Origin of the sequence: Leifsonia sp. (assembly GCF_051955155.1) — a bacterium.
Lineage (GTDB): Bacteria > Actinomycetota > Actinomycetes > Actinomycetales > Microbacteriaceae > Leifsonia.
Map to the genome: position 1 here is coordinate 1 of NZ_JBQCGZ010000029.1, position 45,971 is coordinate 45,971.

Here is a 45,971-nt window from a genome sequence, read left to right on the forward strand (position 1 = left end):
GATCACCCGTCCGCTGACGCTCCTGCGCAGCGTTTCGATCGATTCGCTCATGTCTTCTCCTCAGTCCCTGTCGGGCGCGCGGTTCGCACGCGCACTGAAGAGAAGACGTCTCAGCGTCCCCGGATGTGACAGATCCGGCGCAACGGACGCGAGAAGGGCGCGGCGGCCGGCGGCCTGACCGGGGGAGGTCGTCGCCGTCGGGGCGCCGCGGGCCGGGGGGGGGTGGCCGCGGGGGGGCCCCCGCGGCCCTGTCGAGATGAGGATACGACGGCCGCTGCGGCGGCACAATAGCTGCGAGTACGCAACTTCTCGGGCCGCCGAAGCGGTCGGCGTCACTTCAGAGCGGCGATGATCCTCCCCACGTCCGGAGTGCCCCAGCCGGTCGGGCGGTCCCAGCCCGCGGTGGCGGAGTAGCCGCCGGTGTAGGTCGGGGTGGCGTTGCTGCCCTGGGTGACGTCGAACAGGATGCCGCTCGCCGCCCAGCCCTGCGCGTAGTGGGAGACGTTGCCGACCGTGTGGCCGACGGCCTGGATGGCGTCCGCCGTCAGCGCAGCCCACTGCGGCGAGCCCGCCGAGGTGCCTCCGAAGTAGTAGAAGCCGTTCGCGTCACCGCCCAGGAAGCCGAGGTAGGTGAGCACCCCGGTGTAGACGCTGGCGTTGTACGCGACGTCGGAGCCGCCCTTGGGCAGGAACAGGCTCGGGGCGCCACCGGTCTCCCCCACGACGCCGAACGCGCACGTGAGCGGGCAGTCGGCGTAGTCGCCCCACACCGTGTCGTGCGGCGCGTTCAGGCCGCTACCGGCCCAGACGTTGGTACCGCCGACGGCCGTCACGTTCGGGTCGGACGCGGGGAAGCCGAAGTTCGGGTACCCGGCGCCGTTGTCGGAGCCGTCGTCGCCCGAGGAGGCGAACAGCGACATCCCGGCCGCCGCCGCCTTGGCGAACGACTTCTGCGCCTGGGTGGTCTGCCCGTTGTTGGCGTGCGGGGAGGCGATCAGGTAGTCGGCCTCGCCGTAGCTCATCGACAGCACGTTGCCGAGCCGGTTGTCCACCGCGTACCGCACGGCGTTGTCGATGGATGCGCCGTGGTCGTTTGCCGCGATGACGAGCGCGATGTTCGCGCCGGGCGCCACCGCGTGCGCCCACTGCACATCGAGCGAGGTCTCCTCCGCCCAGCCGGTCTGCGTCCCCCGGCCGTTCCAGGTGGGCTTGCCGCCCGGGTAGTAGACCGTCAGGTGCGGCGCCGGCAGCCCGAAGGTCTGCGAGAACGTCGCGAGGTCGGAGGCGACGGTCGGGCTGCCGAACGCGTCGACGATGACGACGGTCTGGCCGGTGCCGGCGGGCACGCCGCCGATGGTCGCGGGAATGTCGTACGCCGCGCGGATGGTCTCCGGCGTCTGGCAGGCCACGCGCCCTCCGGTCTGGGCGAGGCAGTCGGCCGGTGTGAACGACGGCGTCAGCGCGCTCGTGGCGAGCGCCGCCTTCTCCACGATGGGGTGCACCGTGTAGATCCCGCTGGTGTCGGGGGCCGTCGCGGCCGTGGCCGGTGCACCCGCTCCGATCGCGAGGGCGGCGGTCCCCGCGATGGCGAGGGCGAGTGAGACGAGCGATGTGCGTTTCATGGTGCTCCCTAGTCCCGCCGTCGCTCCGTCGCGACGGCACAGCGGCACGGTACGCCGGAGCCCGCTGCGGCGAGAAGAGAGCGGGAGGGGCGGTGGCCGCTGTCTGAACGCTTTCGCAGACTCGGGATCGGGACTCTTGACGCTCGCCTCCTTGACTCCTACATTATCGATTACTCACAATCGATAGGAGCAACGATGCTCGATTCTGCACGCGTGCGCCGCCGACGCGGCGCCATCACCGCGGTCGTCACGGCGGCCGCCGCCCTCTCCCTGGTCACGACGGCCTCCCCCGGACTCGCGGCACCGCTTCCGGCGGACGCGACCGGGACCAGCTACTACGTGTCGGCGGATGGTCCGGCGGGCGCCGACGGACGATCCCCCGACACCGCGTTCCGTACCATCCAGCAGTGCGCCGACGTCGCCCAGCCGGGCGACACCTGCCTGATCGGCTCCGGCACCTACCGCGAGACCGTGACGCCCGCGCGCTCCGGCACCGCGGACGCACCGATCGTGTTCCGGGCGGCGCCCGGGGCGAAGGTGGTGGTCAGCGGGGCCGAGCGCCTGACCGGCTTCACCCCCGTCGGGCAGAACGACCTGGCTGCCGTCGTCGCGGCCGACCCGTTCGCGGCGGACTCCCTGTTCAGCCGGGCCGTCGCCGACCGCAAGATCTTCAGCGTCCCCGCCGACCGCGGGCCGGCCGGCGCCGAGGCGCAGGTCTTCACGGACGGCGCGATGGACATCGAGGCCTCCTACCCGTTCCCGGGGACGGACCTGCTCGACCCGGTGGTCGAGCGCGCCAAGGCCGGATCCGCCGGCGCCACCATCGTCGACCCGGCGCTCACCCGCCCCGCCGGCTACTGGAACGGCGCCCGCGCCCTGACCTCCTACTGGTACATCACCACCACCGGGACGGTCGCGAGCTCGGCCGTCGGCTCGGTCACCCTGACCACGGCGCCGGTGTGCGTGCACAAGGTCGTCCCGACCGACACCTGGTACCGGCTCTCCGGCAAGATCGGCGAGCTCGGCCACCCCGGCTCCTACTTCTACGACGCCCAGGCGAAGCGGCTGTACGTCTACAGCGACGACAACCCGAACCGGCACCGCATCGAGGCCAAGGCGCGCGACCTCGCGTTCGACCTGACCTCCGCCAGCCACGTCCGGGTCGAGGGCGTCGGGCTGTTCGCCTCGACCATCCGCACCGGCGACACCAGCACCGGCGTGACCCTGGACGGCATCGACGGCCGCTACCTCAGCCACTACTGGGACGTCACCCGCGGCACCACGAACTGCGGCGAGAACGTCACGCGCGGCGTCGCCGACACCGGGATCGTGCTGAAGGGCACCGGGAACACCATCCGGAACAGCACGCTGCGCTTCAGCGCGGGCAACGGGGTCTCGCTCGGCGGCTACGGCAACACCGCCGTCGACAACGCGATCTCAAACGTCGACTACGCGGGCACCTACGCCGCCGGCGTCGCCGTCCAGGGCCACAGCCAGACCGTGATGCACAACACCATGCAGCGCTCGGGTCGCAGCGGCATCAACCTGCAGTGGAACGGCGTGGCCGGCACCACCACCGGCCCGGATCGGATCGCGTATAACGACATCTCCGGGTACGCGACCCTGAGCCTGGACACCGCCGCCATCTACTCCTGCTGCTCCGCGCGCATGGAGGGCACCCGCATCGACCACAACGTGCTGCACGACCCCAACCCGCGCCCGGGCGGCGTCTATCCGTTCGGGATGTCCGGGATCTATGCCGACAACGGCATGAGCGACCTGCAGATCGACAACAACGTCGGCTGGGGCAACCCGGAGGGCACGGTCGAGCTCAACGGGCTCGGCTCCGGGTCGCACGACAACGCGGTCTACAACAACACCGGCGGCATGACGCTGTTCTACGTGCGCGAGCCCGGTCAGTCGACCGGCACGAAGATCTACAACAACATCGGCCCGATCAAGGGGATCGACCGCGCTACCGAGGGCGGGCTCGTGCTGTCCAACAACCTCCTCGACGGCGACCCGCTGTTCGTGGATGCGGCGGCGCACGACTACCGCCTCCAGGCCGGATCGCCCGCACGCAACGCGGCCATCCCGCTGCCGGGGGTGAACGACGGCTCGACCGATCCCGTCCCGAGCCTGGGCGCATTCCAGTACGGCGCGCCCGCGTGGCAGGCCGGGGTCCGGCCCTAGCCGCTGAGGCGAGGAACGAGGGCCGCTCCGCACGCGGGGCGGCCCTCGTTGCGTGCGCGGCGGCACGGCCGCCCACCGATTATCGATTATGCTGGAACGATCGCGCGCGAGGGCGGGCGGCGAGAGGATGACATGACGCAACGACTGGTATTCGCCGGCGACTCCATCACCGACGCGGGGCGCGACCGCTCCGACGACGGCTCGTACGGCGACGGCTACGTCTCCCTGATCGTCGATGCGCTCGGCGGCGACGCGACGGTGATCAACCGCGGCATCGCCGGCGACCGCGCCGTCGACCTGGAGCGCCGCTGGACGGAGGACGTGCTCGCGGCCCGGCCGGACATCCTCACCGTGTACGTCGGCGTGAACGACATGTGGAGGCGCTTCGACAGCGACGACCCCACCCCGGTCGCCGCCTACGAGGCGACCTACCGCCGGCTGCTCGACGCGGTGGACGGCGCCCGGCTGATCCTGATCGAGCCGTTCTTCCTTCCGCTGAGCGACGACCAGGGCGCGTGGACCGAGGACCTCGACGAGAAGCGCGCTGCCGTCGCCCGCATCGCGCAGGACGCCGACGCCCGGCTGGTGCCCCTGCAGGAGCGGATGAGCGCCGCGGCGGCTGAGCACGGCGTCGCCGCGATCGCGCCGGACGGCGTCCACCCGACCCCCGCAGGGTCGCGGCTGATCGCCGACGCCTGGCTCGAGGCGTACGCGTCCGTGACCTCCGGCGCCGCGGAGGCGGCGGAGGCGGCGCGATGACCGACCACCTCGGCTCGCTCTCGGAGCTCAAGCGCGGCCTGCTCTCCGACCAAATCTACGAGCTGATGAAGACGATGATCAAGGACGGCACGCTGGCTCCCGGCGAGCAGCTGGTCGAGTCGCAGCTCGCCAAGCGGATGCAGGTGAGCCAGGCCCCCGTCCGCGACGCGCTCAAGCAGCTCGCCCACGAGGGCCTGGTCTCGCACGTGCGGCACCTGGGCAACTTCGTCGCCAGCTACTCCGACGAGGAGGTGGCGCAGGCGCGCTTCGCCCGCGCCGAGCTGGAGGCGATCGCCGGACGGCTGGCCTGCGGCAGGCTCACACCGGAGGCCAGGGAGCAGCTGAGCGGCCTGATCGACCGGATGCACGAGGCGGCGGACAGCAAGGATCTCGGCGCGTTCCGCGAGTTCGACTTCGTGTTCCACCGCAGCGTGATCGAGGCGGGCGGCAACAGCTACCTGCCGCGCTGGTGGGACATCATCGAGCCGGGCCTGCGCTCGATGCACGTGCTCGGCGACCCGGCGTTCGAGGGCGACTGGCACGAGGTCGCCGACTGGCACCGGAGCCTGCTCGACCTGCTCGACGGCGACGACCCGGACGCGGCCGCGGCGCTGTTCCGCGCGCACGCGGCGGGGACGCTGCTCGGGCCGGACGCGGACGACGCCGGGGCGGCTCAGAGCCGGTAGAGTTCCCGCGCCGTCCCGCCCCAGAACGCCGCCGCCTCCCCGCCGGAGAGCGGCGGCAGCGCGGCGGCGACTCGTCCGACCAGCTCCGGGTACGGCGCGACCCGCGCCGACATCGGCCAGTCGCTGCCGAACAGCAGCCGGTGGATGCCGAACGCGTCGACGGCCGTGTCCACGATCTTCCGCAGCCGCGTGCCGTCCGGATCGCCGGCGGTCACGATCCCCGAGACCTTGGCCGCGGCGTTGGCGGACGCAGCGACAGCACGCAGCCCGCGCTCCCACGCCGCATCCGGGTCGCCTGCGCCCAGGCCGAGATGGCAGAGCACGAACCGGGTGCGCGGGTGCCGGGCGGCGACGACCGCGACGGCCTCCAGCTGCTCGGCCCTGACCAGGAACTCGACCACCCCGTCTGCCGCCCCGACGCGCGCGCAGGCCTCGTCCAGTCCGGCCACGTCCGCGAGGTCGGCCCGCCGGCCGGGCACGGCGACGCGGATCCCGCGCGCGGCGCTCCCGACGAGCGAGACGGCCCAGCCCTCCGCGTCCTCCGGGTCGAACTGGACGACCGCACCGGCCAGCAGCGTCTCGCGCATCCCGGTGAGCCACAGTGCCTCCGCGCGACTGCCCCCGGCCTGCACCGCGATCGCGCCCGCCAGCGGGCCCGGGTCCGTGGCCGAGGCGAGCGCGGAGGCCGCCGCGGCGAGGTCACCGAGCCGGACGGCCTCCGGCAGGCCGAGCTCGGGCCGGAACCAGGGCAGCTCGATGCGGTCGAGCTCCCAGAGGTGGATGTGCGCGTCGAGCAGGCCGGTCATCCCGGGACCCGTGCGCCGGCGTCCTCCAGCTCGGCCCACAGCCCCTCGGGGATGTCCGCCGTCTCCGCGGCGGCGAACGCCGCCACCTCCTCCGGCGTGCGCGCGCCGACGACGACGGCCTCCACCGGCTCACGTCGCAGCGGGTAACGCGCGGCGACGGTCGGCAGCTCGACGCCGGCGGCCAGGCACAGCTCGCGCAGCCGCAGCGCCCTGGCGCGCAGCTCCGGGGACGCCTCCCGGTAGTCGAAGTAGGGCGCGCCGACCGGGTCGGCGAGGATGCCCGAGTTGTAGACGCCGGCGGCGATCACGCCGACGCCGCGCTCGCGCGCCGCCGGGAGCAGCTCCGCCTCCGCGGTGCGGTCGAGCAGGGTCGTCCTGCCCGCGACCATCACGACGTCGAGGTCGGTCTCGCGCACGAACCGGGTCAGCGGCTCCGGCCAGACCATGCCGACGCCGACGGCACGGACGACGCCCTGCTCCCGCAGCCGGAGCAGCGCGGGGATCACCCCCCGCAGCGCGGCGTCCACGTCGGCGGGGTCGTGCAGGTAGAGCAGGTCGATGCGATCGGTGCCGAGCCGGAGCAGGCTGCCCTCGACGCTGCGCAGGACACCGTCGGCGGTCAGGTCGCCGACGGTGTCCCGTCCGATGCCGCCGGAAGGGACGTCCTCCCCCGCGGCGTCGACGATGCGCCGCCCGACCTTGGTCGCGATCACGAGGGTGTCGCGGTCCACGTCGCGCAGCGCCCGGCCCAGCCGCCGCTCGCTCGCGCCCGCGCCGTAATGCGGCGCGGTGTCGAAGAAGCGGATGCCGTGCTCGAGCGCCGCCGTGACGGTCGCGTCGGCGTCCTCGTCCGCCACCGGGCGGTAGAGGTTGCCGATCGGCGCGCAGCCCAGCCCGAACGCGGTCGAGGCGCCCGGTGTCGGGGTCAGAGGGCGAAGGCCTGCGCGGAACGCCACGCCTCGTACTCCTCTCGCGTGTCCGGGGTGAGCGGGTAGTAGTCGCTGAGCCGGGCGCCGTCGTCGAGGCGGCGCCTGCTGAACGTCTCCCAGTCCTCGTGGTCGCGTGCGGCCTCGATCACCTGGCCGGCCATCGCCTGCGGCACGATCACCGGGCCGTCGTCGTCGGCGATCACCACGTCGCCCGGCATGCAGAGGGCGCCGCCGACCGCGACGGGGACGTCGTAGCCCCACGGGAACAGCTCGGTCTGCGATGCGTAGTGCGGCGTCGTCCCCGTCGACCAGACCGGGATGCCGAGCTCGCGGATGCGGCCGGCGTCCCTGATCCGGCCGTCCACGACGATCCCGACCCCGCCCTTGCGTTTGAAGTAGCGCGCCAGGATGTCGCCGATGCAGCCGGAGAACCGGCTGCCGTACGCCTGGATGACGAGGACGTCGCCCGGCTGCACCTGCTCCAGCACCGCCCAGAGCGCGGTGTGCCGCTCGACGTACTCCTGGCCGAGCCCGGACGCGAGGTCCTCGCGCTGCGGCATGAACTGCAGGGTGATCGCGGAGCCGACGACGCGCTGCCCCGGGGTGAGCGGGACCGGGCCGTCGACGTACGAGCGGCTGATGCCCATCCCGTGCAGCTTGGCGCACGCCGTGGCCGACGACACCGTGTCGAGACCAGCGATCGTGTCCTGGTCCGGCCGCCGGTACGCGTCGCCGCGCACGGGCAGGGCGAAATCGGGATGCGGGAGGGCGCCTGAGGCGTCGGTCATGGTCACTCCTTCGAGTAGGCGGTCTGGGCGATGGCCGGTGCGCCGCGGTGGCGGGCCGGCGTGGCTGCGGGGGCGGTGACGAGCACCAGGTCGATGCGGTGCGCGGGCGGCAGGACGACCTCGACGCCGTCGGCGTCGGTGTCCAGCAGCGCGTGCCCCGGCCGGCCCTGCGTCGCGGCGTACGCCGTGGTCGGGCCCGGGTAGTCCGCACCGTCAGCCGTGCCGAAGCCGACGGCGGCGAGGAGCGCGCGGCCGAACCGGGACGGGCGCACCACGACCGTCCTGGTGTGCCGCTGCGAGGTGTTGACCAGCTGCAGTTCGATGCGGTCGCGCTCCAGCCCCGTCACGAGCGCCGCGACGTCCTCGGGCAGGCCGGGGCGACCGCGGCCGGCGTCCTCGTACTCGACGGCGGCGAACGGAAGGCCGCCGTTGTAGAGCACCTGCGGCGCGCCGGAGACCAGCTGGGTGAGCACCTCGGTGACCACCGGGTTCACGCGCTGCCAGAAGTGCAGGTGCACGGTGGCGGGATCGCTGTCGTCGGCGTCGATCATGGCGACGCGCCGGGCGACCTGGCCGAGCGCCATCGAGAGCGCGCGCTCCGGGTAGTCGGGGAGGGCGCCGTCCAGGAAGTCGAGCCAGGGCGCCTCGTGCCCGGCCTCCGCCTTGTCGCGGAACGGCTTCACCGGCTCGTCGGTTGCCGGCAGGCCGTCGCGCACCCGCCGGAGCCGGTCGCGGTCCGCCTCGCTGCGCGACCACCACCACAGCCAGGTCGGCAGCTCGAGCGGCATCGGGGCGTAGTCGAACCAGCCGTGCCGTCCGTACCGGTGCGGGACCAGCAGCGCCGGCGCGGCGGCGTCGGCGCCGAGCCGGGCAAGCCAGCCGCCGCGCAGGCTGTACGGCGTCTCGGCGACCGGGGCGACGATCGCCTCGGCGAGCACGGCGTCCAGCACCGCCCGCGCGGTGTCGAGGTGCCGGTCGTCGCCCGTGACCAGGGCCGCGCTCAGCCCGGAGACGACGGTGGCCATCCCGATGGACGGGAGGCCGTGCGGCCAGGTCCAGCCGTAGTGGCCGCCGAACCAGCGGCCGTCGTGCAGCCCGCCGACCGTGCCGTCCGGTGCGACGCTGTCCGGGATCAGGCCGCCGTTCGCGCGGGCCCGCTCCTCCCAGCCGCCGACGTAGCGCTCGATCCAGGCGGCGGACGCGTCGTCGCCGTCGTAGAGCCAGCGGTTGGCGACGAGGCTGGTCGCGGCGAGGTTCACGACGACGTCGCCGGCGGCGGCGCGCTGCATCGCCTCCCCCATCGCGCGCGCGTTGGCCGGATCGGCGAGGTCGCTCCAGCGCTCGATGCCGGGGACGTACTCCAGCGGCAGCCCGTAGCGCTCCATCTCGGCCAGGCCGGCCGAATACGGCTGCACGACGTCGTTCAGGCCGGGCCGCGGGCCGAGGGCGCCGTTGTGCGGGGCGCGGATGATGTTGTGCTCCGGGTCGTAGTTGCCGCGGGCCGGGTCGGTGTAGAGCTCGGCGAAGCGGCGCGCCCGCGCGGCGAACTCCGGGTCGGCGGGGTCGGCCGCGCAGATGCCGTAGAAGAACAGCAGCGACTCGCCCTGGTGGAACCAGTCGTAGCCGTTCTCGTACTCGTCGGTCAGCATCCTTGCGTCTTGCAGCTGTGCCGTCACGCCCCTCCAGTGCCGTTTGGCCGCGGCGAGCACCTCGTCGCTCCCCCCGAGCAGGTAGAAGGCCGGCCAGTTGAAGAACGGCTCGTAGAGGTCGTCGACGCCGTCGCGGTCGGTGAAGACGGCGGGGAAGCGCACGCCCCCGTCCTCGCGCGTGTAGCGCTCGGCGAACAGCCGCCAGGCGTCCTCGATCTCCGCGAACAGCCGGCGCTGCAGGACGGCCCAGGCGGGGATCGCGCTCGCGGGGACTCCGGTGATGGTCTGCACGGTGCTCAGCCCTTCGTCGCCCCGGCGACCAGGCCGCCGATGATGTGCCGCTGCATGATGATGAAGAAGATCACGATCGGCGCGATGGCCAGCAGCAGCGTCGGGAAGACGACCGTGTAGTCCGTCGAGAACTCGCCGACCGCCGCGTACACGCCGGTCGTGACCGTGTAGATGCCGGAACCGGGGCCGAGGATGATCTGCGGGCTCACGAAGTCGTTCCAGACGCCGATCGAGTTGAGCACGACGACGGTCGCCACGACCGGCCGCATGATCGGGAACACGCACGACCAGAAGATCCGGATGCGCCCGGCGCCGTCCAGCGCCGCCGCCTCGTCGATGTCGCGAGGGACTGTGCGCAAGTAGGCGCTGAACAGGAAGATCGTCACCGGAAGCGTCGCGGCCGTCTCGAACAGGATGAACCCCGGGATGGTGTTGATCAGCCCGAGCACGCGCAGCACGAACACGACCGGGATCAGCGTCACCTGGCCCGGGATGAAGAGGCCGGAGACGAACAGCAGCAGCAGCGCCATGTGCCACTTCTTCCGGCCGCGGGCGATGACGTACGCGACCGGCGCCGAGAGCAGGATGCAGAACAGGTTCACCAGCGCAACGAACAGCAGGGTGACGCCGTAGGCCGCGATCACGTTGAACTTGGAGCTGGTGATCGCGTTCCAGAGGTATTCAAACGTGAACGAGCCCGCGGAGATCTCCAGCGGGTGCCGGATGATCTCGTCCTGCGGCTTGAACGCGCTGATCACGAGCACGTACAGCGGCACCAGCATGACCAGGGAGATCGCGCCGAGCACGATCCAGCGCACGGTCGCGGCCAGCGGCGACCGGCCGTCCCGCGCCGGTCCGCCCGGGCGGCGGCGGGGAGTGCGCTGCCTGTCGTCCAGGGGATCGGCGAGCAGCGCCTCCGCGCCGAGGTTCGGGGTGTCCTGGAGGGGCGTCGTCATCAGTCGGTCACCTTCCGCTCTGCGCCCCTGCGGGCGAATGTGACGGCCAGGCCGATCGCCGCGGTGACGATCAGCAGCACGACCGACTGGGCGGCGCCGAGGCCGAGCTTCGACTGCGCGAACGAGTCCTTGAGGATCTGGTAGACGATCGTCTGCGTCGACCCGGCCGGCCCGCCGTCCGTCAGCGCGAGCACCACGTCGTAGACCTTGAGCAGCCCGACCAGCGTCAGCACCAGGTTCACGGTCACGACCGGCGCGATCATCGGCACCGTGATGCTGCGGAACTGCTGCCAGCGGCCGGCGCCGTCCACCGTCGCCGCCTCGTAGTACTCGCTCGGCACCGACTTGATGCCGGCGATGTAGAGGATCATGTTGAAGCCGAAGTGCGCCCACACGATCGTCAGGATCACCGTCGCCTTGGCGAAGCCGACGTCGGTGAGGAACGGCACCGGCCCGATCCCGACCGCGCCGAGCAGACCGTTCACCGCGCCGTGCGGGGACAGCAGCGCCGACCACAGGAACCCGATGATCAGGGCGCTGATGATGTACGGGTAGAAGAAGATCGTGCGCAGCACGGTGTTCGCGCGGCCGGCTCCCGAGATGAGCGCGGCGAGGGCGAGCCCGATGCCGTTGCACAGGATGGTGCCGACCACCGCGATCACGGCGGTGTAGACGACGGCGTCGATGGTGCGCGGGTTGCGGAAGGCGAACCGGTAGTTCTCGAAGCCGATGAAGTCGAAGCGCAGGCTGTAGCCGTTCCAGTCGGTGAGGCTCAGCACGAACGCCAGGATCATCGGCACGATGAACATCGCGATGAAGACGAGCACCGCCGGTCCCGCCATGACGAGTCCGGCCAGCCGGTCGCCGAGGTCCGCCCGTCGTCGCCGTGCACGTCGCGCGGCGTCGGGGACGGGGGCGAGCGGCGGCCTGGACACCGTGTTGTCGATCATCATGGCGGGACCTCACTCAGTTGGCGTTGGCGGCGAACCAGGCGTCCATGGCCTTGTTCACGTCGGCCGCGGAGGTGCCGCCCAGAAGCGCCTGCGTCTGGGCGTTGATCTCGGTCGAGTAGCCGTCGGGGAGGGTGCGCTGGCCGTAGCCCTGACCGGTCGGCGTGTACGAGGCGTCCGGGGTGTCGGCCACGATCTTCAGCAGCTCCTTGCCGAGGTCGTCCATGTCGTACTCGTAGCCGGCACGGTAGTTGCCGTCGACCTTCAGCTGGTCGAGGATCGCCGCCTTGTCGGTCACCAGGTACTCGACGAGCTTCGCGGCGGCGTCGACGTGCTTGGCGTCCTTCATGATCACGTAGGGGCTCGCGATGTTCGCGCCCATCGCCGGCTTGTCCACGCCTTCGAAGGCCGGGGCGCGGAAGACGCCGATCTTCGCCGGGTCCTTCGCCGCGGCCTCGCTCGCGACGAACCAGCTGCCCATCGGGTAGAGCGCGGACTTGCCCGCGAGGAAGTTCTGCTCGGCGTCCGGGTACTTGATGCCGAGGGCGTCGTCGTTGACGTAGCCCTTCGCGATCCAGTCGGCGTAGGTCTTCACCGCGTCGCCGTAGGTCTTGCTGAAGGTCAGCGAGCCCTTCGTCATCTTGGCGTACCAGTCCGGGTGCTCCGCGATCACGGTCGGCAGGCCGACGGTCTGCAGGGCGTAGCTGGACATCCAGTCGCCGCCGGTCTGGATCGGGGTCCAGCCCGCCTTCTTGAGCTTGGCGAGGTCGTCGGAGAACTCCTCGACCGTGGTCGGCGTCTCGCTGATGCCGGCGGCGGCGAACGCGTCCTTGTTGTAGAACCAGAGGCTCTGCAGCTGCATGCCGATGCCGGCCATGTAGTTCTTGCCGTCGATCTTGTACTGGTCGGCGAGGGGGCCCTTGGAGGCCCAGTCGTACTTGGAGAGGTCGACCAGCTCGGGGGCGAGCGTCGTGGTCGGCGGAAGCGACTCGACGACGTCGGGCGCGTCCCCGGCCGCCAGCAGCCGCGGCACGGCGGCCGCGACGCCCTCCGCGCCGGGGTTCTGGATGACGACGTCGATGTCGGGATGCGCCTTCTCGAACGGGGCGACGAGGGAGTTCCACCACTCCTCGGTGAGGTTGGGAGTGACGTTGACGAGCAGGCTGACCTTCGCCTTCCCGCCTCCCGCGTCCGAACCGCCGGCGGCGCAGCCGCTCAGCGCGAGACCGACGGCCGCGAGGGCGCCGACCGCGATCATGATTCGTCGTCTGTCGATCATCGTTGATCCTCTCGTGTGCGCGGCCTCCGTGGCACGCGTCTCACACCATAATCGATAATCGGTTATGCCGCAAACGACGCTGCTCCCGCCGCGCCGACATTTGGCACAAATGTCGGCCTGCGCGCGCCCCGAGCACACATTTGGCACAAATGTCGGCCGGATGCGGCAGGCGGACATTTGGCACAAATGTCGGCCTGCACGCGGCCCGAGCACACATTTGGCACAAATGTCGGAGGAGCGGGCCGGTTCAGGCGGACGGGTCGATGTCCTCGACCACGATGGAGAGGGCGGGCGTGACGAAGAGCTCGACCTCGCGCGCCTCGGTGGCGAACGAGACGAAGCCCCCGCCGTCGCGGGCGGCGGCGACGATCCGCCGCTCCAGCTCGTCGACGTCGCCGAGCGGCACGAACCGCTCGCCGTCGACGATCAGAACCCGTCTGCGCATCCGATCCCCCTCCGCGGCACACCGTACGCCCGTCGGGGCGGGACGCTCAGGCCGGCAGCGCGGTCCCGTCCGCCTCCCGGGTCGCGCCGGGCCACACGTACGGCAGGTCGTCGGGGACGCCGGGGAACAGCGGCCCGTAGAACCCGGCGTCCTTGCGCACCAGGTTCGACCGGTGGCTGCGGTGGAAGTCCGGGTCCCCGATCCACGGCGGCAGCTCCAGCTCCTCCTGCGCGACCCCCTCCACCTCGGGCGCGAACAGCAGCACCTGCGGCCGCACGGTGTCGGCGTGCCCGAGCTCGATCCAGGCGTCCGCCGACTCGAGCGCGTAGCGCGTCAGCGCCGGGACGTAGCCGCGCCACATCTTCGCGACCGGGTGGTTGCGCCAGCCGTACCCGGGAACCGTGATCGCGCGCAGCACCTGCAGCGCCTCCACCCGCTGCTTGCCGAGCCGGGCGCGGTCGAGCACGCGCACGCTCTCGGCGAAGGACGGGTAGGGCAGGAAGGTCTGCACGCCGCACAGGGTACGCGCGGGGCGCTACGCTCCCCCGCCGCCCGCGCGCCGCTCGGCCAGCACCGCCGCCTGGCGGGCGTGCACGTCGGCGACGAACTCCCAGCCGGGCCGCGCCTCCGGCCCGATCCGCGGGTCGTCCGGCTCCGCGCCGTCGGCCAGCGCCCGCACGTACGCGCGGTCCAGCTCGACGCGCGAGCGCAGATCGCCGGCTCCCCCGACCGAGCCGTGCCCGGGGATGACCGTGTCCACGCCCGCCGCCGCGTTCTCGAGCAGGTCGAGGGCGTCCGCGTAGTCCGCGAGCGGGTCGGCGGCGTCGCGCAGGTCGAGCATCGGGACGAAGACGTCCGAGAGCATGTCGCCCGCCACGAGCACGCCGACGTTCTCGATCAGCAGCGCCGCGTGCCCGGCGGTGTGCGCGCGGTGCTCGACGATGCGCACCCGCGGACCGTCCCAGGGAAGCTCCTCGGCATCCTGGGGCAGCCCGGTCACGTCACCCAGCAGCTCGAACGGCACGTCCTCGGGGATGCCGAAGCGCGCCCGGTCGATGGCGCTGGCGAGCCGCGCCCGCGCCGTGCTCGCACCGAGCGCCGTCGCCCACCGCGGCGGAGCGCCCAGCGCCGGATGCCAGAGCAGGTGGTCCCAGTGCGGATGCGTCGAGAACGCGGCCACCACCTCCCGGTCGGCAGCGCGGAGGTCGTCCGCCAGGCACTCCAGCTCGGTCTCGTGCACGCCAGCGTCGATCACGAGCACACCGCGGGAACCCTCCACGACCACCGCGTTGCTCTGGCAGAACGTGCTCTCGTGCACCACAACGCCGTCCGCTACTCGCCTCAGCACGAGGCCAGCGTAGTGCGGCGGCGCGGGATGCTCTACCGCCGAGCGGCAGGGTGACAGGGCGGCGGCGGCCGGTCCCCGCGCGCCCCGCCCCGGCGTACACTCCCGGCAATGACGGCACGCAAGCTCATCCTGATCCGGCACGGCGAGAGCACGGCGAACGTCGCGGCGGCCGAGGCGGAGGCTGCGGGCGCGGAGGCGATCGCCGTCCCCGCGCGCGACGCCGACGTGCCGCTCTCGGCCCTCGGCCGGCAGCAGGCGGAGGCATTGCGTCCGCGCCTCGCGGCCGAGCTCTCCGAGCTCGCGGGGGTCGGCGGTGCGCCCGTCCTGCTGTGCTCGCCCTATCTGCGGGCGGTGGAGACGGCCAGGCTCGCGCTCGGCGCGGAGGCCGCCGTCACGATCGACGAGCGGCTGCGGGACCGGGAGCTCGGCATCCTGGACGCGCTGACCGCCCGCGGGGTCGAGGCGCGGCTGCCGCAGGAGGCGGCTCGGAGGCGCTGGCTCGGCAAGTTCTACTACCGGCCGCCGGGCGGGGAGGCGTGGACGGATGTCGCGCTGCGGCTGCGGTCGTTCCTGCGCGACCTGACGGCGGGGCCGGGCGGTTCCGCGGTCCTCTTCACCCACGACGCGGTGGTCAGCCTGTTCCTCTACGTGCTGCTCGGCTGGAGCGAGCGGGAGCTGGACGAGTTCCTGCGGAACCGGACGGTGGCGAACGCGTCGGTCACGACGCTGGAGCGGGAGGACGACGACGGAGGCGGTGCCGGCGCCGCGTGGCGCATCGGCGTCTTCGCGGACGTCGAGCACCTGAGCGAGCTCGGCGTCCCGCGCACCGAGCACCCGGGGGCGGCCCGTGTCTCGAACTGATCGGCGGGTCGAGACGGTCGACGGCGCCCTCCTGCGCGGCTGGCCGCTTCCCGCGCCCGGAGACTCGAAGCGGTCGCGCGGCCAGCTCGTCGTGATCGGCGGCGCGCGCCGCTCCCCGGGGGCCGCCCTGCTCGCCGGTCGCGCCGCGCTGCGGGTCGGCGCCGGCCGGCTCACGCTCGGTATCGGCGCCTCCGCCGCGACCGCGAGCGCCGTCGCGTTCCCCGAGTCCGGCGTCGTCCCGCTCGCGGAGAGCAGGGCGGGCTCGGTGCTCGCGCGTTCGCTGCCCGGACTGGCGGCGGACGTGCGGGAGGCGGACGCCGTCCTCCTCGGTCCGGGCCTGGACGACATCGGCGAGTGCGCCGGGATGCTGCGCCGGCTCCCCCGGCTGCTGCGCCGCGACGCGGTCCTGGTGCTCGACGCCTACGCCCTGGCCGCCGTCGCCGGCCGGCCCCGCCTGCTGCGCGGAACCAGGGGCATCCTGACCCCGAACCCGATCGAGGCGGAGCACCTGCTCGGCCACCCCATCGACGACCCCGCCGACGCCGCGCTGCGGATCGCCCGCCGCTACGACGCCGTCGTCTCCTGCCAGGGCGCCGTCGCCGGTTCCGACGGCCGCGTGCTCCGGATCCCGGACGGCGGCCCCGTGCTCGGCACCTCCGGCAGCGGCGACGCCCTCGCCGGCGCGATCGCGGGCCTCGCCGCGCGCGGCTGCACCCCGCTGCAGGCGGCAACATGGGGCACGTTCCTGCACGGCGCGGCCGGCGACACGCTCGCCCGGGAGATCGCGCCGCTCGGTGTCCTCGCCGGCGAGATCGCCGACCGCCTCGCCGCCGAGCTGGCGGCGGTGGAGGCGGGCTGAGGGTCTAGACGCAGCCCGGCCCCGGTGCGACCATGCTCGGGTGTCCATCGCCGATCAGCAGACCGTGCGCGTCCTGTCGGGCCGTTTCGTCCTCGAGCGCGCCGCGGACGCCAGGGACGCCGCCGACATCCTCGCCGCGGTGAACGGCCCGGACGGCGGAGCGGTCATGCGCCGCGTGGACGAGGCCGAGGACCCGGCGGACGCCTGGGCCGCCCTTTGGAACGGCGACGCCGCCCACCCGCCGGACGCCACCGGCATGCTCGCGGCCATCGTCGCCCCGCTGGCGGCCGGCGCCGTGCCGGTCTGGGTCGCGGCGAGCTTCGACGGCGACATCGTGCTCGTCCCCGCCGCCCGCCTGGACGAGGTCACCCGGCTGCTGGCAGAGGCGGGGCATCGCGTGGAGGGCTGACCGGTTGCCGGAATGAAGGCCGGGGATCAGACAGGCTGGCGGTCCTGACTCGAACGAACCTGCTGAATGAGATCGGCAAGAGGCTTGGAAGCGACTGCTGGTGAATCGAGAACCTGCTCGATCTGATTCACTTCGAGAGGCGTGAGCTTGAGAAGCGCCGCCTGAAGAAGGATGGCGCGCGCATTCTCGAGCGCGGGGCCAAGGATGAACGACGTCAAGTCCTGCTGCTGCAACTCCGCGGCATCGCGAAGAAGGTCGCGCGCCTCTTCTGACAGGCGAATATTGATTCGCTCGGTTTTCATTGTCGATCCTTTGCTTGTCGCCTCCCAATCGTACGTACCCGGTACGCACAGAGCAAGCCGCGTGGAGTCAGTCGATCGAGTCGAAAGTGGCGCGGAGTGTCTTTACTGTCATGAAGAGCCGCAACGGGTGGTCCTCCAGAGACGTGAATCCCATCTTCCGATAGAAGGCACACACCTCGGATGAGAGAGCGTCGACGAGGACCACCTCGAACCCGACGAGTTTCGACGCCTCGAGGAAACTCGTCAGGGCGTGCACCAGGAGCACGCGCCCGAGACCGCGTCCTTGCTCGGTTCGATCGACGCCGAGTTGTGCAAGAAGCACGGCCGGTTTCGGGTACCGGCTCTTGCCTATCCCGAAGGCTTCGGCGACCTCGTCCCTCCCCATCTGGGTGACTACCGATGCATAGAATCCCGCGACGGAACGGCCTCGGACGGCGAGGAAGGTCCGCGGAGCGCCCACACGATCGGAGCGACCAGCCTGCGTCGCGAACCAGGCATCGACCGATACCTGGCCGCACGCGAACGTCGAGCGATCGATGGTCGGATCGAACGGGATGATCCTGATCGGCTCGGAGCCCTCCGGCTCCGCGTCATCGCGGTTGCTCAAGAACCCTCCTACCGTGCAGTGGAACCAGCGGGCTCTCTCCGCTGCTCATCATTCTGCACGACGCCTATGACACCTCGGGGCATCGCGTGGAGGGCTGACCGGACCCCTTCTCACGCCCCCGCAGGCAGATTCTCGCTGTACGGAACCCGCAGCCTCTCGGCGAAGCGGCCGAACAGGGCTGCGTCGCCCTCCAGCTGCACGACGCCGGTCGCGACGGCGGTGTCCGGGTCGCGCTCGCCGGCGAGCACGTCGCGGATCTGCGGGCCCGCCGCGATGATCAGGTCCGGGTCCTCTGCCGGGCCGGGGCCGACCGTGATCCTGCCGTCGCGCATGACGACGTGCGCCTCCACCGGGCCGACGCGCACGCTGTACCTGGTGTCCCAGTCCGCGGGGACGACCGCGTCTCCGGCCGCCACCCGCAGCGCCGCGGTGATGGATGCCGTGGTGACCGTCTCGCCCTCGCGCGGCGTCCGCATCCCGCCCGCTCCCCAGCGCGAGAGCGCGTCCAGGGCCGGCGTGAGCTCCTCGCCGCGGGGCGTGAGGCGGTAGACGACGGCGCGCTCGGTGCCGGTAGGCGCGACGCGCGCGACGACGCCCTCGTCCTCCAGCTCCTTCAGGCGCGTGGCCAGCGTGTTCGTGGGGATGCCGGGGAGGCCGGCGACCAGGTCCGAGTAGCGCTGCTGGCCGACGCTCAGGTCGCGCAGGATCAGCAGCGTCCAGCGCTGCCCGACGATCTCGGCCGCGCGTGCGAGACCGCAGAACTGGCCGTAGTGCTGGTTCGTCATGAATCTCACTGTAGCACTTGACTTCATTAATTGCAGTGTGCTTTATTTTTTGCAGTAGCCAGAACGACGACGTAGGGAGCGACCATGACCGACACGATCGACCGCACCGGCATCGACCCGGGTGCGGACCGGCCCGACGGCCCATCGGCCGGCCTCACCTCCCGCGACCGCACGGCCCTCGGGCTCCTGCTCGCCGCCGTCTTCGTCGTCTTCCTCAACGAGACGATGATGGCCGTCGCCCTCCCGCGCATCCAGGAGTCGCTGCACATCGACGCGACCCAGGGCCAGTGGCTGACCACGGCGTTCGCGCTGACGATGGCCGTCGTCATCCCGATCACCGGCTGGCTGATGCAGCGGCTGCGCACGCGCACCGTGTTCACGGTCGCGATGTCGAGCTTCGTGATCGGGACCGCGGTCGCCGCGCTGTCTCCGGTCTTCGGGATGCTCGTCGCCGGCCGGGTCATCCAGGCGGTCGGCACCGCCATCATGATGCCGCTGATGATGACGACGGTCATGACGGTCGTCCCGGTTCAGGAGCGCGGCCGCATCATGGGCCGCGTCTCGATCGTCATGTCGGTCGCGCCGGCCGTCGGGCCGATCGTCTCCGGCGCGCTCATCCAGGTGCTGCCGTGGCAGGGCCTGTTCTGGGTGATGCTCCCGATCGGCGTCGCGATGCTGGCGGTGGGCGTGCGTCGCGTGCCGAACGTGTCGGAGACCCGCCGGGTGCCGCTGGACACGCTGTCCGTCGTGCTCTCGGCACTCGCGTTCTCCGCGCTCGTCTTCGGCCTCAGCCAGATCGGCGCGGCCGCGGTCGGCGAGGCGGCGGTGCAGCCCTGGATCCCCGTGGCGGCCGGACTCGTGACGCTCGGCTTCTTCGGCTGGCGGCAGGCCGTGCTGCAGCGCACGGACTCGGCGCTGCTGGACCTGCGGACGTTCCGCTCGCGCGACTTCGCGGTCTCGGTCGCCATGATGACGGCGGCGATGGTCGCCCTCTTCGGCGCCTTCATCGTGCTGCCGCAGTTCGCGCGCTACACGCTCGGCCTCGACCCGATCTGGGTGGGCGCGATCCTGCTGCCCGGCGGCCTGCTGATGGGACTCGCCGGGCCGACCGTCGGCCGCCTGTACGACCGCTTCGGCCCGCGCCCGCTGGTCATCCCCGGCGCGTTCGGGCTGGCGATCGCGCTCTGGACGCTCGCGTTCGGGCTCGGCGTCGGCTCGTCGTGGGTCGTCCTGCTCGGCGCCCACGTGCTGCTGATGCTCTCGCTCGCGTTCCTGTTCACGCCCGCGTTCAGCGCCTCGCTCGGCTCGCTGCCGCCTCAGCTCTACTCGCACGGCAGCGCCACCATCGCGACGCTGCAGCAGGTGGCGGGCGCGGCAGGGACCGCGATCTTCGTCGCGCTCTACGCCACCGGCGTCGCCTCGACCGGGAACGCCGACCCGGACCTCCCGTCCGCCGGCGCCGCGGCCGCCGGTTCGCACCTGGCCTTCCTGGCCGGCGGCATCCTGTCGATCGTGGTGATCGCCCTCGCCCTGCTCGTCCGGACGCCGGCGGCCGCACCGGCGGAGACCGACGGTCCGGTGCCCGTGGAGCACTGAGCGCGGTATCGTCGCGTCATGTGCCGGAACATCCGTTGCCTTCACAACTTCGAGCCGCCGACGACCGATGACGAGGTGCGCGAGGCCGCCCTCCAGTTCGTCCGCAAGGTCAGCGGCTCCACGCGTCCGTCCCGCGCCAACGCCGCCGCGTTCGAGCAGGCGATCGACGAGATCGCCGAGGCGACACGGCGGATGCTCGACCAGCTGGTGACGAACGCCCCGCCGAAGAGCCGCGAGGCCGAGGCGATCAAGGGCAGGGAGCGGCACGAGAAGCGCATGGAGCGCGAGGTGAGGATCCGCACCGCGTCGGCGTGACGCGCGGAGGAGGGAGGCCGTCGTGAGCAGGTCCGCCGTCTACCTGAGCTACCGCGACGCCGCGGCGGCGATCCGCTGGCTGGAGGCACTGGGCTTCGGCGTCCTCGTCCAGCAGCGCGACGACGGCGGACGGGTCGTGCACGCCGAGCTGGTCAGGGACGACCTGGTGGTCATGCTGGGCGACGACGACTCCGATTTCGGGATCCCCGCGCTCTCCGGCGCCTCGACCGGAGTCGGCGTCTACCTGGTGACCGACGACGTGGACGGCCTCTTCGCGACCGCGCTCGCCACCGGCGGCTCCGCGGTCCTGGCGCCGGAGGACACGGGATGGGGCGGCCGCCGGGCGCGCGTGCTCGACCCGGAGGGCCGCGAGTGGAGCGTCGGGACGTATCAGCCGGGGTCGACGCCGGCCGACTGACCGTACCCGGCCGTCACCAGCCACGCGCGCATGGTGTCCCGGCTGCGGCTGAGGCAGCGGATGCGCTCCTCCACCCCGGCCAGCTCGCCCGCGATCTCGGCCGCGACCGTCCTCGTGCACTGCGCTGCCGTCTCCGTGCCGCGCACGCCCTCCATGTCGAGAAGCATCCGGATGAGCCGCGTCGTCATGCCCGCACCGAGCAGGCCCCGGATCCGCTCGACGGTCTCGACCTCCGCCTCGGCGTAGTCGCGGTAGCCGTTCGCGGACCGCGCGGACGCGAGCAGCCCCTGCTCCTCGTAGTACCGCAGCAGCCGCGTCGCGACGCCGGTCCGCCGTGAGAGCTCCCCGATCCGCATGCGTTCCGACCTCCCGCTTGACCTTCACATCGATGTCAATGTTTACGGTACGGACATGACCTCGTCCACCGCAACCGTCCCCTCGCCCCCGACCCGCCGCCGCAGCACTCCCCTGCTGTTCGCGCTGGGGCTCGCGCTGTTCGCGTCCGTCAGCACCGAACTGCTCCCGCCCGCGCTCCTGCTCGGGATGTCCGGGACGCTCGGGGTCGACGCGGCCGCGGTCGGAACCCTGGTCACGGTGTGGGCGGTGACGATCGTGGTCGGGACCGTCCCCGCCGTGCGGCTGACCCGCCGCGTTCCCCGCCGGGCGCTGCTCACCGGGTCGCTGCTGCTGTTCGCCGCGGCGACGCTGGTGGTCGCGCTCGTCCCGTCGTTCGCCGTCGTCGTGGCGGCCAGGGTCGTCTCCGCCCTCGCCGCCGCCGTCTCCTGGTCGGCGGTCTTCGCGTACGTTCCGCGGCTGGTCCCCGAGCAGCGGCTCGGGCGGGCGATGGCGATCGTGCTCGGCGGCGGGACGCTCGCGTCCGTCCTCGGCGTCCCGATCGGCGCCGCCCTCGCGGCCGCGGGCGGCTGGCAGTGGGCGTTCGCCGGCGCTGCCGCGCTGCTCGTCGTCTCGGTGCTGGTGCTCGCACGGGGCCTGCCGCGAGTGGATGCCGCGGACGCGGAGGCGCGCTCCGGCCGCCGCATCGACGGCAGCGCCCTCCCGGTGGGCGTGCTTCTCGGCGCCGGGGCCCTGCTCCTGACCGGGTACATGGCCGTCTTCGCCTACATCGTCCCGGTGCTCGGCGCCTCCGGCGTCCCACCGGTGGGCGCGAGCCCGGTGCTGCTGGCGGCGGGGATCGCCGGCGCGGTCGCGCTCGCGATCGGCGGCGCTGTCGGCGACCGCTTCCCGGCCGCCACCCTGCTGGGCTTGGTCGCGGCCGTCGCGGTCGGCGCGGTGCTGCTGGCCGCCGCGCCGGTCGCGGGTGCGGCGGGCTCGGGTGCGGCGTCGGGCGTCGCCATCGCGGGGGCGATCGCGCTCGGCTTCGGGATCGGCGGCCTGCCTCCCGTGTTCCAGGCCCGAATCGCGCGGACCGCCTCCCCCGCGTTCCGGGACCTCGCCGTGAGCCTGTTCGTCGTGGTCCTCAACGTCGGGATCGCCGCCGGCTCCGCTCTCGGCGCCGGGATCCTGCGCACGGGGGACGTCGCCCGTCTCCCGCTCGCCGCCGCGGGCCTCGCGACCGCGGCGCTCATCCTGTTCGCCGCGACCCTGGCCGTCCTCGCCCGCCGCCACCCGTCGCCCGCTCCGGACCCCGCCCCCGACACGCCGGCCGGAACCCCGTGACTCCGGACGACCGAACGACCAACCGACCGAGGGAACGCCCAGCCGCCCGTCACTCCCCGAGCACCGCCGCCAGGTCCAGGCCCGCGAGGCGGTCCGGGTCGGTGAGGATGTCCAGGCCGAGGATCCGGTCGTCCTCGCCCAGCTCGAACGCCAGCAGGGACACGACGCGCCCGTCGACGACCGCCGCGACGCCGGGCCGGCCGTCGATGAGCACTGGGACCGAGTGCGCTGCGAGCCGCGCCGCCGTCGTCGCCGACGCGGCGATCTCGTCCGCGCCGCGCAGCCGCACCGTCGAGCCGCCGACCTCCGCCGTCAGCTCGGCGTCCGGGTCGAGCAGCGCGAGCAGAGCCGCCAGGTCGCCGTCCTGCACCGCTCGCAGCCACGCCTCCACCACCGCGCGTCCCCTGCGACCCTCCACCCGCGCGGCCGGCTCGGTGCCACGCACGCGGCGGCGCGCGCGGGAGACGAGCTGCCTGGTCGCCGCCGGGGAGCGACCGATCGTCTCCGCGATCTCCTCGAACGGCTGGCCGAACACGTCGTGCAGCAGGAACGCGCGCCGCTCGGTCGGGCCGAGCAGGTCGAGCACGGTCATCAGCGCGACGGCGACGCGCTCGTTCCCCGCGGCGACCGACGCCGGGTCCTCCGCGTCGGACGGCCGGTCCTCCCACTGCTCCACCGCCCAGCGGTCGGCCTTCGCCACCCGCGCGGAGCGCAGCACGTCCAGGCTCAGCCGGGACACCACCGTGGTCAACCAGGCGTCCAGGTTGTCGATCGCGTCGGTGTCGGCGAGCGCCAGCTTCAGCCAGGCGTCCTGGAGGACGTCGTCCGCCTCGGCCGACGAGCCGAGCATCCGGGTGGCGACGGCGCGAAGCCGGGGCCGGCGCAGCTCGAACGCGGCGGCGAGGGAGTCGGGGTCGATGGGCATGTCACATTCTCCTTCTTCAGAGCGTCACTGTGTCGACGGGGCAGGCCGCCCCGATGTGACGAAGGAGCGATCATGTCCACCACCGTTCTCGTGACCGGAGGCACCGGAAACCTGGGCCGCCACACCGTCCCGCTGCTCACGGCCCGCGGCTGCCGGGTCCGCATCCTCTCCCGGCACCCGCGCGCGTCGGCGGACGGGATCGCGTACGTCGCCGGCGACACGGTCGCCGCCACCGGGCTGGAGGCGGCGATGGCCGGCGTCGACACCGTGCTGCACCTCGCCGGGGGACCGAAGGGCGACGATGTCGCGACCCGCAACGTCGCCGAAGCGGCGAGCGCCGCCGGCGTGCGCCACCTGCTGCTGATCTCGGTGATCGGCGCCGATGCCGTGCCGATCGGCTACTTCCGCCGGAAGGCGGCGTCCGAGCGCATCGTGGCCGGCTCCGGCGTCCCGTGGACGGTGCTGCGCGCCGCGCAGTTCCACGACTTCGCGCGCGGGATGCTGCGCGGCATGGCGCGCCTCCCCGTCCTCCCGGTGCCGAGGGATGTGCGGCTGGAGCCGGTCGCCGTCCAGGATGTCGCCGCCCGGCTCGCGGAGCTGACCGTCGCCTCCCCGCAGGGCCTCGTCGCGGACCTCGCCGGCCCCGAGGTGCTGCCCGCCGAGTCCCTCATCGACGACCTCGCCCCCACCCGGCGCCCGCATCTGCGCTTCGGCCTGCCCGGCGCCGCCGGCCGCGCCTACCGGTCGGGGGCGAACCTCGCCGGCCCCGGCGCCGATCGGGGCACGGGCACCTGGCGGGAGTATCTCGACGCGCTGGAGGCAGCGGCCGCGGTCACGCCGTGACGTGTGGGACCGTGGGAGGGTGACCTCCGCGCAGAGCCTCAGCGACGACGACCGCCGCACGGTCGCGGCCTGGGCCGCCGACTGCGCCGAGCACGTCCTGTCGGTGTTCGAGGCGGTCGCGCCCGGCGACCCCGTCCCCCGGGAGGCGATCGCCCGCACCCGCGCCTACGCACGCGGCGAGCTCTCCGCCGCGGAGGAGATCCGGCGCCGCTTCGTCGCGGGCAGGGCCGCGGCGGTGCAGGACCGCGCCGCAGCAGCCGCCGCCCGCAGCGCGGCGCAGGCCGCCGCCGTCGCGCACATGGGAGCTCACGCGCTGGGCGCCGCCGCGTACGCGGCGAAGGCGGCCGCCCTCGCCGCGCCGGAGGACCCGACCGCGCGCGACGCGGAGGTGCGCTGGCAGCTGGACCGGATGACCGACGACGTGCGTCTCGCGCTCAGCCGCCTGCCCGCCCTCGGCGCCGACACCGCGGGCCCGCTCGGTTCCGGCCTGCTCGCCTCGGGCGACCTCGGCGACGTCATCCGCACGATCCAGGCGGAGCTGCGCATGCGCAGGCCGGCGGCCGGCTGACCTCAGCGGGCGAGCATCCTGGCCCGCTCGGCCACGAGGTCGTCGTAGCTCCCGTTCCGCTCCGCCCAGCGGTGCATCTGGACGCCCTGCACCAGGATCTGGTGGGGCGTCGGCTCCTGCGCGAGCAGGTCCATCACCTCGGTCGCGAAGTCGTCGAGGGCCAGCGCGTGCGGGTTGACCTTCTCCTGCCCCGCCGTCGCCACGGCCGGCGGCACCAGCTCCACCACGTCGATCCCGCTGTCGGCGAGCTGCACGCGCAGCGCCTCCGAGTACGCGTGCACCCCCGCCTTGGAGGCCGCGTAGCTGGCCATCGGCGGGAACGGCAGGTACGCGATCCCGGACGTGACGGTCACCACCGTGCCGCCGCCGCGGGCGATCAGGTGCGGGGTGAACGCGTCGATCACGCGGATGGTGCCGAGCAGGTTGGTGTCGACGGTGACTTCGGCCGCCTCGAAGTGCGCAGGGTCGCGCAGATCCTCCAGGAGCATGACGCCGGACATGGTGACGAGCGTGTCCAGCCCGGGATACCGCGCCAGGACTGCATCCCTGGCCTCGGCGACGGACGCGGGGTCGGTCACGTCGATGCGAACGGCGCCGAAGCCCTCCCGTTCGAGTTCGGCGATGGCGGCGCGGTCGCGGCCGCCGACGACGACCGTGCTCCCCGCTGCGGCGAAGCGCCGGGCCAGCTCGCGTCCGATGCCGGAGGTGCCGCCCGCGATGAAGACGGTGCGTGTGCTGATGTCCATGGATGTGCCTCTCCTTCTCACGGCTCCGGCGGCTCGCCGGGGCTCGGCTTCGAGTCTCGGTCCGGCCGCGCGGGCGCGGCAGAGCCCCGTCGATCCGGGGGTCCGCCAGGGCATCCCCACCCGGCCGGCGGCCGGGCTAGCGTTGCAGCATGACCGATGAGGACAGGACGAACCGGCTGGGCGCGTACCTGCGTGCCCGCCGCGACCTGGTGAGCCCGGCGATGGCCGGCCTCCCCGCCGGCGACAACCGGCGCGTCCCCGGCCTCCGCCGGGAGGAGGTCGCGATGCTCGCCGGCATCAGCGCCGACTACTACCTCCGGCTGGAGCGCGGACGGGACGCCAACCCCTCGGTGCAGGTGCTCGAGTCGCTCGCGCGCGTGCTGCAGCTCGACGACGTGGAGCGCGCCTACCTCATCGGGCTCGGGACGGGGCGACCGCGCGCCAGGCGGAGGCGCACGGAGGAGCGCGTCCCCGAGCGGCTGCGCCACCTGCTCGCGACCATCGGCGTGCCGGCCTTCGTGGAGGGCCGTTCGTTCGACGTGCTCGCCGCCAACGATCTCGCGGTGGCGCTCTCCCCGCGGCTGCGGCCCGGCCACAACCGGCTGCGCTCGCTCCTGCTCGACCCCGAGGAGCAGGCGTTCCAGCGCGACTGGACGGCCGCGACCGCGGGGATCGTCGCCGCGCTCCGCGCGAACATCGGCGACGACGTCGACGACCCGCGCTTCGTGGAGCTGGTCGGCGAGCTGGCGCTCTCCAGCGAGCGGTTCCGCGCGCTCTGGGCGCGCCACGACGTGCGCACCCTGGAGGGCGGAACGGCCGCGATCGACCACCCGGTCCTGGGCGAGCTGCGGCTGCACCGCGACAAGCTGCCCGTGGACGACGTCATCCTCGTCGTCTACTACCCGGAGGCGGGCAGCGACAGCGACGAGAAGCTGCGGATGCTCGCGGGGCTGGCGACGGCGACCCCGGCGTCGGGCCCCGAAGGAACGCCCGGTCCGGCGCGGGTCGACGACGACGGCACGACCGGCGTTCGCCGCTAGTCGCCGGCGGGCGCCCCCAGCTGCAGAGCGCCGGAGCGCACCGCGGCGACCACCCCGCCGTCCACGAGCAGATCCGTGCCGGTGATGAACGTGGCGTTCGGGCCGAGCAGGAACTCCGCGGCGGCGGCGATGTCGGTGGGCGTCCCGACGCGTCCGGTTCCGGACGCCGCGATCATCCCGCGCATCATCGCGCCGCTGTCGCCGGCCAGCTCCGCCTGTCCCATCGGGGTCGAGATGACGCCGGGGCTGATCGAGTTGACGCGCGCCCCGCGCTCGCCCCAGGCGAGGCTCGCCGCCTGCACCCGCAGTTGGTTGGCCCGCTTGGCGATGCCGTACGCGGCGCCGGAGTCGGCGACGGCGCCCTCGGCGAGGAAGGGCAGCGACAGCAGCTCGTCGGTCGGGGTCAGCGCGAGCGCGCCCTCCAGCTCGGCGGGCAGCTGGCCGGCCGCCATCGTCCCGGCCATGCTCGCGATCACCACGCCGGCACCGCCGGGCGCGATCACGCGCGCGAACTCGTCCAGGCTGATCGCGACACCGAGCAGGTCGACGTTCAGGATGGCGCCGACGGGCGCCTGCACCGGCGAGAGACCGGCGGTGTGGACGACCGTGGTCACCCGGCCGAACTGCGCAGCGCGGGCCGCGAGCGCGGCCACCGACTCCCGGGAGGACACATCGACGCGCTGGGTGGTCACGGCGAACCCGTCGCCGGAGAGCTCGCCCTCCAGCCGCGCGAGCAGCTCCTCATTGAAATCGCCCAGCAGGACCTGGCGTCCCGCCCCGATTCGCCGGGCGATGGTCTCGCCCATCCCGCCGGCTCCGACCACCACGACGACATCGTCCGACATCACAACACCTCTCCACGATTTATGAGACTTCCAGTCTACGTTTTCGGCGACGGTATCACCTCGCGTACTCTCGTGCTATGCCACAGCGAGGACGACCGCGGAACGAGAGCAGCAGAGCGGCCATCCTGGAGGCGGCGGGAGCGCTGCTGCGGGAGCAGGGCTACGAGGCGGCGACGATCAGCGCGATCGCGGAGCGCGCCGGGGTCGGCAGGCAGACGCTCTACCGCCGCTGGCCGTCCAAGGCCGCGCTGTTCGCGGACGCGGTGCTGGACGGCGCGGCCAGCCTCGACGCGACGGCCGACCCGCCGCACGGCTCGATCCCGGCGTGGATCGAGCGCTTCGCCGGCATCCTGGCCACGCCGGACTCTGCAGCACTGGTCAGGGCGCTCACCGCTGCCGCCGCCGCGGACGCCGACGAGTCCGAGAAGCTCTACGCCCAGCCCACCCGGCCCGCCCACGCCCAGCTGGTCGCGCTGCTGGCCGCGGCCGGAGCCGGCAGCCCGGCCGACGCCGAGCTGCTCGCGGACGCCACCGTCGGCGCGCTGCTCTTCCGGGCGCTGACGCGCGCCCCGATCGACGCCGGGTACACGACCCGGCTGGCCAAGCTGGCGCTCGGGGACTCGCCGGATCCGGCGCAGGGCTGAGCCCGCTCAGTCCTGCGCAGGATCCAGGACGATGCGGCCGAAGACATCGCCCGCGTCCATCCTGCGGTGCGCCTCCGCCGCCGCGCGCAGCGGGAGGACGTCGTGCACGACGGGCGTGAGCTCGCCGCGGACCGCCTCCCCGAACTGCTCGGCGCGCACGCGGCCGCGCTCGGCGAGCGGGATGGAGTCCAGGCTCAGCGTCGCGACGCTGCGCGAGTGCCGGAACGCGGTCAGGAGCGGCTGCGCGAAGTCGGCGGGAGGGAAGCCGGCGACCGCGCCGACCAGCACGAGGCGGCCGTTCGGGCCGAGCCGATCGACGAAGCCGGCGGTGTCGGCGCCGCCCACGATGTCGACGATCACGTCCACGTCGCCGAGGCTGCCGGAGTCGCCGTCGAGCGCGGCGCCCGCACGGTCGAGCACGTGCGTCGCACCGTGGGCGCGCAGCCTCCGGCCGCGCTCGGGCGAGGCGGTGGTGACCGCGATCGCGCTCGCCCCTGCCCGCGCGGCCAGTTCGACCGCGGCGATGCCGATGCTGCCGGCGGCGCCTCGAACGAGCACCGACTCGCCGCCGGCGAATGCTGCGCGCCACAGCGCGAAGTGCGCGACGACGGCGGCGCTGCCCAGGGTGACCGCCTCCGCGGACGACAGCCCGTCCGGGAGCACGGTGATGTCGGCCGTGCCGGCGACCGCGTACTCGGCATAGCCGCCGGTGAGCCCGGTGAACGCCCACACCCGCCGGCCGAGCAGCGCGGCGTCCGCACCGGGGCCGACCGCGACCACGGTGCCCGCCACCTCGCTGCCCGGGATCATCCCCGCACGCGCCGCCAGGCCGATGGTGCCGCGCCGGATCACCGCATCCACGCCGCCGACGCCGATCGCCTCCGTCCGCACCAGCACCTGGCCCGGCCCCGCTTCCGGCTCCGGCGTCTCGACGACCCGCATCCCGTCCGGCTGCCCGAACTCCTCGATGATGACCGCTCGCACGGCACCTCCCTCTCTCGAACGCTGTTACGCTTCGGACGGTAACGGACGCCCGCGTCCACATCCGGGAAGTGGAACAGATGAGCACGGAGATGACTCGGCTGCGCGTGGATGCGCGGGAGAATCGCGACCGCATCCTCGCCGCGGCGGCCGAGCTGTTCGCCGAGCGCGGCCTGGACGTCGGGATGCGCGACATCGCCCGGCGCGCCGGCGTCGGCCCTGCCACGCTCTACCGCCGGTTCCCGACCAGGCAGGCGCTGATCGACGAGGCGTTCTCCGTCGAGCTCGCCGCCTGCCGGGGGATCGTCGAGGACGCCTGCGCCGACCCGGACGCCTGGCGCGGCTTCAGCACGGCGGTGCGCAGGCTGCTGGTCGCGAACGTCCGCAACCGCGGGTTCGTGGATGCGCTGGTCTCTCGGACCCCCTCCTCCCGCATCGCCCGGCACCGCGACGAGCTGCTCGGGATGCTCGACGGCGTCGCGCGCCGCGCCCGCGCTGACGGCGCGCTCCGCGCCGACTACCGGATCGCCGACCTCGTCCTCGTGCTCTCCGCCGGACGCGGTCTGAACGCCTCGCGTCGCGACCTGCTTCCATCCGCTGCCGACCGCTTCGCCGATCTCGCGATCGAGGGGCTGCGCGCGCACAACTGAACCGAACGCCCCCTGTTCCCACCGCCCGAGCGGGTGCACGATGGTGTCAGTGCCGAAGGGAGCGGGCGATGCAGTTCTCCAGGGACGCGATCGCGCGGAAGATCGTCGACGAGATCGGGGCGGACGGCCCCGACGCGCTCGGCACGACGGTCATGGGGTCGATCGTGACGGGGGTCGCGCTCGCGGTCGGCGACGACGACGATGTGGAGTACCTCGGCGCGAGCCTGCGGCGTTCCGAGGAGGTCCTCGCCGTGCAGGTGGGAGTGTTCACCGCCCGCACGATCATCACCGTCGAAGCGATGCTGTCGACCGAGAACGGGAACTCCGACATCGTGACCAGGGTGCACAGCCGCTCCGACCTGGAACGCCTCGAGATCACCGGCGGCACGCCGTCGACGACGACGGACGACTTCGTGGAGTGGCCCGGCCGGTTCACGGTCCGCGCCGTCTACCGGGACGGCCTGGAGTTGATCATCCCGATGAGCGACGCGAACACCCCGCAGAAGCGCAACTCGGTCTGGACTATCCTCAGCGGGTTGCGCGGCGACCTCGGCCGCACAGGGTCGTAGCCGGCCATCGGCGGGTCAGGCCCCGGAAGGCACCGGGCGCTCGCGCAGCAGCAGCGACGCCAGCACTCCCCCGGCGAGCACGGCCGGCATCAGCCAGAGCACCGACCGGTAGTCGGCGAGGTCGGGTGCGTCCGGCAGGAACGCGCTCGGGATGGACGTGAGCAGCCCGCTGACGATGAAGCAGCAGCCGTTCACGATCGCCGAGGCACTGCCGATCAGGCCGACGGCGACGGACTCGCCGGCGACCGTGAAGCCGAGCATCTGCGCGCCGGAGAACAGGCCGACGGCGAACATCAGCACGACCGCGAGGCCGGAGGCCGCCACCGGGAGGTAGACCACGGCGGCGATCGCGATGCCCTGCAGCGCGAGCGAGATCGCGGCGGGCCACTTCCGGCTGCCCCAGCGGTTCGAGACGATGTTCGCCAGCGGCGCGCCGAGGGCGAGGCCCAGCCATGCCACCGCCGTGAGCACGGTCGCGAAGGCGGTCGACATCCCGCGCGCCTCCATGATCCGCGGCCCCCACAGCGTCCCGACCGCCAGCATCGTCCCGAACGACGCGGCGGACAGCAGCGCGGCGAGCACGACCTGCCGGTTGCCGAAGCAGCGGCCGAGCTCCGCGAGGATCTGTGCGAAGACGCTCCGGCGGTCCGGGGCGGCCGAGGCCGGGACCGCAGCCGCGGTCGCGTCCGTTGCCGCCGGATCCCGCACGAACACCGCGAACAGCAGCACCAGCAGCACGCCGACGCAGCCGAACGCCACCAGCAGCTGCTGCCAGCTCAGCGTCTGCAGCAGGGCCAGGATGGCGGGCTGGCCGACGGCGGACCCGAGCGACGCGAACGCCTGCACGAGCCCGAACATCAGGCCGTACCTCGCCGCCTCGAACCAGTGGCCGCCGACGTATCCCGCGCCGACGAAACCGAAGGACGCGCCGATCGCGAGCACCGCCTGCGCGAGCGCGAGGAGCGCGAAGTCCGTCGTCCCGGCGTACAGGAAGGCGCCGACCGTGACGAACCCGACCGCGATCGCCAGCAGCGGCCGGCTGCCGTACCGGTCGAGCAGCGCGCCGGAGAAGAACTGCACGACGGCGAACACCCAGGTGTAGATCGAGGCGGCGAGCCCCACCTGCTCGAGCGTGAGGCCCGCCGTCCTCTGGATCTCGGGCGACACCACGGCATACCCGGTCTGGATGGCGAACAGCCAGACCACGAAGGTCGTCGCGAGCACCCAGATCAGCCACGCCTGCGGCCCGCCGAGCCGCGAGCGCCGGGCGGTCGCCGCCCTCGCCGAGTCCGTCACATCCTCGGTTCTACCGGTCCGCCGCGGCCACGTCCAGGATCCAGGTGACGCCGAACGCGTCGACGAGCATCCCGAAGCCCGGGCTCCACGGGGATGCGGCGAGCGGCTCGATCACGGTGGCGCCCTCGGCGAGGGCCGTCCAGTAGCGCTCGACCTCCGCCAGCGTCTCTCCGCGCACGGAGAGGAAGAACGGGCGGTCGGTGATGGTGAGGCCGCTCTCGCGGCGCGTGCTCCCCGCTGCGGCCGCGGCCGGCGTCCCTCCCGTCGCGCCGGGGATGTCGTACGCCATCACCCGGAAGCCCGACGGCGACTCCAGGAGCCCGAACACGACGCCGTCGGCGCCGGGGGCGTCGGCCGGCATCCCGAGGTCGGCGTAGCGCGCGGTGGTCAGCTCGCCGCCGAAGACGGAGCGGTAGAACTCCAGGGCCTGGCGGGCGTCGCCGCGGAAGTTGAGGTGGGTGGTCGTCGTGATGGTCATGAGTGCTCCTCGGTGCTCGTGATCGTCCGGGTGTCTCCCGGTGCTCTTCGAGCCTCGCAGCGGTCTAGGACAGTTCCGGTCCTACTCCGTCGGTACGCTGATCGTATGTCCGCACCGACCTCGCGCCTGCTGAACCTGCTGTCGCTGCTGCAGACACGCAGGGACTGGCCGGGCCCGCTGCTGGCCGACCGGCTCGGCATCTCCCACCGCACCGTTCGCCGGGACGTCGACCGGCTGCGCGAGCTGGGCTACCGGATCACCGCGACGATGGGGCCGGACGGCGGCTACCGGCTGGACGCGGGAGCCGACCTGCCCCCGCTGCTGTTCGACGACGACCAGGCCGTCGCCATCGCCGTCGCGCTGCGCACCGCCGCCGTCTCCGGCGCCGGCATCGAGGAGGCCGCCCTGCGCGCGCTCACCACGCTGCGGCAGGTGCTGCCCGCGCGGCTGCGGCACCGGCTGGACGTCATCGAACCGGCGGGGATCGCGGCGCGGCCGGGGGATGCGCCTGCCACGCCGGTCTCCCCCGGCACTCTGCTCGAGGTCGCGACGGCGGTCCGCGCCGAGCAGGTCCTCCGCTTCGACTACGCCTCGCGGGCGGACCCGGCCGCGCCACCGTCCCGCCGCCGCGTCGAGCCGCACGGCCTGATCGTGAGCGCCGGCCGCTGGTACCTCATGGCCTGGGACCTGGACCGCGAAGACTGGCGCGTCTACCGCGTCGACCGGATGACCCCGAGCCTCCCGCACGGCCGCCGGTTCGCCCCGCGTGCCATCCCGGGCGGATCGGCCGCCGCCTTCGTCTCCGCGCGATTCTCGGGCTCGGCGCCGGACGCGCGAGAGGACCGCTGGCCGTGCACGGGAACGGTCGTCCTCGATCTCCCCGCGCGCGACGTGCTCCCCTTCGCCGGCGACGGCACCGCCGAGGACCTCGGCGACGGCCGCACCCGCCTCACCTCCGGTTCGTGGTCGTGGGTCTCCCTCGCCGCAGCGCTCGCCCGCTTCGACGCGGCGATCGAGGTGATCGGGCCGCCGGAGCTGCGCGCCGCGTTCGCGACACTCGCCGAGCGCAGCGCGGTGGCGGCCGGCCGGGCGCGCTGACAGCGGACGCCGACCCTGGCCCACCCACCCGCAACGGCGGTATCCTGCCGCAGACGTCAGGGGGACGCATGGCGGAACTGATGGTGGACTACATCACCTCGCTCGACGGCTTCGGGTCGGCCGAGGGCTGGCCGGGGCTGTGGGGCATGGGCGGACCGGAGTACTTCGCGATGCTCGAAGCAGAGGCGGACAGCGCGTACACCGTACTGCTCGGCACGCGGACCTACCGGCTGTTCGCGGAGTTCGCGCGCACCGGCGCCGAGGACATGGCCGCGCTCACCGCGCGTCCCAAGATCGTGTTCTCGCGCACGCTGACCGAGCCGCTGGAGTGGGCGAACTCGACCCTGGTCGCGGGGGACGCCCTGGAGGCGGTGCGGGAGCTGAAGCGCGGCGGAACCGCCCTGCGCACGATCGGCAGCCCGAGCCTGTGCCGCTCCCTGCTGACCGCCGGGCTGGTCGACCGCTACCGGGTGGTCGTCTTCCCCGTCGTGAACGGGGCGACCGGGGCCGACCGGATCTACGATGGCTGGCCGGACGTCGTCATGGAGTCGCCCGGCATCCGGGTGCTCGACGGACGCCTCGTGCTGTTCGAGGCGGTGCCGCGCGTCCTGGCGGAACCGCCCGGCGGCGCGACGGGCGGGCCGACCGCATGACGCTGCGGCTGGAGCGCTGGCAGGACGGCGACCTCGCGCTGCTGGAGGCCGCGAACACGCCGGAGATGACCCGGCACCTGGGCGGCCCGGAGACCGCGGACCAGCTCGCCGACCGGCAGGCCAGGTACCTGCGCGGCTGGGAGACCGGCGAGTCGCGGATGTTCCGCATCGTGGACGGGAGCGACGTCGCCGGCTCGATCGGCTGGTGGTCGACGCGCTGGCGCGGCGAGAAGGTGCACGAGACCGGATGGTTCGTCCTGCCCTCCGCGCAGGGTCGCGGCATCGCGGCGGCGGCCGTCCCGCTGCTCGTCGATGACGTCCTCCGCGCCGGCCGCCTCCCGCTGCTCGTCGCGTTCCCGAACGTGGAGAACGCGGCCTCGAACCGCGTGTGCGAGCGGTCGGGATTCACGCACGCGGGGATCGAGGACTTCCCGTTCCGCGGCACGACGCTGCACTGCAGCGTGTGGACGATGCCGCTGATGTATCCGCCGCGGCCGGCGCGCCGTTCCGCCTAGTGCCCTTGCACCCTCACGCCTTCGGCCGCCGTCGCCGCGGAGCCGCGGACCGCGGCGGGAGGGCGCGCATGTGGCCGCGCACCTTCTCCAGCACCGCAGACAGCGACTCCACGTCCGAGCGCGTCAGCGGCGCGAACAGCAGGTCGCGGAGCACGGCGATGTGTCCCGGGAAGACCGCAGCGAGCACGTCGCGACCGGCGTCCGTGATGGTGACGACAACGGCGCGCTCGTCCTCGGCCGAGCCCGCGCGCGTGACCAGCCCGGCCTTCTCGAGCAGCCCCGCCTGGTAGGTCAGCCCGCTCCTGCTGTAGACGACGCCGTCGGCGAGCTCGGTCATCCGCCTGCTGCCCTTCGGCGCGTCGCCGAGGGTGGCCAGGAGCTGGAACTGCACGTAGCTGAGGTCGCCGACGTCCCGCAGTTGCTGCTCGACGGTGTGCTTCAGCAGAGTGCTGACCTCGATCAGCGCGAAGTACGCCCCGAGCTCGGTGGGGTCGAGGGAGGCGTCGGCGTCCGGCATGCGCTCATTCTACTTGCTTCGAATTCGAAGCAGTGCTATCGTCCCCGTTGTGCTTCAAATTCGAAGCACTTCCGACCGGAGAGATCCGGCGAGAGAAGAGAGAGTCATCATGAACGCAATTCGTTTCCACGAGCACGGCGGTCCCGAGGTCCTGCGCTACGAGGAGGCGCCGCAGCCGGTGCCCGGCGCCGGAGAGGTGCGCCTGCGGGTCGCGGCGTCGGCGTTCAACGCGGCCGACGGCGGAATCCGCGCCGGTAGCCTCCCCATCCCGGCGTCGCTCCCCCACATCCCCGGGTACGACGTCGCCGGCACGGTCGACGCCCTCGGCGACGGCGTCACAGCCTTCGCCGTCGGCGACGCGGTGATCGGCTTCCTGCCGATGACGGCCGACGGAGCAGCCGCCGAGTTCGTCGTCGCTCCCGCCGATGCGCTGGTCGCGGCGCCCACCAGCCTCCCGCTGGTCGACGCCGCCGCGCTGCCGTCCGTCGCGCTGACCGCCTGGCAGGCGCTGTTCGACGACGCCGGCCTGCGCGAGGGGCAGCGGGTGCTGGTCGTGGGAGCGGGCGGCGCCGTCGGCGGCTACGCCGTGCAGCTCGCCGCGCACGCCGGCGCCCACGTGATCGCCACCGCGAGCCCGCGCAGCGCCGCGAGCGTCGCCGCCGCCGGCGCCGAGCAGGTGATCGACCACACGGCATCCCGTCTGGCCGACGCGGTGGACGGGCAGGTGGACGTCCTGCTCAACCTCGCCCCCCTCGACCCGGAGGAGTTCGCCGCGCTGGTCCCGCTCGTCCGCAGCGGCGGAGTCGTCGTCAGCACCACGGCGTGGATGCCGGCTCCCGGCGACGACGAGCGGGACGTCCGCGGCATCGTCGTCTTCGTCCGCAGCGACGCCGCCCAGCTCGCGCGACTGGTCGAGCGGGTGGATGCGGGCGAGCTGCGCGTCGAGGTCGCCCGCCGCATCCCGCTCGCCGAGCTGCCCGCCCTGCACGCGGAGGCGGCCGACGGTGGGCTGCGTGGCAAGGTCGTGGTGGTCCCGGAGTGAGCGCTGCGGCGCGAGCGGCCGACGTGGCTGCCCGCGCGGGCGCCCGGGCGGGCTGCCGCCGCGCTGCTCGCGGCGATCCAGGGCGGCGTCGTCGTGATGGCGGTCGACGCGCGACACCCGCCACCTGGAGGCGGCGCTCGACCTGCTCCTGGACGCGCTGCGCATCGCGCCGCCGGCCCCCGCCCGCCTGCCGCGCCCCTGACGAGCGGGACTATGGTGGTGCCCGACCGACGCTACCGATGGAGGTGGACTGAGGATGTTCTCCAAGAAGGGCGACGCAGCCGCCCTGGCCACTCTCGCCGGAGCCCCGACTCCGTATCGCGAGATCGCCGAACGCCTGCACGCGATCATCCGGGAGACCGCGTCGGCGCTCGAACCGGTCGTCCGCTGGGGCCTCCCGTTCTACGTGCGCGACGGCAAGGACGTCTGCTACATCAAGACCGGAGCGGACTTCCTCGCCTTCGGCTTCGGCGAGGACGTCAACCCCGCCTACCGCGAGGGCGCGAGCATGCACCCGATCGTCTGGAACATCACCACGCTCGACCCGGAGACGGAGGCGACGCTGCGCGAGCTGATCCGGAAGGCGGTTGGGTGACGCTATGAGCCCGACTTGCCGAGCCCGTATGTATAGGACCCGCTGTTCCAGTTGACGGTCGCGTTGAAGAAGTAGCCGGAGTTGGTGCCGTCGCCGTTGTCCTTGTTGGCGACGAAGCAGTCGAACGTCGTCGTGGTGTCTGTCAGGTCATCCGTCGAACCCGACACCGGGTTGCACGTCACGCTGAGGACGGGCCCCGTCAGCAATCCCTTGCTGATGTCGTCTTCCGCCATCTTCTTGATCGATGCCTCGACCTCGGTGACCGTTTCGCGCCGCTGAGTTCTCTTGGCGTCGTCTGCAGCCTGCTGCGCCGCGGCGGCGGCTTCTTTGGCGCGTTCCGCATCGGCCTTCTTCTTGGCAAGAGCCTTCTCCTCGGCGACCTGCTGGGTGTGCACGTTGTTGACGACGACCCCGGTAGTGATTCCGCCGACGACGAGTACCGCAACGACCGCTGCCAGCGTTACCCAGAGAGCGGTTCTCTTGCGCGCCGCCTTCGGCTCGCTCGTCGTGGGCGATTCCGAACTCTCAACCCCTGTTTCGGGCCCGGAAGCCGCGTCACCGCCCGACTCGGATGATCGGCCGAGCGCGTCCGCGTTGTAGACGGGTCGGGTATCGCCTGTCCAGCGATCTCCATCCCAGTACACTTCTTCGTTCGCGTTGGCCGGGTTCGGGAACCAGCCGGGTGGGGTGCTCATGCGGGTATACCTCTCTGACTCGCAGAGAAGATATCGACTCATGAGAACTTGTCACTATCCCCAGTTCGCGTGGGGCGGTAGTTGTGCGCCTCCACCTGGGAAAGCCTCTAGAATGTAGAGATTCTTACTTGGCTAGAGATATCCTCCTCGCACGGGATCCGCGCGACGAAGGAGGCGACCATGAGCAAGGTCGAGGAGATCACCGTCATCCAGTACGACCGGAACGGGGATGCTGATGTGCTGGAGGAGCGCACGGCCCCCGTCCGGCCTCCCGGCTCTGGCGAGGTCCTCGTCGAGGTCATCACGGCGGGCGTCAACCACATCGACGGGTTCATCCGCAGCGGTCGCGAGGAGGCGTGGGCGGACGAGCCCTTCCCGCGCGGCTCCGGGAGCGACTTCGCCGGCATCGTCGTGACCGGCGACGACGCCGGGCGCTTCCGACCGGGGCACGAGGTGATCGGTCACCTGCGCCAGGGCGCGCACGCCTCGCATGTCGTCGTCCCGGTCGCCGCCCTGGTGCGCAAGCCGCCGCACGTGAGCTGGGAGACCGCCGGCGGGCTGTTCCTCGCCGGCGCGACGGCGCTCGACACCCTCGACGAGCTCCGGATCGGGCCGGGCGACACGGTCGTGATCTCCGCCGCGGCCGGCGGTGTCGGCAGCATCGAGGCGCAGCTGGCGAAGCACGCGGGAGCTCGCGTCATCGGCACCTGCGGCGAGCGCAACTTCGACTACCTGCGCCAGCTCGGCATCCATCCCGTGACCTACGGCCCCGGCATCGAGGACCGGATCCGCGAGAAGGCGCCGGAGGGCGTCACCGCCCTGATCGACAACTTCGGCCAGGACGGCCGCGCCCTCGCCGCGGCGCTCGGCGTACCTCCGGCCCGGTACCGGTCCAGCGAGGACCGCCGGGACACCGAGCTGCGCCTGCTGCTGGACGATCCCGCCTCCGTCGCGCGCGGTACGGCGCAGCTCGAGCGCCTCGCCCGACTCGCGGACGAGCGCGCGTTCACGCTGCTCGTCTCCGGCTTCTACCCGCTCACGGACATCGTCTCCGCCTACGACGACCTGCAGCGTCTGCACGCGCGCGGCAAGATCGTGCTCGGGACGCATCCGGTGACCACGTACCGCACGGTCAAGGCGCGGGACATCCACGAGGCGCGCGACTGAGCGTTCCGCTCCGGCGCGGGCTGGTCGCGTCCGGACGCGCGCCCGGCCGTCAGGGTCCCGTGTCGTTTCCGCCCGGCGCCGCATGGGTTCCGTGAGCATCGCTGCGGCGCAGCGACCCGTCCCGTAGACCGGGGAGGTGACCCTCACCCGCATCCTCCCCACCCTGCGCCGGACCCTCCCGGAGCCGCTTCACCGCGCGGACTGGCCGGAGCACACGCTCGCGGCCGTCGACGACCTCGTCGTCGGCGGCGTCTCGATGGTGAGCCTGGCGGGATGGTGCGGGACGCCGTGCGTGCACACCGGCGAGACGTCGTCCGTGATCGTCACGCGCGTCCAGCACATCGAGGAGCGCTCCGGCGGCTCCCGGGCCGTGTGGTTCGACGCCGATGTGGAGGCGGTGGGCGCGCTGGTCGAGCACGCCCGCCTGCTCGGCAGGGTCACCTCCGCGCCCGCGCGGCGCGTGATCGCGGCCGGCCGCGACGTCGACCTCCCGGCCGATCTCCGGCTGGGCGACCTCGTCGCGATCCCGGTCCGCTCGCTCGTCACGCTGCACGAGATCGACCCGCGCCGCCGGTCGGCGCCCGTCCCGCCGCCCGTCGAGCACGCGTGGAGCGGGCGCTGCGGGCGATGAGCCCTGCCTCCCGACCGCAGCGAGGCGCTGCCGCCTAGGGTGGTGGGCATGAGCCCCGCCGACCCCCGACCCGCAGCGGCAGCGCCCGCCTCCGTCTCCTCGGTCCCCTCCCCCGGCACGATCGCCCTGATCGGCCCCGGCGCGATCGGGACCACCGTCGCGGCGGCCTTGCACGAGGCCGGCCGGCCCGTCCGGCTCTGCGGGCGGACCGCCCGCGATCGCCTCGTGCTGCGCCGCGACGGTCGCGACACCGTCGTGCCCGGTCCGGTCCTCACCGACCCGGCGACGGTCGACCGGCCGGCCGAGCTCGTCTTCCTCGCCGTGAAGACGACGCAGCTCGCCGCGGCGTCCCCGTGGCTGTCCGCGCTGGTCGGGCCGCGGACGGTGGTCTGCGTCCTGCAGAACGGCGTCGAGCAGCTCGCGGCGCTCGAGCCGATCGCCCCCGGGGCGCGGATCGTCCCCTCTGTGGTGTGGTTCCCCGCCGAGACGCAGCCGGACGGGTCGGTCCTGCTGCGCGGCGACGCGCGCCTGACGCTGCCGGACGATCCGGCGTCGGAGGTCGTGCGTCAAGCGCTGAACGGCAGCTGGTGCGAGGTGGAGCCGGCCGCCGACTTCACATCCGTCGCCTGGCGCAAGCTTCTCCAGAACGCGGTCGCCGGGCTCATGGTGCTGACCGGCCGCCGGGCGGGGATGTTCCGCAGGGACGACATCGCGGGACTCGCGCTGGACTACCTGCGCGAGTGCCTCGCCGTCGCCCGCGCCGAGGGGGCTGCGCTGGACGACGACGTGCCCGCCGAGCTGCTGGCCCGGTTCCGGTCGTTCCCTGCGGACCTGGGCACGTCGATCCTCGCCGACCGGGAGGCCGGCCGGCCGCTCGAGTGGGACGCGCGCAACGGTGTCGTGCGACGCCTCGGCCGCAGGCACGGCATCCCCACGCCGATCAGCGACGTGATCGTCCCTCTGCTCGCGGCGTCGAGCGACGGCGCCGGCGTCGGCTAGAGCCCGGCCGCCGTCGACCCCCTTCTCGTTCAGACGTACCGCGGCCGCCCGCCGACGCCGTAGGTCAGGGCGACGATCCCGCTCGGGAAGACGCGCGCGTCCGTGAGGTCGAGCGCGAAGTCGCGGCCGTCGCGCGGGAGGACGGCGTCGCCCTGGCCGACGATGACGGGGAACTGGATCAGGTTCAGCTCGTCCACCAGCTCCTGCTCGAGCAGCCAGCGCGCGAGGGCGACGCTGCCCACGACGAGCAGCTCCCCCGCCGAGGCGGCTTTCAGCTCCCGGAGCTGCGCGGCGAGGTCGCCGGAGAGCACGGTCGTGTGCTCCCAGGCCGGGGCGGTCAGCGTGCTGGACGCGACGTACTTCGGCCGGGAACTGATGGCCTCCCCGAAGCCCCCGTCGTCGCGGCGCGCGCCCCAGTAGGTCTCGAACAGATCGAACGTCTTGCGCCCGAGCAGGAAGGCGTCCGGCCGTCGCCAGGTCTCGAGGATGTAGCCGGCCGCCTCCGCGTCGCCGACGCCGACCGCCCAGCCGCCGCGGGTGAAGCCGGGGTCGAGCCGCTCGTCGTTGCCGCCGTTGGCCTGGGCGACGCCGTCGACGGTGACCTGCAGACTGACGGTGAGTTTCATGGTGCGTTCCCTTCTCTCTTTTCCCTGCCGTCGTGTCCCCTGCTGTCGTCTTCCCTGCTGTCGTCGAGGCCCCTGACGAGCGCGGTGAGGCCGAGCTCGAACTCCCCGTCGGCGCCGGCGGCAGCCGCGGCGCGGAGGGTCCGGCCGAAGCGGGCCGCGCGGTCGTCCGTCCCCTCGAGACCGTCGGCGCTGTCGGCGAGCGACGGGTTCGATCGGCTCGCCTGCTCCTCCAGGGCCGCCCCGATCGTGTAGCGGGACACGGCGATCAGCGCCAGCACCGCCGTCCTGCCGTCGAACCCGGCGCGCTCCAGCAGGTCGACCTTGGCGATCGCGTTGCCCTGTTCCGGCACCCTGCTCCCCGCCGAGGAGATCAGCCGGGCGCCGTCGCGAACCGAGAGCATCGCCCGGCGGAGGCTGCGCGCATTGCGGATCACGAACGCGTCCCACGCCTCGCCGGCGTCCGGGAGGCGGTCGGTGTGGTACCGGTCGAGCACCTCGTCTGCCACGGCCGCCATCAGCGCCGCCTTGCTGTCGAAGTGGTGGTAGAGCGCGGGCTGCTTGACCCCGAGGCGCGCGGCGATCGCATGCAGCGAGACCTTCTCGAGCCCGACCTCGTCGAGGAGCCCGATCGTGGCGGCCACGATCGCGCGCCTGTCCGTGCGGGGAGGCTGGGGCATGCGCCGACCCTAGCAGGCTGATGCTTATCGGCGATAGCCTTCGTCGGCGGCCGTCGGATCAGAGCACCCGGCTGAGCGCTTCCGTCATCGCCCGGAACCCGGGCGGCTCCGGAGCGAGCGGGGCAGCGCCGGCGGTCGCGCGCGTCCCGTTCACCACGATGTCCGCGTAGCGGCGCCACAGCTCGGGATCGTCCTCGCGGGAGGCGAGCGCGATGGTGCTGACCATCGCGGCGAGGGCGATGGTGTCCTGGCGGGTGAAGCCGGGACGGAGCTCCCCGGCCGCGACCGCGTCGGCGATCAGACGGTCGGCGGTGGCCCCGAGCCGGTCGCTCAGCTCCGGCGGGAAGCGGTCGTAGCGGCCGGGGGCGAACAGCACCGTGGCCAGGCTGCGGTCGGCGGCGTGCAGCCCGATCATGCCGACGAGGTACGCGCGGAAGGCCTCGCCGGGATCCGCGAGCTCCGCGGCCTCGTCGACCACCCGCATGATGGCGTCGATCCTGTCCTCGAAGAGCGCGTCCAGGAGCGCCTGCTTGTCCGGGAACTTGCGGTAGATGGTGCCGATCCCGACCGTCGCCGCCGTCGCGACGTCGCCGAGCGTCGCCGCAGGGCCGCGTTCCGCGAACACCCGGGTCGCGGCGTCGAGGATGCGCCGACGATTGCGTTCCGCGTCGGCCCGCGGTCGCCGGCCGGAGGGTGCTGGGGTGCTCATGCCCGCCATCCTATCGAATAAACGGATACGGATCTTCCTATTCCGCTTAATGCTACGTTGGGCCCAGCGCCGCTCACCCGGAGCGCCGCCCGTCCCCTGGAGTGAGATCATGCCTCTGCTCGTCGTCATCGGTTACGGTCCCGGAAACGGCCACGCCATCGCCCGGGAGTTCGGAGGGAGGGGCTGGTCGGTCGCGGTCATCGGCCGCGACGCCGGCCGGTTGGACGCCGGCGTGGCGGAGCTCGGCGCCGCCGGGGTCTCCGCACGGCCGTTCGTGGGCGACGCGAGTGACCCGGCGTCCCTCCGCGGCACGCTCGAGCGCATCCGCAGCGAACTCGGGCCGGTGACCGCGCTCGCGCTGACCGCCTACCGGAGCGTCGTCGTTGACGACGTCCTCGCCAGCGACGCGGAGCGGGTCGCCCACGTCTTCGACATCGGCGTCGCCGGGCTGCTCACCGCCGTCCAGGCGACGCGCGACGACCTCCGGGCGGGCACCGGCGCCGTCCTCGTCGTCAACGGCGCGCTCGGCCTGCAGGACGACGCCATCGACGCGTACGCCGTCTCGTTCGGCGGCGACGGTGTCGCGCTCGAGTGCACCGCCAAGACGAAGCTCGTCGGGCTGCTCGCCGCGCGCCTGCGCGAGGAGGGCGTGTACGTCGGCGAGGTCGTCATCAACGGCTCGGTGAAGGGCTCTCCCCACGCCGGCCCGACGGCGATCGACCCCGCCGACATCGCCCGCCGGCTCTGGACGATGGCCGAGGAGCGGACCGAGGTCCACGTCCACATCGCGGAGCAGCGGGCCTGACGCGGCGGCGCGCGGCGAAAGACCGGAGGCCGTCGTCACCCCACGCAGCCGGACCGCGCCGCACGCCGCATCGGTCGCAGCCGCCGCACCCGCCGCACCGCCCACGGGATCAACCCGACCGCCACCGACATCACGACCGCCCCGGAGCCGAGCAGCGCGAGCCGTGCCGGCAGCGCCCCTCCGGCCGGCAGCGCGCCGACCGGGTACTCGATGTACTTCGCCGCGGTCCGCGCGACGTGCTCGCCCGCCTGCCGCGCGATGTCCCTCAGCACGGGCTCGAACGCCGACTCCCCCGGCTTCCGTCCGCCGGGCGTGATCTCGCGGTCGAACCGGCCGGCCTCCGCGCGCGGCGTGGTCAGCAGGGTGAGGCCGTGCGCCGTGCGGACGCTGCCGCCGTCGGCGACGGGCACCACGTGGGCGAGGAACGCGGCGCCCCCGTACAGCTCGGCCGCCGCGGCGACGCCGATCTCGTCGACGCCGTCCGCCAGCGCGAGGCCGTAGGTCGGCTGGAACCACGGCAGCGTCGCCGCCAGCGGGTAGGGGTAGTCGGCGAGCGCCACCGTGTTGACCGGCATCGTCTCCGCCGGCCCCGGTCGCCAGGCCGGATAGCCGATGGCCGCCGCGATCCGGGTCGCCTCCGCCGCATCAACGTACCGCTCCACCAGGTGGAGGGCCCCGGCGATGCCCGAGCTCACACCCGCGGTGGTGAGGACCATGCCGTCCTGCACCCAGCGGACGCCATCCTCCCAGGTGGTCTCGGGATGCGTCGAGCGCAACCCGGGGATGTCCGACCAGAACGAGGTCGCCCGCTTCCCGTCGAGCACATCCGTCGCGGCGAGCACGCGCGCACCGGCGCACACGCCGAGCACGGCGTTCCCGCCTTGCGCGGTCCGCTCGATCAGGGCGCGCAGCGGCGCCTCGGCGGCGCCGTCGGGGTCCGCCATCGCTGGGACCACCACCACAGCGGGCTCGGGCGCGGCGCCGGACACGACGTCGTGGACGGAGTAGTCCGGCAGGATGGCCAGCCCGCCGGACAGCGCGACCGGCTCGCGCCGCACCGAGACCGTGTAGACCTGGAACCGCGGCGACCGGGCCAGCACCTCGTACGGTCCGAGCGCGTCCGTCGCCACCGACCCGCCTGCGCCGAGGAGCACCGCGACGGGGATGCGGTCGCCGGCCGGGGCGGCCGCGGGGGCCGGCAGGCGCGCCGCCGTCGCCGCCGCTCCCGTCGGGACCTGGAAGTCGCGCGCCATCGTCACGGCGAAACCGCCGCCCAGGATCGCGGCGAGGGCGGCGACGCCGAGCAGGACCCCGAGCGCGGCGGTCAGCAGGGCGGAGACGATTCTGGGCATGGCGGGGCTCCTGAGGGTGTGCGGGGAGAAGGGAAGAGGAAGAGAAGGGGGATCGCTCAGGCCGCGGCCAGACGGTACGCGGAAGGCGACACGCCCTCGTGCGCACCGAACATGCGCCGGAAGTGCCGAGGGTCGGCGTAGCCGCAGGCCTGCGCGATCTCCTCGACCGTGAGCGCAGACCCGCGCAGGAGCGTCCGGGCGTGCCCGAGCCGCAGCTCGGTCTGGTACTGGGCGGGCGTGAGCCCGGTCGCGGCGACGAACGCGCGGCTGAGCCCGCGCGGGGAGAGGTGCGCGCGCGCGGCGAGCTCCGCGAGCGGATGTGCGCCGGCCAGGTCGGCGGCGAGGATGTCCTGCACCGCGTGCACGACCGGGTCGAGATGATCGCGGTGGGCGAGGAACGGGCTGAGCGGCGCGGCCGACCCGTTGCGGCGCGTGTAGACCACCAGCTCCCTGGCCACGGCGGCCGCGAACGCCGGCCCGCGGTCGGCCTCGACCAGCGACAGCGCGAGGTCGATGCCCGACGCGATCCCGGCGCTCGTGCTCACTGGTCCGTCGTGCACGAACAGCACGTCGTCGAGGACGTGCGCGGCGGGATACCGCTCCCGCATCGCGCCGACCGCGCTCCAGTGCGTCGTGCACCGCCGGCCGTCGAGCAGCCCGGCGTCCCCCAGCACGACCGCGCCGGTGCACACCGAGGCCACCCGCGCGCCCGCCGCGTCGGCGCGCCGGATCCACTCCAGCACCTCGGGCGCCACGAGCTCACGCTCGCCCGTCCGCCGCACGACGGCAGCGAGGTCGGGACCGGGGACGACGACCAGCGCGCTCCCGTCGGCGGCCGCCCCGGCCAGCGGCTCGAGGCCGGCGAGCGCCAGGCCCTGAGCGCTGACGACGCCGTCCTCCGCCGCGACCCAGCGCAGCCGGTAGTCCGCTCCGAGCGCGGCGGCCGCCGAGAACACCTGCGCGGGACCGGACAGATCCAGCAGGTTGACCTCGGGCAGCACCACGAACAGAACATCCATGTGACCAGGCTACGGCTGCCGGCCAGCGTGAGAGAGGCCGCCGATGGACGACCTGGCGGACGGATCAGGTCAGCGACAAACACAGAGCTCACGGTGCGAGCGACTCCCGAGCGAACTCGCCGTTGACACAGGCGCCGTCCGCCGTATAGTTAGGTACGTGCCTAACTATCACGACCAGCTCGACGGCGTGCTCCGCGCGCTCGCCGACCCGACGCGTCGCGCGGTCGTCGAGCGGCTGGCGAAGGCGCCCGCGGTCGTGTCCGAGCTCGCGGAGCCGTTCGCGATGGCGCTGCCGTCGTTCCTGCAGCACCTCCGGGTGCTCGAGGACGCGGGCGTCATCACCTCCGAGAAGCACGGGAGGGTGCGCACCGTCACCCTCCGGCCGGGAGCCCTCGACGTGCTCCACCTCTGGCTCGGCGAGCAGCGCACGCCCGCGGAGCACCAGGCCGACCGGCTCGGCATCCACCTGATCCGCACAACCGACAAGGAGCACTGAGATGACCCGCGTCCGCATGGACCTCTTCGCCTCGCTCGACGGCTACACGCCCGACGCCGCCGACGCCACGCCCGACGACCCGATGGGCCCGGACTGGGGCCGCCTGACGGCCGCATATACCGCCACCCGCACCTTCCGCGCCCGGATCTTCGGGGACACCACCGGCGCCGGCACGACGGGAGTGGACGAGCGCTACGCGGCCGCATTCTTCGAGGGGATCGGCGCCGAGATCATGGGGGCGGGGATGTTCGGCCTGCACA

At 73.2% G+C, this 45,971-nt stretch carries 54 protein-coding genes and 1 pseudogene; 27 read left to right on the forward strand and 28 right to left on the reverse strand.

From position 1 onward, the window contains the following. Nucleotides 1–332 precede the first annotated feature (332 nt). Nucleotides 333–1,622, reverse strand: coding sequence for a S53 family peptidase (locus tag ACTHMF_RS02640; protein ID WP_440316188.1), 1,290 nt, complete (start codon nt 1,620–1,622; stop codon nt 333–335). Nucleotides 1,623–1,817: 195 nt separating this feature from the next. On the opposite strand from ACTHMF_RS02640, the gene ACTHMF_RS02645 reads away from it, so the two are divergent. From ACTHMF_RS02645 to ACTHMF_RS02655, 3 genes are all read left to right on the forward strand, one after another. After that, complete coding sequence (locus ACTHMF_RS02645; RefSeq protein ID WP_440316189.1) at nt 1,818–3,815, forward strand: right-handed parallel beta-helix repeat-containing protein; 1,998 nt, start codon at nt 1,818–1,820, stop codon at nt 3,813–3,815. Between the two features lie 132 nt (nt 3,816–3,947). Continuing rightward, complete coding sequence (locus tag ACTHMF_RS02650; protein ID WP_440316190.1) at nt 3,948–4,574, forward strand: SGNH/GDSL hydrolase family protein; 627 nt, start codon at nt 3,948–3,950, stop codon at nt 4,572–4,574. Beyond that, on the forward strand, nt 4,571–5,260 hold the full coding sequence (locus ACTHMF_RS02655; RefSeq protein ID WP_440316191.1) for a GntR family transcriptional regulator: 690 nt from the start codon (nt 4,571–4,573) through the stop codon (nt 5,258–5,260). Before ACTHMF_RS02650 ends, ACTHMF_RS02655 begins: the two co-directional genes overlap by 4 nt. Here ACTHMF_RS02655 and ACTHMF_RS02660 read toward each other — a convergent pair. The 10 genes from ACTHMF_RS02660 to ACTHMF_RS02705 all read right to left on the reverse strand — a co-directional run bounded on the left by ACTHMF_RS02660 (nt 5,248) and on the right by ACTHMF_RS02705 (nt 14,701). Beyond that, nucleotides 5,248–6,066, reverse strand: a complete 819-nt coding sequence (locus tag ACTHMF_RS02660; RefSeq protein ID WP_440316192.1) for an amidohydrolase family protein — start codon at nt 6,064–6,066, stop codon at nt 5,248–5,250. The genes ACTHMF_RS02655 and ACTHMF_RS02660 overlap by 13 nt on opposite strands. Beyond that, nucleotides 6,063–7,022: an aldo/keto reductase gene (locus tag ACTHMF_RS02665; protein WP_440316193.1), complete on the reverse strand. Its 960-nt coding sequence runs from the start codon at nt 7,020–7,022 to the stop codon at nt 6,063–6,065. Before ACTHMF_RS02665 ends, ACTHMF_RS02660 begins: the two co-directional genes overlap by 4 nt. Continuing rightward, complete coding sequence (locus ACTHMF_RS02670; protein ID WP_314148349.1) at nt 6,992–7,783, reverse strand: ribonuclease activity regulator RraA; 792 nt, start codon at nt 7,781–7,783, stop codon at nt 6,992–6,994. Before ACTHMF_RS02670 ends, ACTHMF_RS02665 begins: the two co-directional genes overlap by 31 nt. 2 nt (nt 7,784–7,785) lie before the next feature. Next, nucleotides 7,786–9,723 (reverse strand): hypothetical protein, encoded by a 1,938-nt coding sequence (locus ACTHMF_RS02675; protein WP_440316194.1) that lies wholly within the window; start codon nt 9,721–9,723, stop codon nt 7,786–7,788. 5 nt (nt 9,724–9,728) lie between these two features. Next, nucleotides 9,729–10,679, reverse strand: a complete 951-nt coding sequence (locus ACTHMF_RS02680) for a carbohydrate ABC transporter permease (RefSeq protein ID WP_314148351.1) — start codon at nt 10,677–10,679, stop codon at nt 9,729–9,731. After that, nucleotides 10,679–11,632: a carbohydrate ABC transporter permease gene (locus tag ACTHMF_RS02685; protein ID WP_314148352.1), complete on the reverse strand. Its 954-nt coding sequence runs from the start codon at nt 11,630–11,632 to the stop codon at nt 10,679–10,681. The genes ACTHMF_RS02680 and ACTHMF_RS02685 overlap by 1 nt, the downstream gene beginning before the upstream one ends. A gap of 13 nt (nt 11,633–11,645) precedes the next feature. Continuing rightward, entirely contained in the window at nt 11,646–12,908 is a 1,263-nt protein-coding gene (locus ACTHMF_RS02690; RefSeq protein ID WP_440316195.1) for an ABC transporter substrate-binding protein, read from the reverse strand. A 247-nt stretch (nt 12,909–13,155) separates the two neighbouring features. Further along, the gene (locus ACTHMF_RS02695; protein ID WP_314148354.1) at nt 13,156–13,353 is read right to left on the reverse strand and encodes a hypothetical protein; all 198 of its coding nucleotides are present in this window, start codon (nt 13,351–13,353) and stop codon (nt 13,156–13,158) included. A 46-nt stretch (nt 13,354–13,399) separates the two neighbouring features. Beyond that, nucleotides 13,400–13,864 (reverse strand): MSMEG_6728 family protein, encoded by a 465-nt coding sequence (locus ACTHMF_RS02700; RefSeq protein WP_440316196.1) that lies wholly within the window; start codon nt 13,862–13,864, stop codon nt 13,400–13,402. A gap of 24 nt (nt 13,865–13,888) precedes the next feature. Continuing rightward, nucleotides 13,889–14,701, reverse strand: a complete 813-nt coding sequence (locus tag ACTHMF_RS02705) for an MBL fold metallo-hydrolase (RefSeq protein ID WP_440316197.1) — start codon at nt 14,699–14,701, stop codon at nt 13,889–13,891. Nucleotides 14,702–14,809: 108 nt separating this feature from the next. Between ACTHMF_RS02705 and ACTHMF_RS02710 the strand changes: the two genes are divergently transcribed. The 3 genes from ACTHMF_RS02710 to ACTHMF_RS02720 are packed head-to-tail and all read left to right on the forward strand — an operon-like array spanning nt 14,810 to nt 16,830. Further along, nucleotides 14,810–15,562 carry a histidine phosphatase family protein gene (locus ACTHMF_RS02710; RefSeq protein ID WP_314148357.1) on the forward strand — a complete coding sequence of 251 codons (753 nt, stop codon included), beginning with the start codon at nt 14,810–14,812 and terminating at the stop codon, nt 15,560–15,562. Continuing rightward, nucleotides 15,549–16,421: an ADP-dependent NAD(P)H-hydrate dehydratase gene (locus ACTHMF_RS02715; RefSeq protein ID WP_440316198.1), complete on the forward strand. Its 873-nt coding sequence runs from the start codon at nt 15,549–15,551 to the stop codon at nt 16,419–16,421. Before ACTHMF_RS02710 ends, ACTHMF_RS02715 begins: the two co-directional genes overlap by 14 nt. Nucleotides 16,422–16,461: 40 nt before the next feature. Further along, nucleotides 16,462–16,830, forward strand: a complete 369-nt coding sequence (locus ACTHMF_RS02720; RefSeq protein ID WP_440316199.1) for an ACT domain-containing protein — start codon at nt 16,462–16,464, stop codon at nt 16,828–16,830. Nucleotides 16,831–16,856: 26 nt separating this feature from the next. Here ACTHMF_RS02720 and ACTHMF_RS02725 read toward each other — a convergent pair whose 3' ends face one another. From ACTHMF_RS02725 to ACTHMF_RS02735, 3 genes are all read right to left on the reverse strand, one after another. Further along, entirely contained in the window at nt 16,857–17,132 is a 276-nt protein-coding gene (locus ACTHMF_RS02725) for a type II toxin-antitoxin system TacA family antitoxin (RefSeq protein WP_314148360.1), read from the reverse strand. A 67-nt stretch (nt 17,133–17,199) separates the two neighbouring features. Beyond that, nucleotides 17,200–17,739, reverse strand: a complete 540-nt coding sequence (locus ACTHMF_RS02730; RefSeq protein WP_440316200.1) for a GNAT family N-acetyltransferase — start codon at nt 17,737–17,739, stop codon at nt 17,200–17,202. A gap of 110 nt (nt 17,740–17,849) precedes the next feature. After that, nucleotides 17,850–18,524, reverse strand: a complete 675-nt coding sequence (locus tag ACTHMF_RS02735) for a winged helix-turn-helix transcriptional regulator (protein ID WP_440316201.1) — start codon at nt 18,522–18,524, stop codon at nt 17,850–17,852. An 84-nt stretch (nt 18,525–18,608) separates the two neighbouring features. Between ACTHMF_RS02735 and ACTHMF_RS02740 the strand changes: the two genes are divergently transcribed. The 3 genes from ACTHMF_RS02740 to ACTHMF_RS02750 are packed head-to-tail and all read left to right on the forward strand — an operon-like array spanning nt 18,609 to nt 20,853. Further along, entirely contained in the window at nt 18,609–20,120 is a 1,512-nt protein-coding gene (locus ACTHMF_RS02740; protein ID WP_314148363.1) for a DHA2 family efflux MFS transporter permease subunit, read from the forward strand. Between the two features lie 18 nt (nt 20,121–20,138). After that, the gene (locus ACTHMF_RS02745; protein ID WP_314148364.1) at nt 20,139–20,435 is read left to right on the forward strand and encodes a DUF2277 domain-containing protein; all 297 of its coding nucleotides are present in this window, start codon (nt 20,139–20,141) and stop codon (nt 20,433–20,435) included. Nucleotides 20,436–20,457: 22 nt separating this feature from the next. Continuing rightward, nucleotides 20,458–20,853: a VOC family protein gene (locus tag ACTHMF_RS02750; RefSeq protein ID WP_440316202.1), complete on the forward strand. Its 396-nt coding sequence runs from the start codon at nt 20,458–20,460 to the stop codon at nt 20,851–20,853. On the opposite strand, the gene ACTHMF_RS02755 is transcribed toward ACTHMF_RS02750, so the two are convergent. Next, nucleotides 20,826–21,209 (reverse strand): MerR family transcriptional regulator, encoded by a 384-nt coding sequence (locus tag ACTHMF_RS02755; protein ID WP_440316203.1) that lies wholly within the window; start codon nt 21,207–21,209, stop codon nt 20,826–20,828. The two genes, ACTHMF_RS02750 and ACTHMF_RS02755, sit on opposite strands and share 28 nt — an antisense overlap. A 55-nt stretch (nt 21,210–21,264) precedes the next feature. Between ACTHMF_RS02755 and ACTHMF_RS02760 the strand changes: the two genes are divergently transcribed. Next, on the forward strand, nt 21,265–22,530 hold the full coding sequence (locus tag ACTHMF_RS02760; protein WP_440316204.1) for an MFS transporter: 1,266 nt from the start codon (nt 21,265–21,267) through the stop codon (nt 22,528–22,530). A gap of 49 nt (nt 22,531–22,579) precedes the next feature. Here the strand turns inward: ACTHMF_RS02760 and ACTHMF_RS02765 are convergent, their stop codons facing one another. Further along, the gene (locus tag ACTHMF_RS02765) at nt 22,580–23,455 is read right to left on the reverse strand and encodes a sigma-70 family RNA polymerase sigma factor (protein WP_440316205.1); all 876 of its coding nucleotides are present in this window, start codon (nt 23,453–23,455) and stop codon (nt 22,580–22,582) included. Nucleotides 23,456–23,527: 72 nt separating this feature from the next. Between ACTHMF_RS02765 and ACTHMF_RS02770 the strand changes: the two genes are divergently transcribed. Both ACTHMF_RS02770 and ACTHMF_RS02775 read left to right on the forward strand, forming a co-directional pair. Further along, nucleotides 23,528–24,298: an SDR family oxidoreductase gene (locus ACTHMF_RS02770; RefSeq protein ID WP_440316206.1), complete on the forward strand. Its 771-nt coding sequence runs from the start codon at nt 23,528–23,530 to the stop codon at nt 24,296–24,298. A 19-nt stretch (nt 24,299–24,317) separates the two neighbouring features. Further along, a complete protein-coding gene (locus tag ACTHMF_RS02775; RefSeq protein WP_440316207.1) occupies nt 24,318–24,866 on the forward strand; it encodes a putative immunity protein in 549 nt (182 codons plus the stop codon). 2 nt (nt 24,867–24,868) lie between these two features. Here ACTHMF_RS02775 and ACTHMF_RS02780 read toward each other — a convergent pair whose 3' ends face one another. Next, a complete protein-coding gene (locus ACTHMF_RS02780; protein WP_440316208.1) occupies nt 24,869–25,612 on the reverse strand; it encodes an SDR family oxidoreductase in 744 nt (247 codons plus the stop codon). A gap of 149 nt (nt 25,613–25,761) precedes the next feature. On the opposite strand from ACTHMF_RS02780, the gene ACTHMF_RS02785 reads away from it, so the two are divergent. Further along, on the forward strand, nt 25,762–26,652 hold the full coding sequence (locus ACTHMF_RS02785) for a helix-turn-helix transcriptional regulator (RefSeq protein WP_440316210.1): 891 nt from the start codon (nt 25,762–25,764) through the stop codon (nt 26,650–26,652). Here the strand turns inward: ACTHMF_RS02785 and ACTHMF_RS02790 are convergent. After that, nucleotides 26,649–27,497: an SDR family oxidoreductase gene (locus ACTHMF_RS02790; protein WP_440316211.1), complete on the reverse strand. Its 849-nt coding sequence runs from the start codon at nt 27,495–27,497 to the stop codon at nt 26,649–26,651. The genes ACTHMF_RS02785 and ACTHMF_RS02790 overlap by 4 nt on opposite strands. A 77-nt stretch (nt 27,498–27,574) precedes the next feature. Between ACTHMF_RS02790 and ACTHMF_RS02795 the strand changes: the two genes are divergently transcribed. Continuing rightward, on the forward strand, nt 27,575–28,141 hold the full coding sequence (locus ACTHMF_RS02795) for a TetR/AcrR family transcriptional regulator (protein ID WP_440316212.1): 567 nt from the start codon (nt 27,575–27,577) through the stop codon (nt 28,139–28,141). A gap of 6 nt (nt 28,142–28,147) precedes the next feature. Here ACTHMF_RS02795 and ACTHMF_RS02800 read toward each other — a convergent pair whose 3' ends face one another. Beyond that, nucleotides 28,148–29,125 (reverse strand): zinc-binding dehydrogenase, encoded by a 978-nt coding sequence (locus tag ACTHMF_RS02800; RefSeq protein ID WP_440316213.1) that lies wholly within the window; start codon nt 29,123–29,125, stop codon nt 28,148–28,150. Nucleotides 29,126–29,202: 77 nt separating this feature from the next. Here ACTHMF_RS02800 and ACTHMF_RS02805 point away from each other — a divergent pair, with 77 nt between their 5' ends. Further along, nucleotides 29,203–29,772 (forward strand): TetR/AcrR family transcriptional regulator, encoded by a 570-nt coding sequence (locus tag ACTHMF_RS02805; protein WP_440316214.1) that lies wholly within the window; start codon nt 29,203–29,205, stop codon nt 29,770–29,772. Nucleotides 29,773–29,840: 68 nt separating this feature from the next. Continuing rightward, nucleotides 29,841–30,341, forward strand: a complete 501-nt coding sequence (locus ACTHMF_RS02810; protein WP_314149280.1) for a hypothetical protein — start codon at nt 29,841–29,843, stop codon at nt 30,339–30,341. Nucleotides 30,342–30,356: 15 nt separating this feature from the next. On the opposite strand, the gene ACTHMF_RS02815 is transcribed toward ACTHMF_RS02810, so the two are convergent. Together ACTHMF_RS02815 and ACTHMF_RS02820 are read right to left on the reverse strand one after the other, a co-directional pair. Next, on the reverse strand, nt 30,357–31,637 hold the full coding sequence (locus ACTHMF_RS02815) for an MFS transporter (protein WP_440316215.1): 1,281 nt from the start codon (nt 31,635–31,637) through the stop codon (nt 30,357–30,359). A 10-nt stretch (nt 31,638–31,647) separates the two neighbouring features. Continuing rightward, entirely contained in the window at nt 31,648–32,115 is a 468-nt protein-coding gene (locus ACTHMF_RS02820) for a VOC family protein (protein ID WP_440316216.1), read from the reverse strand. Between the two features lie 105 nt (nt 32,116–32,220). Here ACTHMF_RS02820 and ACTHMF_RS02825 point away from each other — a divergent pair, with 105 nt between their 5' ends. From ACTHMF_RS02825 to ACTHMF_RS02835, 3 genes are all read left to right on the forward strand, one after another. Then, entirely contained in the window at nt 32,221–33,213 is a 993-nt protein-coding gene (locus ACTHMF_RS02825) for a helix-turn-helix transcriptional regulator (RefSeq protein ID WP_440316217.1), read from the forward strand. Nucleotides 33,214–33,281: 68 nt separating this feature from the next. Continuing rightward, nucleotides 33,282–33,866 carry a dihydrofolate reductase family protein gene (locus ACTHMF_RS02830; protein ID WP_440316218.1) on the forward strand — a complete coding sequence of 195 codons (585 nt, stop codon included), beginning with the start codon at nt 33,282–33,284 and terminating at the stop codon, nt 33,864–33,866. Continuing rightward, nucleotides 33,863–34,381: a GNAT family N-acetyltransferase gene (locus ACTHMF_RS02835; protein WP_440316219.1), complete on the forward strand. Its 519-nt coding sequence runs from the start codon at nt 33,863–33,865 to the stop codon at nt 34,379–34,381. The genes ACTHMF_RS02830 and ACTHMF_RS02835 overlap by 4 nt, the downstream gene beginning before the upstream one ends. A gap of 13 nt (nt 34,382–34,394) precedes the next feature. Here ACTHMF_RS02835 and ACTHMF_RS02840 read toward each other — a convergent pair whose 3' ends face one another. After that, on the reverse strand, nt 34,395–34,898 hold the full coding sequence (locus tag ACTHMF_RS02840) for a MarR family winged helix-turn-helix transcriptional regulator (protein WP_440316220.1): 504 nt from the start codon (nt 34,896–34,898) through the stop codon (nt 34,395–34,397). A gap of 109 nt (nt 34,899–35,007) precedes the next feature. Between ACTHMF_RS02840 and ACTHMF_RS02845 the strand changes: the two genes are divergently transcribed. Together ACTHMF_RS02845 and ACTHMF_RS02850 are read left to right on the forward strand one after the other, a co-directional pair. Further along, on the forward strand, nt 35,008–35,940 hold the full coding sequence (locus ACTHMF_RS02845; protein WP_440316221.1) for an NADP-dependent oxidoreductase: 933 nt from the start codon (nt 35,008–35,010) through the stop codon (nt 35,938–35,940). A gap of 256 nt (nt 35,941–36,196) precedes the next feature. Then, complete coding sequence (locus ACTHMF_RS02850) at nt 36,197–36,535, forward strand: DUF1801 domain-containing protein (RefSeq protein ID WP_440316222.1); 339 nt, start codon at nt 36,197–36,199, stop codon at nt 36,533–36,535. Nucleotides 36,536–36,537: 2 nt separating this feature from the next. Here the strand turns inward: ACTHMF_RS02850 and ACTHMF_RS02855 are convergent, their stop codons facing one another. Continuing rightward, a complete protein-coding gene (locus ACTHMF_RS02855) occupies nt 36,538–37,230 on the reverse strand; it encodes a DUF2510 domain-containing protein (RefSeq protein WP_440316223.1) in 693 nt (230 codons plus the stop codon). 180 nt (nt 37,231–37,410) lie between these two features. Here ACTHMF_RS02855 and ACTHMF_RS02860 point away from each other — a divergent pair, with 180 nt between their 5' ends. The 3 genes from ACTHMF_RS02860 (at nt 37,411) to ACTHMF_RS02870 (ending at nt 40,027) form a co-directional block, all read left to right on the forward strand. After that, nucleotides 37,411–38,397: an NADP-dependent oxidoreductase gene (locus ACTHMF_RS02860; RefSeq protein WP_440316224.1), complete on the forward strand. Its 987-nt coding sequence runs from the start codon at nt 37,411–37,413 to the stop codon at nt 38,395–38,397. A gap of 136 nt (nt 38,398–38,533) precedes the next feature. Next, the gene (locus ACTHMF_RS02865) at nt 38,534–39,028 is read left to right on the forward strand and encodes a hypothetical protein (RefSeq protein ID WP_440316226.1); all 495 of its coding nucleotides are present in this window, start codon (nt 38,534–38,536) and stop codon (nt 39,026–39,028) included. A gap of 48 nt (nt 39,029–39,076) precedes the next feature. Continuing rightward, on the forward strand, nt 39,077–40,027 hold the full coding sequence (locus tag ACTHMF_RS02870) for an oxidoreductase (protein ID WP_440316227.1): 951 nt from the start codon (nt 39,077–39,079) through the stop codon (nt 40,025–40,027). A 29-nt stretch (nt 40,028–40,056) separates the two neighbouring features. Here ACTHMF_RS02870 and ACTHMF_RS02875 read toward each other — a convergent pair whose 3' ends face one another. From ACTHMF_RS02875 to ACTHMF_RS02885, 3 genes are read right to left on the reverse strand one after another with little or no spacing between them, the layout of a single operon-like run. Beyond that, nucleotides 40,057–40,653, reverse strand: coding sequence for a dihydrofolate reductase family protein (locus ACTHMF_RS02875; RefSeq protein WP_314149667.1), 597 nt, complete (start codon nt 40,651–40,653; stop codon nt 40,057–40,059). Next, nucleotides 40,650–41,330, reverse strand: a complete 681-nt coding sequence (locus tag ACTHMF_RS02880; RefSeq protein WP_440316228.1) for a TetR/AcrR family transcriptional regulator C-terminal domain-containing protein — start codon at nt 41,328–41,330, stop codon at nt 40,650–40,652. Before ACTHMF_RS02880 ends, ACTHMF_RS02875 begins: the two co-directional genes overlap by 4 nt. A 58-nt stretch (nt 41,331–41,388) precedes the next feature. Next, complete coding sequence (locus ACTHMF_RS02885; protein ID WP_314149669.1) at nt 41,389–42,039, reverse strand: TetR/AcrR family transcriptional regulator; 651 nt, start codon at nt 42,037–42,039, stop codon at nt 41,389–41,391. Between the two features lie 109 nt (nt 42,040–42,148). On the opposite strand from ACTHMF_RS02885, the gene ACTHMF_RS02890 reads away from it, so the two are divergent. Continuing rightward, a complete protein-coding gene (locus ACTHMF_RS02890) occupies nt 42,149–42,844 on the forward strand; it encodes an SDR family NAD(P)-dependent oxidoreductase (RefSeq protein WP_440316229.1) in 696 nt (231 codons plus the stop codon). Nucleotides 42,845–42,879: 35 nt separating this feature from the next. On the opposite strand, the gene ACTHMF_RS02895 is transcribed toward ACTHMF_RS02890, so the two are convergent. Next, nucleotides 42,880–44,196 carry a DJ-1/PfpI family protein gene (locus ACTHMF_RS02895; protein ID WP_440316230.1) on the reverse strand — a complete coding sequence of 439 codons (1,317 nt, stop codon included), beginning with the start codon at nt 44,194–44,196 and terminating at the stop codon, nt 42,880–42,882. 56 nt (nt 44,197–44,252) lie between these two features. After that, nucleotides 44,253–45,215 (reverse strand): GlxA family transcriptional regulator, encoded by a 963-nt coding sequence (locus ACTHMF_RS02900; RefSeq protein ID WP_440316231.1) that lies wholly within the window; start codon nt 45,213–45,215, stop codon nt 44,253–44,255. 157 nt (nt 45,216–45,372) lie between these two features. On the opposite strand from ACTHMF_RS02900, the gene ACTHMF_RS02905 reads away from it, so the two are divergent. Both ACTHMF_RS02905 and ACTHMF_RS02910 read left to right on the forward strand, forming a co-directional pair. Continuing rightward, entirely contained in the window at nt 45,373–45,711 is a 339-nt protein-coding gene (locus tag ACTHMF_RS02905) for an ArsR/SmtB family transcription factor (protein ID WP_314149450.1), read from the forward strand. 1 nt (nt 45,712) lies between these two features. Further along, nucleotides 45,713–45,971 (forward strand): annotated as a pseudogene (locus ACTHMF_RS02910) (dihydrofolate reductase family protein); the annotation flags it as partial.

Excerpts from the sequence above, each read along its gene's own strand:
- ACTHMF_RS02640 (WP_440316188.1), bottom strand. The coding sequence starts at position 1,622 with ATGAAACGCACATCGCTCGTCTCACTCGCCCTCGCCATCGCGGGGACC.
- ACTHMF_RS02645 (WP_440316189.1), top strand. The coding sequence starts at position 1,818 with ATGCTCGATTCTGCACGCGTGCGCCGCCGACGCGGCGCCATCACCGCG.
- ACTHMF_RS02650 (WP_440316190.1), top strand. The coding sequence starts at position 3,948 with ATGACGCAACGACTGGTATTCGCCGGCGACTCCATCACCGACGCGGGG.
- ACTHMF_RS02655 (WP_440316191.1), top strand. The coding sequence starts at position 4,571 with ATGACCGACCACCTCGGCTCGCTCTCGGAGCTCAAGCGCGGCCTGCTC.
- ACTHMF_RS02660 (WP_440316192.1), bottom strand. The coding sequence starts at position 6,066 with ATGACCGGCCTGCTCGACGCGCACATCCACCTCTGGGAGCTCGACCGC.
- ACTHMF_RS02670 (WP_314148349.1), bottom strand. The coding sequence starts at position 7,783 with ATGACCGACGCCTCAGGCGCCCTCCCGCATCCCGATTTCGCCCTGCCC.
- ACTHMF_RS02680 (WP_314148351.1), bottom strand. The coding sequence starts at position 10,679 with ATGACGACGCCCCTCCAGGACACCCCGAACCTCGGCGCGGAGGCGCTG.
- ACTHMF_RS02685 (WP_314148352.1), bottom strand. The coding sequence starts at position 11,632 with ATGATGATCGACAACACGGTGTCCAGGCCGCCGCTCGCCCCCGTCCCC.
- ACTHMF_RS02690 (WP_440316195.1), bottom strand. The coding sequence starts at position 12,908 with ATGATCGACAGACGACGAATCATGATCGCGGTCGGCGCCCTCGCGGCC.
- ACTHMF_RS02695 (WP_314148354.1), bottom strand. The coding sequence starts at position 13,353 with ATGCGCAGACGGGTTCTGATCGTCGACGGCGAGCGGTTCGTGCCGCTC.
- ACTHMF_RS02710 (WP_314148357.1), top strand. The coding sequence starts at position 14,810 with ATGACGGCACGCAAGCTCATCCTGATCCGGCACGGCGAGAGCACGGCG.
- ACTHMF_RS02725 (WP_314148360.1), bottom strand. The coding sequence starts at position 17,132 with ATGAAAACCGAGCGAATCAATATTCGCCTGTCAGAAGAGGCGCGCGAC.
- ACTHMF_RS02735 (WP_440316201.1), bottom strand. The coding sequence starts at position 18,524 with ATGACGAACCAGCACTACGGCCAGTTCTGCGGTCTCGCACGCGCGGCC.
- ACTHMF_RS02740 (WP_314148363.1), top strand. The coding sequence starts at position 18,609 with ATGACCGACACGATCGACCGCACCGGCATCGACCCGGGTGCGGACCGG.
- ACTHMF_RS02745 (WP_314148364.1), top strand. The coding sequence starts at position 20,139 with ATGTGCCGGAACATCCGTTGCCTTCACAACTTCGAGCCGCCGACGACC.
- ACTHMF_RS02755 (WP_440316203.1), bottom strand. The coding sequence starts at position 21,209 with ATGCGGATCGGGGAGCTCTCACGGCGGACCGGCGTCGCGACGCGGCTG.
- ACTHMF_RS02760 (WP_440316204.1), top strand. The coding sequence starts at position 21,265 with ATGACCTCGTCCACCGCAACCGTCCCCTCGCCCCCGACCCGCCGCCGC.
- ACTHMF_RS02765 (WP_440316205.1), bottom strand. The coding sequence starts at position 23,455 with ATGCCCATCGACCCCGACTCCCTCGCCGCCGCGTTCGAGCTGCGCCGG.
- ACTHMF_RS02770 (WP_440316206.1), top strand. The coding sequence starts at position 23,528 with ATGTCCACCACCGTTCTCGTGACCGGAGGCACCGGAAACCTGGGCCGC.
- ACTHMF_RS02780 (WP_440316208.1), bottom strand. The coding sequence starts at position 25,612 with ATGGACATCAGCACACGCACCGTCTTCATCGCGGGCGGCACCTCCGGC.
- ACTHMF_RS02785 (WP_440316210.1), top strand. The coding sequence starts at position 25,762 with ATGACCGATGAGGACAGGACGAACCGGCTGGGCGCGTACCTGCGTGCC.
- ACTHMF_RS02790 (WP_440316211.1), bottom strand. The coding sequence starts at position 27,497 with ATGTCGGACGATGTCGTCGTGGTGGTCGGAGCCGGCGGGATGGGCGAG.
- ACTHMF_RS02795 (WP_440316212.1), top strand. The coding sequence starts at position 27,575 with ATGCCACAGCGAGGACGACCGCGGAACGAGAGCAGCAGAGCGGCCATC.
- ACTHMF_RS02805 (WP_440316214.1), top strand. The coding sequence starts at position 29,203 with ATGAGCACGGAGATGACTCGGCTGCGCGTGGATGCGCGGGAGAATCGC.
- ACTHMF_RS02810 (WP_314149280.1), top strand. The coding sequence starts at position 29,841 with ATGCAGTTCTCCAGGGACGCGATCGCGCGGAAGATCGTCGACGAGATC.
- ACTHMF_RS02820 (WP_440316216.1), bottom strand. The coding sequence starts at position 32,115 with ATGACCATCACGACGACCACCCACCTCAACTTCCGCGGCGACGCCCGC.
- ACTHMF_RS02825 (WP_440316217.1), top strand. The coding sequence starts at position 32,221 with ATGTCCGCACCGACCTCGCGCCTGCTGAACCTGCTGTCGCTGCTGCAG.
- ACTHMF_RS02830 (WP_440316218.1), top strand. The coding sequence starts at position 33,282 with ATGGCGGAACTGATGGTGGACTACATCACCTCGCTCGACGGCTTCGGG.
- ACTHMF_RS02835 (WP_440316219.1), top strand. The coding sequence starts at position 33,863 with ATGACGCTGCGGCTGGAGCGCTGGCAGGACGGCGACCTCGCGCTGCTG.
- ACTHMF_RS02840 (WP_440316220.1), bottom strand. The coding sequence starts at position 34,898 with ATGCCGGACGCCGACGCCTCCCTCGACCCCACCGAGCTCGGGGCGTAC.
- ACTHMF_RS02845 (WP_440316221.1), top strand. The coding sequence starts at position 35,008 with ATGAACGCAATTCGTTTCCACGAGCACGGCGGTCCCGAGGTCCTGCGC.
- ACTHMF_RS02850 (WP_440316222.1), top strand. The coding sequence starts at position 36,197 with ATGTTCTCCAAGAAGGGCGACGCAGCCGCCCTGGCCACTCTCGCCGGA.
- ACTHMF_RS02855 (WP_440316223.1), bottom strand. The coding sequence starts at position 37,230 with ATGAGCACCCCACCCGGCTGGTTCCCGAACCCGGCCAACGCGAACGAA.
- ACTHMF_RS02860 (WP_440316224.1), top strand. The coding sequence starts at position 37,411 with ATGAGCAAGGTCGAGGAGATCACCGTCATCCAGTACGACCGGAACGGG.
- ACTHMF_RS02870 (WP_440316227.1), top strand. The coding sequence starts at position 39,077 with ATGAGCCCCGCCGACCCCCGACCCGCAGCGGCAGCGCCCGCCTCCGTC.
- ACTHMF_RS02875 (WP_314149667.1), bottom strand. The coding sequence starts at position 40,653 with ATGAAACTCACCGTCAGTCTGCAGGTCACCGTCGACGGCGTCGCCCAG.
- ACTHMF_RS02880 (WP_440316228.1), bottom strand. The coding sequence starts at position 41,330 with ATGCCCCAGCCTCCCCGCACGGACAGGCGCGCGATCGTGGCCGCCACG.
- ACTHMF_RS02885 (WP_314149669.1), bottom strand. The coding sequence starts at position 42,039 with ATGAGCACCCCAGCACCCTCCGGCCGGCGACCGCGGGCCGACGCGGAA.
- ACTHMF_RS02890 (WP_440316229.1), top strand. The coding sequence starts at position 42,149 with ATGCCTCTGCTCGTCGTCATCGGTTACGGTCCCGGAAACGGCCACGCC.
- ACTHMF_RS02895 (WP_440316230.1), bottom strand. The coding sequence starts at position 44,196 with ATGCCCAGAATCGTCTCCGCCCTGCTGACCGCCGCGCTCGGGGTCCTG.
- ACTHMF_RS02900 (WP_440316231.1), bottom strand. The coding sequence starts at position 45,215 with ATGGATGTTCTGTTCGTGGTGCTGCCCGAGGTCAACCTGCTGGATCTG.